General features: G+C 67.4%; 56 protein-coding genes and 2 tRNA genes (2 of these 58 cut by a window edge). 29 read left to right on the top strand and 29 right to left on the bottom strand.

The genetic code is table 11. From position 1 onward, the window contains the following. Positions 1-88, bottom strand: partial view of a TatD family hydrolase gene (locus AC3EO7_RS03035; protein ID WP_431964885.1) — the beginning only. Its footprint begins 743 nt before the window's first position; 88 of the gene's 831 nt are visible here — the first part of the coding sequence; it begins with the start codon at positions 86-88; the stop codon falls past the left edge of the window. Between the two features lie 62 nt (positions 89-150). On the opposite strand from AC3EO7_RS03035, the gene metG reads away from it, so the two are divergent. Then, a complete protein-coding gene (gene metG / locus AC3EO7_RS03040) occupies positions 151-1,749 on the top strand; it encodes a methionine--tRNA ligase (RefSeq protein ID WP_435590394.1) in 1,599 nt (532 codons plus the stop codon). A gap of 205 nt (positions 1,750-1,954) precedes the next feature. Here the strand turns inward: metG and AC3EO7_RS03045 are convergent, their stop codons facing one another. Continuing rightward, positions 1,955-2,707, bottom strand: coding sequence for an isocitrate lyase/PEP mutase family protein (locus AC3EO7_RS03045; protein ID WP_431964889.1), 753 nt, complete (start codon positions 2,705-2,707; stop codon positions 1,955-1,957). A gap of 151 nt (positions 2,708-2,858) precedes the next feature. Between AC3EO7_RS03045 and AC3EO7_RS03050 the strand changes: the two genes are divergently transcribed. Next, a complete protein-coding gene (locus AC3EO7_RS03050; protein ID WP_431964891.1) occupies positions 2,859-3,749 on the top strand; it encodes an SDR family oxidoreductase in 891 nt (296 codons plus the stop codon). Here AC3EO7_RS03050 and soxR read toward each other — a convergent pair. Continuing rightward, positions 3,718-4,203, bottom strand: a complete 486-nt coding sequence (soxR, locus tag AC3EO7_RS03055; RefSeq protein WP_431964893.1) for a redox-sensitive transcriptional activator SoxR — start codon at positions 4,201-4,203, stop codon at positions 3,718-3,720. The genes AC3EO7_RS03050 and soxR overlap by 32 nt on opposite strands. 125 nt (positions 4,204-4,328) lie before the next feature. Between soxR and arcA the strand changes: the two genes are divergently transcribed. After that, complete coding sequence (gene arcA / locus AC3EO7_RS03060) at positions 4,329-5,624, top strand: arginine deiminase (RefSeq protein WP_431964895.1); 1,296 nt, start codon at positions 4,329-4,331, stop codon at positions 5,622-5,624. Positions 5,625-5,631: 7 nt separating this feature from the next. Then, positions 5,632-5,997 (top strand): GntR family transcriptional regulator, encoded by a 366-nt coding sequence (locus AC3EO7_RS03065; RefSeq protein WP_431964897.1) that lies wholly within the window; start codon positions 5,632-5,634, stop codon positions 5,995-5,997. Between the two features lie 40 nt (positions 5,998-6,037). On the opposite strand, the gene AC3EO7_RS03070 is transcribed toward AC3EO7_RS03065, so the two are convergent. Further along, complete coding sequence (locus tag AC3EO7_RS03070) at positions 6,038-7,636, bottom strand: dolichyl-phosphate-mannose--protein mannosyltransferase (protein WP_431964899.1); 1,599 nt, start codon at positions 7,634-7,636, stop codon at positions 6,038-6,040. A 568-nt stretch (positions 7,637-8,204) separates the two neighbouring features. Between AC3EO7_RS03070 and rsmI the strand changes: the two genes are divergently transcribed. Then, complete coding sequence (gene rsmI, locus AC3EO7_RS03075; protein ID WP_431965385.1) at positions 8,205-9,035, top strand: 16S rRNA (cytidine(1402)-2'-O)-methyltransferase; 831 nt, start codon at positions 8,205-8,207, stop codon at positions 9,033-9,035. Between the two features lie 281 nt (positions 9,036-9,316). Here rsmI and AC3EO7_RS03080 read toward each other — a convergent pair whose 3' ends face one another. The 8 genes from AC3EO7_RS03080 to AC3EO7_RS03115 all read right to left on the bottom strand — a co-directional run bounded on the left by AC3EO7_RS03080 (position 9,317) and on the right by AC3EO7_RS03115 (position 18,341). Further along, positions 9,317-10,441 (bottom strand): glycosyltransferase, encoded by a 1,125-nt coding sequence (locus AC3EO7_RS03080; protein WP_435590395.1) that lies wholly within the window; start codon positions 10,439-10,441, stop codon positions 9,317-9,319. 81 nt (positions 10,442-10,522) lie between these two features. Continuing rightward, entirely contained in the window at positions 10,523-12,364 is a 1,842-nt protein-coding gene (locus tag AC3EO7_RS03085; protein ID WP_431964903.1) for a putative bifunctional diguanylate cyclase/phosphodiesterase, read from the bottom strand. Between the two features lie 43 nt (positions 12,365-12,407). Further along, positions 12,408-14,555, bottom strand: coding sequence for an Rv1355c family protein (locus tag AC3EO7_RS03090; protein WP_431964905.1), 2,148 nt, complete (start codon positions 14,553-14,555; stop codon positions 12,408-12,410). Beyond that, positions 14,552-15,322: a hypothetical protein gene (locus AC3EO7_RS03095; RefSeq protein ID WP_431964907.1), complete on the bottom strand. Its 771-nt coding sequence runs from the start codon at positions 15,320-15,322 to the stop codon at positions 14,552-14,554. The genes AC3EO7_RS03090 and AC3EO7_RS03095 overlap by 4 nt, the downstream gene beginning before the upstream one ends. A 253-nt stretch (positions 15,323-15,575) precedes the next feature. Beyond that, positions 15,576-16,010, bottom strand: a complete 435-nt coding sequence (locus AC3EO7_RS03100) for an effector binding domain-containing protein (RefSeq protein WP_435590396.1) — start codon at positions 16,008-16,010, stop codon at positions 15,576-15,578. Further along, on the bottom strand, positions 16,007-16,450 hold the full coding sequence (locus tag AC3EO7_RS03105; RefSeq protein WP_431964911.1) for a GyrI-like domain-containing protein: 444 nt from the start codon (positions 16,448-16,450) through the stop codon (positions 16,007-16,009). The genes AC3EO7_RS03100 and AC3EO7_RS03105 overlap by 4 nt, the downstream gene beginning before the upstream one ends. Positions 16,451-16,788: 338 nt before the next feature. Further along, positions 16,789-17,805 (bottom strand): GAF domain-containing protein, encoded by a 1,017-nt coding sequence (locus AC3EO7_RS03110; protein ID WP_431964913.1) that lies wholly within the window; start codon positions 17,803-17,805, stop codon positions 16,789-16,791. A 161-nt stretch (positions 17,806-17,966) separates the two neighbouring features. Next, a complete protein-coding gene (locus AC3EO7_RS03115) occupies positions 17,967-18,341 on the bottom strand; it encodes a DoxX family protein (protein WP_431964915.1) in 375 nt (124 codons plus the stop codon). Between the two features lie 173 nt (positions 18,342-18,514). Here AC3EO7_RS03115 and AC3EO7_RS03120 point away from each other — a divergent pair, with 173 nt between their 5' ends. The 5 genes from AC3EO7_RS03120 (at position 18,515) to AC3EO7_RS03140 (ending at position 21,960) form a co-directional block, all read left to right on the top strand. Continuing rightward, positions 18,515-19,516, top strand: coding sequence for a poly(ethylene terephthalate) hydrolase family protein (locus tag AC3EO7_RS03120; RefSeq protein ID WP_435590397.1), 1,002 nt, complete (start codon positions 18,515-18,517; stop codon positions 19,514-19,516). 33 nt (positions 19,517-19,549) lie between these two features. After that, on the top strand, positions 19,550-20,350 hold the full coding sequence (locus AC3EO7_RS03125; protein WP_435590398.1) for a serine hydrolase domain-containing protein: 801 nt from the start codon (positions 19,550-19,552) through the stop codon (positions 20,348-20,350). After that, positions 20,347-20,853 carry a hypothetical protein gene (locus AC3EO7_RS03130; protein WP_435590399.1) on the top strand — a complete coding sequence of 169 codons (507 nt, stop codon included), beginning with the start codon at positions 20,347-20,349 and terminating at the stop codon, positions 20,851-20,853. Before AC3EO7_RS03125 ends, AC3EO7_RS03130 begins: the two co-directional genes overlap by 4 nt. Positions 20,854-21,154: 301 nt before the next feature. Continuing rightward, positions 21,155-21,538 (top strand): RNHCP domain-containing protein, encoded by a 384-nt coding sequence (locus tag AC3EO7_RS03135; RefSeq protein ID WP_431964921.1) that lies wholly within the window; start codon positions 21,155-21,157, stop codon positions 21,536-21,538. Positions 21,539-21,549: 11 nt separating this feature from the next. Beyond that, complete coding sequence (locus AC3EO7_RS03140; protein ID WP_431964923.1) at positions 21,550-21,960, top strand: RNHCP domain-containing protein; 411 nt, start codon at positions 21,550-21,552, stop codon at positions 21,958-21,960. Positions 21,961-21,989: 29 nt separating this feature from the next. Here the strand turns inward: AC3EO7_RS03140 and AC3EO7_RS03145 are convergent, their stop codons facing one another. Continuing rightward, the gene (locus AC3EO7_RS03145) at positions 21,990-24,362 is read right to left on the bottom strand and encodes an acyltransferase family protein (RefSeq protein WP_435590400.1); all 2,373 of its coding nucleotides are present in this window, start codon (positions 24,360-24,362) and stop codon (positions 21,990-21,992) included. Between the two features lie 208 nt (positions 24,363-24,570). On the opposite strand from AC3EO7_RS03145, the gene AC3EO7_RS03150 reads away from it, so the two are divergent. Together AC3EO7_RS03150 and AC3EO7_RS03155 are read left to right on the top strand one after the other, a co-directional pair. Beyond that, a complete protein-coding gene (locus AC3EO7_RS03150; RefSeq protein WP_435590490.1) occupies positions 24,571-26,787 on the top strand; it encodes a hypothetical protein in 2,217 nt (738 codons plus the stop codon). 131 nt (positions 26,788-26,918) lie between these two features. Continuing rightward, positions 26,919-27,707, top strand: coding sequence for a hypothetical protein (locus tag AC3EO7_RS03155; RefSeq protein ID WP_435590401.1), 789 nt, complete (start codon positions 26,919-26,921; stop codon positions 27,705-27,707). 156 nt (positions 27,708-27,863) lie between these two features. Here AC3EO7_RS03155 and AC3EO7_RS03160 read toward each other — a convergent pair whose 3' ends face one another. From AC3EO7_RS03160 to AC3EO7_RS03170, 3 genes are all read right to left on the bottom strand, one after another. Continuing rightward, entirely contained in the window at positions 27,864-28,166 is a 303-nt protein-coding gene (locus AC3EO7_RS03160) for a hypothetical protein (RefSeq protein ID WP_431964929.1), read from the bottom strand. Positions 28,167-28,289: 123 nt separating this feature from the next. Continuing rightward, positions 28,290-28,739, bottom strand: coding sequence for a hypothetical protein (locus tag AC3EO7_RS03165; RefSeq protein ID WP_431964931.1), 450 nt, complete (start codon positions 28,737-28,739; stop codon positions 28,290-28,292). 100 nt (positions 28,740-28,839) lie between these two features. Then, entirely contained in the window at positions 28,840-29,289 is a 450-nt protein-coding gene (locus tag AC3EO7_RS03170) for a MarR family winged helix-turn-helix transcriptional regulator (protein ID WP_435590402.1), read from the bottom strand. A 105-nt stretch (positions 29,290-29,394) separates the two neighbouring features. Between AC3EO7_RS03170 and AC3EO7_RS03175 the strand changes: the two genes are divergently transcribed. The 5 genes from AC3EO7_RS03175 (at position 29,395) to AC3EO7_RS03195 (ending at position 32,650) form a co-directional block, all read left to right on the top strand. Next, the gene (locus AC3EO7_RS03175; RefSeq protein WP_435590403.1) at positions 29,395-30,705 is read left to right on the top strand and encodes a Dyp-type peroxidase; all 1,311 of its coding nucleotides are present in this window, start codon (positions 29,395-29,397) and stop codon (positions 30,703-30,705) included. Between the two features lie 187 nt (positions 30,706-30,892). Continuing rightward, positions 30,893-31,318 carry a hypothetical protein gene (locus AC3EO7_RS03180; protein ID WP_431964937.1) on the top strand — a complete coding sequence of 142 codons (426 nt, stop codon included), beginning with the start codon at positions 30,893-30,895 and terminating at the stop codon, positions 31,316-31,318. After that, positions 31,315-31,617: an SH3-like domain-containing protein gene (locus AC3EO7_RS03185; protein ID WP_435590404.1), complete on the top strand. Its 303-nt coding sequence runs from the start codon at positions 31,315-31,317 to the stop codon at positions 31,615-31,617. Before AC3EO7_RS03180 ends, AC3EO7_RS03185 begins: the two co-directional genes overlap by 4 nt. Further along, a complete protein-coding gene (gene scnC / locus AC3EO7_RS03190) occupies positions 31,614-32,324 on the top strand; it encodes a thiocyanate hydrolase subunit gamma (RefSeq protein ID WP_431964940.1) in 711 nt (236 codons plus the stop codon). The genes AC3EO7_RS03185 and scnC overlap by 4 nt, the downstream gene beginning before the upstream one ends. Next, complete coding sequence (locus tag AC3EO7_RS03195; protein ID WP_435590405.1) at positions 32,321-32,650, top strand: ScnB; 330 nt, start codon at positions 32,321-32,323, stop codon at positions 32,648-32,650. The genes scnC and AC3EO7_RS03195 overlap by 4 nt, the downstream gene beginning before the upstream one ends. A gap of 70 nt (positions 32,651-32,720) precedes the next feature. Here AC3EO7_RS03195 and AC3EO7_RS03200 read toward each other — a convergent pair whose 3' ends face one another. Next, on the bottom strand, positions 32,721-33,167 hold the full coding sequence (locus AC3EO7_RS03200; RefSeq protein ID WP_435590406.1) for a hypothetical protein: 447 nt from the start codon (positions 33,165-33,167) through the stop codon (positions 32,721-32,723). A gap of 416 nt (positions 33,168-33,583) precedes the next feature. Here AC3EO7_RS03200 and AC3EO7_RS03205 point away from each other — a divergent pair, with 416 nt between their 5' ends. Continuing rightward, positions 33,584-34,771 carry an MFS transporter gene (locus AC3EO7_RS03205; RefSeq protein ID WP_435590407.1) on the top strand — a complete coding sequence of 396 codons (1,188 nt, stop codon included), beginning with the start codon at positions 33,584-33,586 and terminating at the stop codon, positions 34,769-34,771. After that, positions 34,765-35,409: an HAD family hydrolase gene (locus AC3EO7_RS03210; RefSeq protein WP_435590408.1), complete on the top strand. Its 645-nt coding sequence runs from the start codon at positions 34,765-34,767 to the stop codon at positions 35,407-35,409. Before AC3EO7_RS03205 ends, AC3EO7_RS03210 begins: the two co-directional genes overlap by 7 nt. 432 nt (positions 35,410-35,841) lie before the next feature. Here AC3EO7_RS03210 and AC3EO7_RS03215 read toward each other — a convergent pair. Further along, positions 35,842-35,919 (bottom strand) — tRNA-OTHER (locus AC3EO7_RS03215). A gap of 580 nt (positions 35,920-36,499) precedes the next feature. Here AC3EO7_RS03215 and AC3EO7_RS03220 point away from each other — a divergent pair. The 4 genes from AC3EO7_RS03220 to AC3EO7_RS03235 are packed head-to-tail and all read left to right on the top strand — an operon-like array spanning position 36,500 to position 38,935. Beyond that, positions 36,500-36,826 (top strand): WXG100 family type VII secretion target, encoded by a 327-nt coding sequence (locus AC3EO7_RS03220; RefSeq protein ID WP_097245081.1) that lies wholly within the window; start codon positions 36,500-36,502, stop codon positions 36,824-36,826. A gap of 32 nt (positions 36,827-36,858) precedes the next feature. Further along, the gene (locus AC3EO7_RS03225; RefSeq protein ID WP_357400934.1) at positions 36,859-37,176 is read left to right on the top strand and encodes a WXG100 family type VII secretion target; all 318 of its coding nucleotides are present in this window, start codon (positions 36,859-36,861) and stop codon (positions 37,174-37,176) included. 6 nt (positions 37,177-37,182) lie between these two features. Continuing rightward, a complete protein-coding gene (locus tag AC3EO7_RS03230; protein WP_435590409.1) occupies positions 37,183-38,559 on the top strand; it encodes an EndoU domain-containing protein in 1,377 nt (458 codons plus the stop codon). A 16-nt stretch (positions 38,560-38,575) separates the two neighbouring features. Beyond that, complete coding sequence (locus tag AC3EO7_RS03235; protein WP_435590410.1) at positions 38,576-38,935, top strand: MafI family immunity protein; 360 nt, start codon at positions 38,576-38,578, stop codon at positions 38,933-38,935. Here AC3EO7_RS03235 and AC3EO7_RS03240 read toward each other — a convergent pair. From AC3EO7_RS03240 to AC3EO7_RS03265, 6 genes are all read right to left on the bottom strand, one after another. Further along, positions 38,859-39,488: a helix-turn-helix domain-containing protein gene (locus AC3EO7_RS03240; protein WP_435590411.1), complete on the bottom strand. Its 630-nt coding sequence runs from the start codon at positions 39,486-39,488 to the stop codon at positions 38,859-38,861. The genes AC3EO7_RS03235 and AC3EO7_RS03240 overlap by 77 nt on opposite strands. A 669-nt stretch (positions 39,489-40,157) precedes the next feature. Then, positions 40,158-41,369 (bottom strand): flotillin family protein, encoded by a 1,212-nt coding sequence (locus AC3EO7_RS03245; RefSeq protein ID WP_435590412.1) that lies wholly within the window; start codon positions 41,367-41,369, stop codon positions 40,158-40,160. A 54-nt stretch (positions 41,370-41,423) separates the two neighbouring features. After that, on the bottom strand, positions 41,424-42,992 hold the full coding sequence (locus tag AC3EO7_RS03250; RefSeq protein ID WP_431964962.1) for a hypothetical protein: 1,569 nt from the start codon (positions 42,990-42,992) through the stop codon (positions 41,424-41,426). Positions 42,993-42,997: 5 nt separating this feature from the next. Then, entirely contained in the window at positions 42,998-43,363 is a 366-nt protein-coding gene (locus AC3EO7_RS03255) for a hypothetical protein (RefSeq protein ID WP_435590413.1), read from the bottom strand. A gap of 5 nt (positions 43,364-43,368) precedes the next feature. Then, entirely contained in the window at positions 43,369-43,599 is a 231-nt protein-coding gene (locus tag AC3EO7_RS03260; RefSeq protein WP_253812577.1) for a hypothetical protein, read from the bottom strand. Next, entirely contained in the window at positions 43,596-44,054 is a 459-nt protein-coding gene (locus tag AC3EO7_RS03265) for a DNA-directed RNA polymerase subunit beta (protein ID WP_431964967.1), read from the bottom strand. Before AC3EO7_RS03265 ends, AC3EO7_RS03260 begins: the two co-directional genes overlap by 4 nt. Before the next feature lie 261 nt (positions 44,055-44,315). Here AC3EO7_RS03265 and AC3EO7_RS03270 point away from each other — a divergent pair, with 261 nt between their 5' ends. The 6 genes from AC3EO7_RS03270 (at position 44,316) to AC3EO7_RS03295 (ending at position 52,032) form a co-directional block, all read left to right on the top strand. Continuing rightward, the gene (locus AC3EO7_RS03270) at positions 44,316-45,479 is read left to right on the top strand and encodes a helix-turn-helix domain-containing protein (protein ID WP_435590414.1); all 1,164 of its coding nucleotides are present in this window, start codon (positions 44,316-44,318) and stop codon (positions 45,477-45,479) included. A 914-nt stretch (positions 45,480-46,393) separates the two neighbouring features. Beyond that, positions 46,394-46,849 (top strand): hypothetical protein, encoded by a 456-nt coding sequence (locus AC3EO7_RS03275; protein WP_431964971.1) that lies wholly within the window; start codon positions 46,394-46,396, stop codon positions 46,847-46,849. Positions 46,850-47,027: 178 nt separating this feature from the next. After that, entirely contained in the window at positions 47,028-48,434 is a 1,407-nt protein-coding gene (locus tag AC3EO7_RS03280; protein ID WP_435590415.1) for an FtsK/SpoIIIE domain-containing protein, read from the top strand. Positions 48,435-48,730: 296 nt separating this feature from the next. Beyond that, entirely contained in the window at positions 48,731-50,476 is a 1,746-nt protein-coding gene (locus AC3EO7_RS03285) for a replication initiator (protein WP_435590416.1), read from the top strand. Beyond that, positions 50,466-50,681, top strand: coding sequence for a hypothetical protein (locus AC3EO7_RS03290; RefSeq protein WP_435590417.1), 216 nt, complete (start codon positions 50,466-50,468; stop codon positions 50,679-50,681). The genes AC3EO7_RS03285 and AC3EO7_RS03290 overlap by 11 nt, the downstream gene beginning before the upstream one ends. A gap of 70 nt (positions 50,682-50,751) precedes the next feature. After that, positions 50,752-52,032, top strand: coding sequence for a tyrosine-type recombinase/integrase (locus AC3EO7_RS03295; protein ID WP_435590491.1), 1,281 nt, complete (start codon positions 50,752-50,754; stop codon positions 52,030-52,032). 77 nt (positions 52,033-52,109) lie between these two features. Here AC3EO7_RS03295 and AC3EO7_RS03300 read toward each other — a convergent pair. The 5 genes from AC3EO7_RS03300 to AC3EO7_RS03320 all read right to left on the bottom strand — a co-directional run. Next, positions 52,110-52,182, bottom strand: a tRNA-Ala gene (locus AC3EO7_RS03300). A gap of 80 nt (positions 52,183-52,262) precedes the next feature. After that, complete coding sequence (sepX, locus tag AC3EO7_RS03305; RefSeq protein ID WP_435590418.1) at positions 52,263-53,411, bottom strand: divisome protein SepX/GlpR; 1,149 nt, start codon at positions 53,409-53,411, stop codon at positions 52,263-52,265. Between the two features lie 361 nt (positions 53,412-53,772). Further along, positions 53,773-54,423: a GNAT family N-acetyltransferase gene (locus tag AC3EO7_RS03310; protein ID WP_431964979.1), complete on the bottom strand. Its 651-nt coding sequence runs from the start codon at positions 54,421-54,423 to the stop codon at positions 53,773-53,775. Between the two features lie 12 nt (positions 54,424-54,435). Then, the gene (glp, locus tag AC3EO7_RS03315; protein WP_431964981.1) at positions 54,436-55,692 is read right to left on the bottom strand and encodes a molybdotransferase-like divisome protein Glp; all 1,257 of its coding nucleotides are present in this window, start codon (positions 55,690-55,692) and stop codon (positions 54,436-54,438) included. Between the two features lie 125 nt (positions 55,693-55,817). Beyond that, positions 55,818-56,011 carry the end of a UTP--glucose-1-phosphate uridylyltransferase gene (locus tag AC3EO7_RS03320; protein WP_431964983.1) on the bottom strand. Its footprint extends 763 nt past the window's final position, so the window shows 194 of its 957 coding nt (coding positions 764-957); the start codon falls outside the window, past its right edge; the stop codon is at positions 55,818-55,820.

Genomic DNA, 56,011 nt, shown 5'->3' on the forward strand with positions numbered 1-56,011 from the left:
CGCCGCAGGCGTCCAGATGGGTGTGCGCGTCCACCAGCGGCGCAAGCGGCTCGGGCAGATCCGGCGCGGGGCGACGTCCTCCGTTCACGACTCCGCCTCGCCTGCGCTCGACCGACCCGGGCGGCCGCCGGGTCCTGCGGGGATATTCACGTGAGCGACGGAAAGCACGCGCATTACAGTAGACACACCATGAGCGCAGCTGAACGCCCCGCCTTCTACATCACAACGGCCATCGCCTACCCGAACGGTGCGCCGCACATCGGGCATGCCTACGAGTACATCTCGGCGGACGCCATCGCCCGGTTCAAGCGACTCGACGGCTACGACGTGTTCTTCATGACCGGCACCGACGAGCACGGTCAGAAGATGCAGCAGGCCGCCACCGCCGAGGGCATCCCGGTGGAAGAGCTCGCCGCGCGCAACTCCGATGTCTTCGAGCAACTCGACAAGACGCTCGACGTCTCCTACGACCGGTTCATCCGGACCACCGACGCCGACCACCAGGTGGCCAGCATCGCGATCTGGGAGCGGATGCTCGCCAACGGCGACATCTACCTGGACAACTACTCGGGCTGGTACTCGGTGCGTGACGAGGCGTTCTACACCGAGGCGGAGACCACGCTGCTCGACGACGGCAGCCGCGTCTCCACCGACACCAACACGCCGGTGGAGTGGACCGAGGAGTCCAACTTCTTCTTCCGGCTGTCGAAGTACCAGGACCGGCTGCTCGCGCTCTACGAGGAGCACCCCGAATTCATCGCGCCCGCAACGCGTCGCAACGAGATCGTCAGCTACGTGAAAGAGGGCCTGAAGGACCTGTCCATCTCGCGCACCACCTTCGACTGGGGTGTGCCGGTGCCCGAGCACCCCGACCACGTGATGTACGTCTGGGTGGACGCGCTCACCAACTACATCACCGGCGTCGGCTTCCCGGACACGGAATCGGCTGCGTTCCAGAAGTTCTGGCCCGCTGACGTGCACATCATCGGCAAGGACATCACCCGCTTCCACACGGTGTACTGGCCCGCCTTCCTGATGTCGGCAGGCGTGGAGTTGCCGAAACGCGTTTTCGTGCACGGCTTCCTGTACAACAAGGGCGAGAAGATGTCGAAGTCGGTCGGCAACGTTGTCGACCCGCTCGAGCTCGTCGACGAATACGGCGTCGACGCGGTGCGCTTCTTCCTGCTGCGCGAGATCTCCTACGGGCAGGACGGCAGCTACAGCCACGACGCCATCGTCGGCCGGATCAACAGCGACCTGGCCAACGAGTTCGGCAACCTGGTGCAGCGCAGCCTGACGATGGTGAACAAGAACTGCGACGCCGCCGTGCCGGCGCCGGGCGAGTTCACCGCGGAGGATCGCGCGCTGCTCGACCGCGCGAACGGTCTGCTGGAACGCTGCCGCGCCGAATACGACTCCCAGCAGATGCATCTCGCGCTCGAGGCGATCTGGCTGACCCTCGGCGAGACCAACAAGTACTTCTCGGCCCAGGCGCCGTGGGCGCTGCGCAAGTCGGGCACCGAGGAAGATCTCGCCCGCATGGCGACGGTGCTGTACGTGACGCTCGAGGTGGTCCGCATCGTCGCGATCCTGGTGCAGCCGGTGCTGCCAGGGTCCGCCGCCAAGATCCTCGACCTGCTCGCCCAGCAGGGCCGCACCTTCGCCGACCTCGCGACGCCGCTCACACCGGGCGTCCCGCTGCCCGCTCCGGAGCCGGTGTACCCGCGCTACTTGGAGAAGAAGGACTGACGTACCAGCGTCGGCACGGCGCTCGGTGACCGACCTGCGTCGACACGGTGCCGGCTGACCGACCTGCGCCGACACGGTGCCAGCTGACCGACCTGCGCCGACACGGTGCCAGCTGACCGACCTGCGCCGGTACGGTGCTAGCTGACGTCCCGCGTCGGCACGGTGATCCGCGAATGAATCACCGTGCCACGCATGGATTTCCGCGTCACTTCCAGCGTTCGAGCAGCCGGTTGGCCTCGGCCGCGAGCGCGAACTGGAGGTAGGGACCGAAGCTGATCCGCGCCACGCCCTGCGCGGCGAGTTCCGCGCGGTCCGACTTGTCCGGCAGACCGATCGCGTTGACCGGCAGCGGCAGTTCCGAGGTCAGCCTGCGCATGTCCGCGTCGGAATGCCGCCCGACCGGATACAGCACGTCGGCGCCCGCGGAGGCGGCCAGCGTCAGCCGGGCGATGGCCCGGTCCATGCGGTCGGCTTCGTCGCCGACCTGCCGGAGGAACAGATCGGTGCGGGCGTTGACCACGACGTGCACCCCTGCCGCGTTGGCGAACTCGCGCAGACCGTGCACGAAGTCGGCGTGCTCTTGATCGCCGCGCAGCCGCCCGCCCTCGCTGTGCACGGTGTCCTCGATGTTCAGGCCGACCGCGCCCGCGTCGAGCAGGCCCTCGATCAGCTGAGCGGGCTCGTGGCCGTATCCGGCTTCGATGTCGACGGAGATCGGCACGTCCACCGCCTCGGTGATCTGGCGGACCCGAGTCAGCAGTTCGGCGAAGGTCATGCCCTCGTTGTCGCTGCGCCCGATCGAGTCGGCGACCGGGTGACTACCCAGTGTGAGCGCCGAAAAGCCTGCGGCGACAGCTAGATTCGCCGACCATGCGTCCCACACGGTGGGCAGCACGACCGGATTGCCCGGACGGTGCAGCGCGAGCAGTTCCTTGGCCTTGCTTTCCAAAGTGGTCATACACCGATCATGGACCCCGCCCCGGCCCGCCGCAGCGTGACACACCCCATTCCAGCGGCGGCCCGGTCACGCGGCACACGGAGAATCGGCAAGCTGCCGCTGCGTCCGGCGCGGGCGCAGTACCCTGCTTGGGCCGAGTCGGGCTAGCGAGATGGGATCCGAAGTGCGAGGAGTGGGGCGAGGAAGCGTCGGCCGCAAGACGGTGCGCGGCGCGAAGGTCTTGGTGACGGGCGCGGCCAGCGGCATCGGCAAGGCGACCGCGATCGCCGCGGCGGGGCAGGGCGGCGAACTGGTGCTCACCGACATCAACACCGAGGGCTTGGCGGCGACCGTCGAGGAGATCCGCGGCACGGGCGGGACGGTGCTGGACTCGCAGGCCTTCGACATCACCGACTACGACGCCGTGGCCGCCTTCGCCGCGGACGTGCACGATCGGCACGGCCCCATGGACGTGGTCATGAACGTCGCGGGCACCTCCGCGTGGGGCACCGTGGAGAACCTCGAGCACCGGCACTGGCGGCGCATGGTCGACATCAACCTGATGGGGCCGATCCACGTCATCGAGAGCTTCGTGCCGACCATGGTGCGCGCGGGCCGCGGCGGCGCCTTGGTGAACGTGTCCTCGGCGGCGGGGCTGCTCGCGCTGCCGTGGCACGCCGCCTACAGCGCGGGCAAGTACGGCCTGCGCGGCGTCTCCGAGGTGCTGCGCTTCGACCTGGAACGCCACGGCATCTCGGTGCACCTGGTGGCGCCGGGCGCGGTGAACACCCCGCTCGTGCACAGCTTCGAGCTGGTCGGGGTGGACAAGGACGATCCCAAGGTGCGCAGGCTGACCAAGGCGTTCACCAAGCACGCGGTGCCGCCCGAGCGGGTGGCCGCCGCGATCCTGCGCGGCGTCGAACGCAACCGGTTCCTGATCTACAGCTCGTTCGACATCCGCTTCGGCTACTGGTGGGCGCGCAAATTCGCCCTCCCGTACGAGTTCGTCATCCGCCGGGCCAGCGCCCAGTTCAGCACGCTGCCGGTTTCGACGGGCAGTTGAGATGCGTGTCGAGCACCCTGGCGCCGGGACCGTCGTCGCCGAGCCGGTCGCGCTCGTTGACGAGTTTGCAGCTGCCGAGTGAGAGGCAGCCGCACCCGATACAGCCGGTGAGGTTGTCGCGCAGGCGGATCAGCTGACTGATGCGATCGTCGAGATCCTCCCGCCACGCCGTGGAGAGGGTCTCCCAGTCGCGCCGGGTCGGAGTGCGGCTCTCGGGCAGTTTGTCCAGCGCCTCCCGTATTTCGCTGAGCGGTATGCCGACCCGCTGCGAGATGCGAATGAACGCGACCCGGCGCAACGTCTCGCGGGTGTATCTGCGCTGATTCCCGGACGTGCGGCGGCTGGTGATCAGCCCCTCGCGCTCGTAGAAATGCAACGCGGAGACGGCTACTCCGCTACGCTCGGACAGCTGCCCGGGGGTCAGTTCCTTTGCTCGCCAATCGGCTGTCGACATCACACTCCTCCATTCACCTGAACAATACTTCAGGTTAGGATGTCCTGGGGACGAATTCGGACACCTCACGGCATTGGGGTGCCGATTTCCGTACCGCTGCGCCGATCGCGAACTACGGTCGGAGGATGGGAGCAGACGCTGTGCCCGTCGACCACGAAAAGGACAGGCGCGGGGGCGGGCCCGACCGCGCCGGCGAACCGCGTTACGGAGTGACTTCCGAGGTAGGAGCCCTACGTACGGTCTTGTTGCATCGGCCCGGCGCCGAACTGCGCAGGCTCACCCCGCGCAACAACGATCAATTGCTGTTCGACGGCATCCCCTGGGTGGAGCGAGCCCAGCAGGAGCACGACACCTTCGCGGACGTGTTGCTCAGCCGTGGCGTCGAGGTGCTGTTGCTCTCGGATCTGCTCGCCGAAACCATCGCGGCCAGCGGCGCGGCGCGGATCCAGGGCATCTCCGCCGCGGTCGACGCCCGCAGGCTCGGCCACGCCTTGGCCGACGAGCTGGCCGCCTATCTGCGCGGTGTGCCCGCCGCGGAACTGGCCGAGATCCTGATGGCGGGCATGACCTTCGACGAGCTGCCGTTCGGCCCCGACGCCGCTTCCCTGGTGCGGCGGATGCACCACGGCGCCGACTTCGTCATCGACCCGCTGCCCAACCTGTTGTTCACCAGGGACTCCTCGTTCTGGGTCGGCCCGCGCGTCGCGATCACCTCGCTCGCCCTGCCCGCCAGGATGCGGGAGACCTCGCTGACCGATCTCATCTACGCCTTCCACCCGCGCTTCCTCGGGGTGCGGCGGGCCTACGAATCGCACACCGCGCCGATCGAAGGCGGCGACGTGCTGCTGCTCGCGCCGGGCGTCGTCGCCGTCGGCGTCGGCGAGCGGACCTCGCCCGCCGGTGCGGAAGCATTGGCGCGCAGCCTGTTCGACGACGGTCTCGCGCACACGGTGCTGGTCCTCCCGATCGCGCAGACGCGCGCGACCATGCACCTGGACACGGTGTGCACCATGGTCGACACCGACGCCGTGGTGATGTACCCGGCGGTCCGAGACGAACTGCGCGCGTTCACGATTCACCGCGAGGACGACTACGCCGTCCGCGAGGGCGGCGGCGGGGTGACGATGCGCGGACCCGATCCGTTCCTGCCCGCCGCGGCCGAGGCGATGGGCATCGGCAAGCTCCGGGTGATCGACACCGGACTCGACGGCGTGACCGCCGAGCGCGAGCAGTGGGACGACGGCAACAACACCCTCGCCGTGGCCCCCGGCGTCGTGATCGCCTACGAACGCAACGAGATGACCAACGCGCGGCTGCTGGACGCGGGCATCGAGGTGTTGCCGATCCCCGGCTCGGAACTGGGCTCGGGACGCGGCGGCCCGCGATGCCTGTCGTGCCCGCTGGCCCGAGACGACGTGTGAGCCGCCTATGTTCACCGTCACGATCAGCCACGATTCGCCCGTCCCGCCGTACGAGCAGCTGCGGCTGGCGGTCATCGCGCAGGTGCGTTCCGGCGAGCTGACCGCGGGTACGAAGATTCCCACCGTGCGCGCCCTGGCCGCCCAGCTCGGCCTGGCGCCCAATACGGTCGCGCGCGCCTATCGCGAACTGGAGGCCGACGGCGTGCTGGAGACCAGGGGTAGGCAGGGGTCGTTCATCGCGTCCTCCGGCGACCCCACCCGCGACGCGGCCGGACGCGCCGCGACCGCGTACGTGTCGGCCATCAGGCGGCTCGGCCTGGACGACGAAACCGCCCTGCGCTACGTGAAATCCGCGCTGGAGACCCGATACTGATCGACGCCGGACGGGGTCCGCCGCGCGGGCGGGCCTCCGTCTAGCGCCAGCTCGGCAACCAGAGGTGGTCGTGCCAGTTGCCCGGCGTGATCGGCAGCGCGGTCAGGATCGGCCACAGCCAGATGAAGTTCGCGATCACCAGACCGAGATAGAGGCAGACGGCGAGCAGGCCGAGACCGTGCCGCTCGCTGGGGACGGCGGGCAGGAAGGTGCCCGACGGACTACGCGGTATCGGCACCAGGCGAGCCGGGCCCATGACGTCACCCAGCGCCAGCGCCAAGCCGATCATCAGGAACGGGGCGAGCGGCACGGCGTAGAAGTAGTACATCTGCCGGTCCAGGGTCAGGAACCAGGGCAGCAGCGCCGCGCCGTAGCCGGTGAGCACCGCGGCGTAGCGCCAGTCGCGCCGGACCACGCTGCGCCACAGCATCCAGGCGAGCGCCGGGAAGGCGACCCACCAGATCGCCGGGGTGCCGATCAGCATCACCGCCTTGACGCACTGCGCCTGCGCACAGCCGGTGACATTGGTGTCTGCGTAGTAGTACAGCATCGGCCGCAGACCCATCGGCCAGGTCCACGGCTTGGACTCCCACGGATGGTGGTTGCCCGCGGAATTGGTCAGGCCCTCGTGGAAGTGCAGCGACTCGCCGCTGTAGAACCACAGCGAGCGCAGCGCGTCGGGCAGGAACGACCACGGACCTCCCGACCCCACCTGATTGCCGACCGAGTACCGGTACACGCCGGTCTCGCTGGCGAACCAGGCCCAGTAGGTGGCCAGATACACCCCGAGCGGGATCAGCACGAGCGCGTAGAGCGCGGGGCCGGCATCGCGCAGCGCCGTGCCGAGCCAGGGCTTGCGCACCCCGTACGCGCGCCGCGCGGCGACGTCGAAGCAGACGCTCAGGATGCCGAACGCCACGATGAAATAGATGCCGGACCACTTGGTGCCGCACGCCAGCCCGAGCAGCACGCCTGCGCCGAAACGCCACCAGCGCACGCCGAGCCGCGGACCCCACGGTGTCGCACCGATACGTCCTTCGACGTCGACGCGCGCCATTCTGGCCCGCATCTCGTCGCGGTCCACCACCAGGCAGCCGAAGGCCGCTGTGACGAACAGCGCCATGAAGATGTCGAGCATGCCGATGCGGGAGGAGACGAAAAGGAGCCCGTCCGCGATCGCCAGGATGCCCGCGATCGCGCCGATCAGGGTCGACCTGGCCAGCCTGCGCGCGATCCTGACCACCAGCAGCACCAGCACGGTGCCCGCGAGCGCCGCGGTGAACCGCCAGCCCCAGCCGTTGTAGCCGAACAGGAACTCGCCGATGGCGATCATCTGCTTGCCGACCGGCGGATGCACCACCAGGCCGTAGCCGGGGTTGTCCTCCACCCCGCCGCCGGTGAGCATCTGCCAGGCCTGCGGAGCGTAGTGCTTCTCGTCGAAGACCGGCGTCCCCGCGTCGGTCGGATAGTTCAGCATGGTGAACCGAGTCACCGCCGCGAACGCGGTCAGGACAGCCGTGACCAGCCACCCCCGCAGCGTGTCGAGGGGGCCGAAATCGGGCGACGGCCGGAGCGGCGCTGGACTCGACCAGGTGGGCACTGCCCCGGGTACGGTCGCGCGGGAGGTCACCTGGGTCACGCCCCGATCGTATTAGGACCGGGGTACCCCGAAACTGATCGGTACGTACAACTCACACCCGCGCGTCGGGCTCCGGCCACGCGCAAACCGACGACGGATCACGTCCGACCGGCGTGCACCGGCGGTACCTGCGCCTCCGCCTCAGCCACGGACGGGTCAGCGACGAACTCTGCCCGGCAAGCACCCACCGGGCGAACGTCCACTTCGGCGGGTTGCCGACGAACTGCGTCCAGCAGCGCACCAGGCGTACCTTCGCCTTCGCTACCGCCGTGCGCGTGTCAGCGACGAACTCCGGCCAACTGCGCCCACTCGGTGTGCCTCCGTGCGCTCCAACCGCGCCCACCGGGCGTACCTCGGCCTCGCTCCGACGCGGGTCATCGATGAACTGTGTCCAGCTGCGCCCACTACTCGTACCGCCGCCTTCGCTTCGACCATCGCGGGTCAGCGACGAACTGGGTCCTGATGCGCCCACTAGGCTTCTGGTGTCCGGTGGTTGCCGGGTGTCGAGCGAGACGGGAGTGCGGTGGCAGACCAGTCGACAGCGGGGGACGGCGCGGCCCGGGGATCGGTGGGCGGGCGGCTGGTGCTGGCGGCGACGCCGATGGGCGATATCGGCGACGCGTCCCAGCGTCTGCGCGACGCCCTCGGGTCCGCCGACGTGGTCGCCGCCGAGGACACCCGGCGCACCCGCGCGCTGGCCAAGGCGCTGGGCGTCGAGATCACCGGCCGCGTGGTGAGCTTCTACGACCACGTCGAAACCGCCCGCGTTCCCGCGCTGCTCGGCGAGATCGAGGCAGGGCGCACGGTGCTGCTGGTCACCGACGCGGGCATGCCCTCGGTGAGCGACCCCGGCTATCGGATGGTCGCGGCCTGCGTCGAACGCGACCTGCCCGTCACCTGCCTGCCGGGTCCGTCGGCCGTCACCACCGCGCTCGCCCTGTCCGCGCTGCCCGTGGAGCGCTTCTGTTTCGACGGCTTCCCGCCGCGCAAGTCGGGCCCGCGCAAGGAATGGCTGCGCACGTTGCGCGAGGAACCGCGCGCCTGCGTCTTCTTCGAGGCGCCGCACCGGCTCGCCGAATGCCTCACCGACGCCGTCGAGGTGCTCGGACCCGACCGCCGCGCCGCCGTCTGCCGCGAACTCACCAAGACCTACGAGCAGGTCGTGCGCGGCACCCTGGCCGAACTCGCCGACTGGGCCGCCGACAGCGCCCGTGGCGAGATCACCGTCGTCCTGGAGGGCGCCCAGCCCAAGGCCACCGACCCCGCCGACCTCGTCGCCGAGGTCGAAACCCTCACCGCCCAAGGCCTGCGCCTGAAGGACGCCTGCGCCCACATCGCCACCGCCAACAACGTCTCCCGCCGCGCCCTCTACGACGCCGTCCTCGCCGCCCGCGACTAGCTCGCAGAGCCTCCGCACTCCTCGCAGCGGCTGCACCGCCTGCGAGGCGCACCCACCCTCTGCGACGGCCCCGTGGCCCGGTACACGTGGCTGACGCACAGCCTGCGTAGGGCGCCACATAGGCACGGGCTGCACGCCCTGCGAGACATACCCACCCTCTGCGAGGGCCTCTTGATGCCAGTTGCATCTGGCCTGCCACACAGCATTCGGACGTCCCGCATAGGCACCGGGCGTGTGCAGAGTGCCGAACCCGTGTGGGAGGCCCTGGTTCGGCGCGGCGGTCAGCGGGCGAGGACGGCGAGCATGCCTTCGACGGCGCGGGGCCAGGTGAATTGTTCGGCGCGGGTCCGGGCGGCGCGGCGGCGGGCGACGGCGGGAAGGGCGAGGACGTCGGTGACCGCCTCGGCGAACGCGATGGGGTGGTCGGCGGCGATGGCGCCGCAGTCGGCGGTGACGATGTCGGCCAGCGCCGAGGAGCGGCTCGCGACCACCGGCGTGCCCGCGGCCAGCGCCTCCAACGCGGCGAGGCCGAAGGTCTCGTGCGGGCCCGGCGCCAGCGAGACATCCGCGGTGGCAAGCAGTTTGGCGACCATCGCGCGGTCGGTGATGAAACCGGTGAAGTGCACCGCGGGCTGGCCGTTCGAGAGCGGCGGCAGCGCGCGGGCGCGCCGTTCCAGCGCGTCGCGGCGGGGGCCGTCGCCCGCGACGACGAGACGCGCCTCGGTCCCCGCCTTGCGCAGCTGCGCCACCGCCTCGATGCTGCGGTCGACGCGCTTCTCGACCGAGAGCCGCCCGCAGTGCACCAGCAGCGGATGCCCGGCCGCGAGATCGGCGCGCAGCCTGCGGTCGCGCCTGCGCGGGCTGAACAGGTCCAGATCCACTCCGAGCGGAACGAGCTCGACGTTCGGCGCGCCGATGCGCAGGAACTCGGCGCGCGCGAATTCCGTTGTGCAGACCACGATGTCGTATTCGGCCGCGGTGCGGCGGTTGGCGATGTCGGCGCAGCGGCGGGCCAGTCTGCCCGGCAGGACCTGACCGAGCAGCCGGTCGAGCCGTTCGTGCGAGATCATCACGCCTGCCACGTCGCGCTTGCGCGCCCAGCGGCCGAAACCGCGCAACGTCAGCCGGTCCGACACCTCGAGCACGTCGGGCCGCAGGCCGGTGAGCACGTCGGCGACCCGGCGCGGATCGGCGGCGCGGTAGCCGCCGGTCCAGGGAATGGCCAAGGCGGGCAAGGTGATCCGCAGCGCGCCACCGGGCAGCACCTCCTCGGCGCGGCGCGGTCCCGGCACGATCAGCACCACCTCGTGCCCCGCGGCCACATAGCCCGCGCCCAGATGGTGCAGTGCGGTGCGCAGCCCACCCGACCGCGGACCGTAGAAGTTCGCCAGCTGCACGATGCGCACCCGCCGATCGTCGCAGCGCAACCGGATACGGCAGGCATCGTCACGCTCGAGGAGCGGTGAACATCTAGAAAAGAGAACCCGTCAATGCTTGGCGACGCCGCGGGCGGCCCGGGGCAGGTCCAGATCCAGCGGAATCCGGCCGAGCGCCAGGTGCGACTCGACCTGGTCCGACGGCATCGGCCTCGCGATCAGAAAACCCTGTGCCCGGTAGCAACCGAGGCCGACCAGGGTCCGCGCGGCCACCGCCGTCTCAACACCCTCGCCCACCACGCCGAGTCCGAACGAACCGGCGAGGCCGATGATGGATTTCACGATGGCCAGGTCGTCGGTGCTCGCGCCGAGCCGCTGCACGAAGCCGCGGTCTATCTTCACCGCGTCGACCGGCAGCGCCTTCAGGTGCGAGAGCGAGCTGTAGCCTGTGCCGAAATCGTCGATGGCGATCTGCACGCCCATCCGCTTGAGCCCGCGCAACGTCACCTGGGTGCGCGCCAGATCCTGGACGACCACGTGTTCGGTGATCTCCAGGCAGACCGAACTGCCGTCGATGCCGAACAGCCGCAGGATGTCCTCGATGCGCTCCACGAAATCCAGGCTCACCAGCTGCACCGGCGAGACGTTGATGCGCATCACCACGTTGGCGGCCAAACCCCTGCGGCGCCATTCGGCGAACTGCGCGCAGGCCGAGCGGATGACCCACCGGCCGAGCTCGCCCGCCAGATTCGTCGCCTCGGCGACGGTGACGAACGCGCCGGGCGGCAGCAGTCCCCTGGTCGGATGCATCCAGCGCACCAGCGCCTCGAGCGCGACGATCCGTCCGGTGCGCAGATCCACCTCGGGCTGATAGTGCAACAGCAGCGAGCCGTCGGAGACCGCGCCGCGCAGGTTCAGCTCCACGTCGTCCTGTAGCTCGAACTGGGCGCGCATGGCGTCGGTGAACACCGCGACGCCGTTGCCGCCGCCCGATTTGGCGGACAGCAGCGCGTGGTCGGCGCGGCGCAGCACGTCGGCCACCGTGGTCTCGCCGGGAATGCCCACCGCCACACCGACGCTCGCGCCGCGGCTTACCGATTCGCCGCCGACGGTGACGCGGCGGCCGATGAGCTGCTGGATCCTGGTCGCCTCGAGCTCAGCGGTGACGGCGTCCATGGGCTTGGCGGGCACGATGACGAATTCGTCGCCGCCGAGGCGGGCGATCATGTCGTTGGCGTCCAGATTCTCGCGCAGCCGCGAGGAGAGCGTGCGGATGAAGTTGTCGCCCGCGGTGTGTCCGAGAAAGTCGTTGAGCGCCTTCAACCGGTCGAGGTCGAGGAAGAACGCGGCGACCGGGCCCGGGTTGCCGGGGCGTAATCGGTCCTCCATGTGCTCGAGCAACGCGCGCCGGTTCGCCAGACCCGTCAGATCGTCGTGCAGCGCGATGTAGCGCAGCCGCTCCTCGGCCACCACGCGCGCCTGCACCTGGGCGAACAACGCGGCGATCGCCTTGAGCACGTTGAGTTCCCTGGTGCTCCAATCCCGGTCGCCCTGTTTGATGAAGCCGAGCACGCCGGTGGATTCGCCGCGCGAGATGAGCGGCACGCAGGCCATCGCCACCTGCGGAATTCCGGAGGAGCGCCGAATCGTCTCCTGGTAGTCGGCGGACTTGACGTCGGGGCGCACGATGATCGGCTCGGTGGCGAACTCGAGCTCGCGGAACACCGAGTCGGCGTTCTCGAACTGCACCACCTTCAGCGGATCGGGGTCGGGAATGTCGCCGCGGTGCGGCCACTCCGCGACGAGCACGGTGGCGCGCCGTTCCCGGTCGGTATGGCGCAGGTAGCTGAAGTCGACGTCGAAATGCTCGACCAGTCTGGCCAGCACGCGTTCGCTCGCCGCCACCATGGTCGTGGCGTCGACGCCCATCAACTCGGCGGCGACTTGCGTCACCAGTGAGTCGAGCGTTCGCCGAGGCACCTTGTCTCCGATCGTGCTAGCTGCGGTCGCCCGCACCCGGCACTGGAAGCCGCCTGCTGCGGACCGTGGCTGCTGCCGCGTAGCTCAGGCGAAGCACCAATGCCATGATCTCATGTCCAGGCACTCCCAGCAGGTCCAGGAAACGGCCCTGAAGTGACGTTAGTGTATCCGCGAAATCCGGGGAAATCGCGATCAGCTCGTCGGGGTGCCGCGCGTAAAGGAACACCGGGGACACCGGTTGCACGGCCAGACCGCGTCGTCCGGCCTCCAGCCAGACCCGCTGCAAAGCCCCGCCCGCCGTGGCGTAATCGGCCAGACTCGCACCGTACGGCCCCGGTCGGCACGGCAGCGTCACCGCGACGAGGGCCGAGCTCGACAGCACCCGATCGCGGCTGTACTCGCCGAGCGCGGCGCCGCCGGACCACTCGTGCAATCTGGCCATCACATCGGCGCGTCCGCCGATCCGCAGCTTGGCCTGTTCGTCCGGCGCGAGTTCCATGCCGCGCACGTCGATGCCAGTGCGTAGATCCTCGCCGGGCCAGCGCAGTTCGCCGTACATCTCCTGATGCAGGCGCGGTGTGAGGTGGCGGATGCGATCGGATTCGCCGATCAGCACCGCCGCTTCGGACAGCTCGGGACGACTGATGATCGCGCGCACCGCGCCGCCCTCCGCCGCGGCGGCCGCAGCGAGACCGGCCAGCACGGCGTCGCCGAGCGGCGCGCCGGTGCCGAGCTTGCGATTGGTGTCGCGCGCCAGCGCCGCCGGGTAATCGCGGGCCAGCAGCGGGTCGGAGCCCGCACCGAATTCCAGCAGCGCGGTCAGCGCCGTGCTGTCGTCCTCGATCAGGTGGTGGTCGCCGAGGATGCCGTGCGCCGCGGCCGCCGCGCGGGCGTTGTGCAGTGCGGCGCCGATCGCGACCGCGCTGCCGCGATAGCCGATGTCCAGCGCCGAGGACCGGTTGCGCGCCAGATCGATGCGCATCGCGTGGTGGTCGAGCCGCAGCTGCCAGGGCTGGGTGTTGCCGCCCGACGGCGCGCGCTGCGCGCATTCGAGCACGTTCACCCGCGCAGGCCCGGACGGCTCCGCTGTCGGGTCGGGCTCCCGCTCGCAGACCACGTCCTCGGGCTCCGGCTCGGCGAGTCCGTCGAGGCCGCGTTCCAGATCGATCCTGGTGCGCCCGGAGGAGAGCTTGTAGCCGAGGCCGATGCGGCGCACCGCTGTGGCGACGATCGCCGCGCCCAGTTGCACGTCGCCTGCCAGCTGCGGCCAGGTGGTGACGGTCTCGTCGATCTCGACCAGGCTCGCGGCCATCCGCGCCGACAGTTCCCTCGGATCCAGGATCCGCATCACGTGCGGCGCCTTCTCCTTGGTGGACAACCCGCGGAGGTCGGCGGCGGTGGTCGGGCCGAGCAGGCCGTGGAAGGGCGGGCGCTCCGGTTCCAGGTCGTAGCGCTCGACGTCGAAGAGACCGCGGTCGCTGGTGTCCATCAGCAGCGGCAGCCGGTGCCTGCGCGCGCCCTGGCGGACGGCGAACTTCACGTCCAGCGAGTCGCATTCCTCGACGACGATCGACAGCCCGTACAGGAACTCGTCCACCGTGTGCTCGTCGACTCCCGCGGTGTACACCTCGACCGGCAGATACGGATCGAGCTCGGCGATCCGGCGGGCCGTCACGATCGACTTGTTCACGCCGATGTCGAAGACGTTGCCCGGCACCCGATTCAGGTTCGACAGCTCGATGTCGTCGAAGTCGGCCAGCCGCAGCAGCCCGCAGGAGCCCTCCATGGCGAGGGTGTGCGCGATGGCGTGACCGACGCTCTGCCCGACCACCCCGACGGCCAGCCCCGCGAGCCGCCGCTGTTCGGCGCGGGTCACCTTGTTGCGGTTGCGGTCGAGCCGGATCGCACGGTAGGTCCGCTCGCCGGGCAACCCGGTCAGCGTGCGCCGCCACGGGTAGTAGACCCAACGGTCTGTCTCCGGTCCGCCCAGGTCGCCGGGCGGATTGTTCAGCTTGCCGAGCTCGGCGCGCAGCACGTCGCGCAGGTCGACGATGCGGATCATCGGTGACTTTCGCAGTTGTGCGAGGACGGACGCTTCGTCCGGCACGGTCTCGTCGAGGATCAGCGGCCGATAGTCCGCACCGGGACCAGGGTCACCGTTCATGCTTGCGCCAGTCCCCCTATCCGGGCGTCGCCCGCGGTGGCCAGGCGACGCGCCCGGGTGAACCAGGCGCCGAGCGCCGCCCGTTCGAGGGCGAGCAGCGAGCCCTGCAATTTGGTGGCGCTGGTCCGGCACGCGTGGCTGTCCCACCAGAGCGGGACGGTGCGATACCGATCGTCCGGATACGGCACGGCGGGCACACCGACGGCGATCCGGCCGCCGCTGGATTCGTACAGGCGGGCGGTGTGCGCCGCGGCGGTGACGAAACCGAACCGCGCGCCGAGCAGCCAGGCCGCGTGCACCACGCAGCGGGAGAGCGCGGCGCCGAGTTGAGCGCGGTGCGCGACGCCCTCGCGAGTCACCCAGACCGCCTTGACCTCGACTATGCCCTGGTGAATCCGCTCGGCGATCATCGCGCGAAGGTCGGCCTCGCCGGGGCGTCCGGCCCATGCGCCGAGCCCGTGCACTTCGTCCTCGAGGAGATACGGACCCTGGGCGCGCAGACCGGCGACAACCTCGCCCGCTGGATCGACTGCCGCGAAGAACAGCGAGGTCGAGCGCCCGTCGGAGACTTTCTCGTATTCCAATGCAGGTTCGACTTCATAGTGCCGGTAAACCCGCAGCGCACCGCGCAGATAGCGCCGCCACAGATCCGGATGCGCGCCCGGTGGAGCCACGTGGATGACATAACCGGAATGCATGTCGCGAAACCGCAACACCTCGGCATCGCGCGCTCCGAAAGCGCCGACTGCGACTGTTTCGACAGCCATGGTGTTCCTACTCCGTTGCTACCGCGCCCGCGCGCGATCTTCGAGCCGGGGTGACAGACTCCCCCGCCGCCGAGCGCTCCGGGAGAGTTTGCCTAGGGCAGTATCCGTCATCCGGCAGGAATTGACCAGACGTCTGGTTAATATCCCGAAAACTGATCGTGGTCCCCGAAATACTCGCAGGTCAAAGGCTGCAAGGTATTCCTAAGTTAGAAGATAGAGACCAGTCGGTTCACGCGTAGTTAACCTGTAGCTATCAGACAAGGATAGAGATGAACAACTCGACCGCCTCGGGCCCGCGCCACACCTCGATCTCCTCCCGATAGGCGCGGGTGATTTCGGCGGACGCGGTCGCGTCGTCCACTTGGGCCCATACGTCCTCTACCGGATCGTGATAGTCCCCGTTCGGTTCGAAACGAGCGTAGACGCCCTTCGGTACCCGTACGAGTAAATCGCCGACCGGCACCTCGGCGGGATCCGGATACTCGAAGCAGACCATCGCGTTGTAGTTTCCGGCCGGATCCGGCACATACACGGTGTACATGGGCTGGTCCGCGGCGCCGCGATCGCGTAATCGGTCCTTCAGGAACTCGATCAGATCGCTGTTGCTGACCTTGAAACTGGGTCGCACCCGCGGCACCACCAGTCCGCCGTAGAGCGCCTCGTTGCGGACGACGATCGCATACGTCATCGGGGATCGACCGCCAGGTAGAGATCGATCTTGTACGCGTGCGGGTAACACTCGAAATCGCCGGTATAGGTCCGCTTGATCTGATTGTGTTCCTCGGCGTAAGCGATCTGCGTCCAGAGATCGGTCATCACCTGCGGAAAATTACCGACCGAAGAGAACTTCGCGTAACTGCCGCGCGGCAGACGGGCAACGAGATGGCCACGAGTCACCTCGGCGAAGGATCCGCACTGATATCCGACGATCTGGGTGTTGTACGTGCCCAGCTCCCCGGTGTAATCGGTGTAGGCGCTGGCCAGCGGCCCGCCGAGCTCCTGATGCAGCACGGCCGCCCACGCGGCCTCCAAGTCGTGGTCACGCAGTTTTCCGAGGGCACGCTTCGGGCTGCGCACCGGCAATCCGGCAACCCACGTCTCATCCCGCTCGATGATTTCAAACTGCATGGAAAGACTCTTTCGAGGTGCATCCGGGGGTCCGCCCGCATCCGGTCGGCTAGAAACGCCATGCTATCAACATGATCCGGGTGGGACCGATCACATGTCCTACCGGCGGCCCGGCCGGATGGGGCCGCTGAACTGGACAGATGTCCTGCAAGACGGGGGTTCACCGGGCGCGATACGACGACGTCATCCACCTCGACAACGCCTTGGAACACCCGCGGGCCCGCCACGACGACAACCCGGCAGCGAACCGATAGCAACGATCGAGCGACCCCGAGAGACGCGCGGCAATGCCGTGCCGCGCGCCTCGCCGACGCCCGACCGAACCGCACCCGGTTTCCCTACTCGGGCACGGGATCCGAGGCGACCGGCCGGATCAGGCAGATCAGGAATCGCGGCAGGCCGCGCGGCAGCCTTGCGGCGTACAGCTCGACAGGTTGCCAGTCCCGGCGCAACGTCAGCAGCCGCACCGCCACCCTGGTTCGCTCGCTGCGCCGCTCGGCCAGCTCGCGCAGTGCGCCGAGGTAGCCGTCCACGTCGTCGGGATGCACGAGATGGGTGGTGGCCAAGGTGAATTCGCGCCCGTCGTCCGGATCGAGGCCGCGCGAGGCCGGGTGGTGCCGCCAGGCGATGTCGCCGAGTGGCGGGGTCAGCCACTCGATGATCTGCATGGTGTCGGCGTCGATCAGCGCGGTGGTGCCGCCGAGCAGCGCGATGGCCGCGTCGTCGCGATAGGTCGCGGGCACCAGTCCGGGCGCGCGGTCGGCCGCCACTTCGAGCAACAGGCCGCGCAGCGCGCCCTCGGCGTGATAGCGCAGGAAACCGAACACCCTGGCGGTGCGATCGTCCGGGGTGCGCACCTGCATGGGCCCGCGCCAGGCGACGCCGGGCCGGGGATCCAGCGCCGCGGTCATCAGCCGATCCCGGTCCTCACATTCGATGACCCGCGACAGGAACCACGCGCCGTGCAGCAGCGGATGCCCCTCGGGCAGCACCGGCCCGCCGCCCCCGCCGTGATTGCGCAACATCCACTGGCGGCTGTCCCACACGAAGGCGTCGACCGCGGGCGGGTCGGGCGGATCGATGCGCGACGCGCCGGCCCACAGCCGCACGGCGAGCGGCACGCCGTCCGGTCCCGGCACCGGAATCGCCAGTACCCGATGCGCTTCGCCGCGCAGCAGCACCGCGCGTTCGGACCGCTGCGCACTCTCGATTGCCTGTGCGATGACCGTTCCGGCCGCCGTCGCCAGTCCCGCGGGCCGTATCGCTCGATGCAGCGAGCGCTCCCGCGCCATCCCCTCCTTCGGCACGTGCCGAATCACCTTGTCCGGCTCCGCCGTATCCACGAGAAACCACATACGTCCTCCCCCTCACGTACTTCGGTGGCGTGTACTCCTAGCTGTTTCGCTCTCACCAACGGGCCGGATCCCCACGGCCCATCGCCCGGACACCGACTCTAACTGTCACCCGCGCGACCGCAGGCATCCCGCGGCGCGCCGCGCCGAGCACGCCGCGCGGCTCAGCCCCACTCGGCGAATCGGCCGATGGCGACGAAGAGCGCGAGGAGCAGCAGCACCAGGTTGATCGGCAGGTTCTTGGTCTCGCCGCGGTGCGAGTGCACCACCATCGCACAGCCCTGGAGAACGGCGAGCCCGAGCGCGGCCAGCGGCGTCAGCACCTCGGCGATGCCGGTGGCGCGGGGCAGAATCAGGCCGGCGGCACCGAGTACCTCGACGGTCCCGATCAGGCGCACCATGCCGGGCGAAAAGTCCTTGGCCCAGCTCATATTCGGATTCGCGGTGAGCTTCTCGTACGGCTGCGCGAGCTTGGCCACTCCCGCGGCGAGATACACCACCGCCAGCAGCCCGGCGACTATCCACAGTGCGATATTCATGGCCCGTCCCTCGTTTGGAATGAAAATCCGTCACGTGGAGCCAAGTGCTTCCCAGAGCGTACTCGCCGAAGCGATTGTGTCGCGGAACACTCCTGCGCTACAGTCGCGATCTGAGACCGGCCAGTTCCACAGCTTGCTCGGTCGGTTGACTCGAGCACGCTAGGGGGACCTCGATGACGAGGACGAACGGCCCGCGCCGCGCGGCCGCCGCGCTGCTGATCGCCGCCGCGACGCTGGTGGCTTCGCAGGCCACCGGCCGGGCCGGGGACGCACCCACCGTGCAGGAGATCTACAACAAGCCGGGCCCGCATCCCGTAGCCACCGCCGTACGGACCGATCCGTGCCAGGAGTCGATCGCGGGCATGGTCGCCCACATCGCCGTGCACCTGTTCGGCAACGCCGCGGATCCCACCTGCACCCAAGCCTTTCCGTACGGATTGCAGTCGCCGATCGGCGTGAACACCTACTACCCCGCCGACATCGCCGAGCTCCCGAGCGCGCCGCTGCTGGTGTTCACACCGGGCATCAACGCCAACCCCGGCATGTACGACGCGCTCGCCAAGCGCTTCGCCGAACAGGGCTTCGTGGTGGTGATCCCGTACGACTTCTTCAACTCGCTGGCCTACGTACCCGCCCTCGGCGTCGCGGTGGCCGTGCTCGCGAACCGCGATCCGAACTCGCCGCTCTTCGGCCGGATCGATCTGGGCCGCACCGTATTCGGTGGCCACTCGGCGGGCGGCCAAGCCGCACTGCAAGCAGCCACCGTCTTCCCCGCCGCCGCGCCGTCGATCGATCCCGCGCTGCGCGTGGCCGGGGTGCTCGCCATCGAACCGGGGCCGCTCGCGCTCGGCGCGGCGATCACCGTGCCGACGCTGTTCCTCACCGGCTACAACGATTTCGTCGTTCCGGACTTCGCGTGGGTGCGCTGGTGGCAGTACGACCTGATGGCCGCGGCTCCCGCCTGGATCGCGAATGCCCGTGGCGTCACCCACTTCTCACCCGTGGACGGCATCGAGCACTACCGCTCGGCGGGCGCGGCCATCGCCTGGCTGCGGCATCTGGCACTCGGCGACGCCGAGGCGGCGAGCTGGTTCACCGGACCGAACTGGCGCCTGCCCGCCGACCAGACCTACTTCAGCGTCCACCGCAACGCCCGTGCCGACGCTCTGAACTGACACCGAACATCGCACCACAGAGGGACATTCACCATGCTCTTCCGTCGCAACGCCTTGGTGGCTGGACTCGGCGCCACCGTGCTCGTCACGGCGGCGCTGCTCTCGCCCGCCGCCACGGCCGCGCCCCAGGCGGTCTGCGCCGAGCCCACGGCGGGTCAGGCTCCGGAACGACAGGACGCCGCCGACGTCGGGATGGACCCAGCCGCGGTGGCCGACGCGGTGGAACTGGGCGCGCGGACCGGGTCATACGCGGTGCAGATCTACCGGCACGGCTGCCTGGTCGCCGACCACACTCCGACGGGCAACATCCCGATGCCGCTGGCCAGCGGCAGCAAGGGCGTCGCGTCGGTGGCCGTCGGGCGCGCCGTGACCATGGGCTACTTCGGTCTCGACGACCCGCTCGGCACGTTCTTCCCACAGGCCGACGCCGCGCACGCGGACATCACGGTGCGCCAGGTGCTCAACCAGACCACCGGCATCCACTTCAGCTGGCCCGCCGACATCGCCGGTCTGTCCACCGACTCGGTGCGGCAAACACTCGCCGCTCCGGTCGATTACGAGCCGGGCAGCACCTTCCAGTACGCCCAGAACGGTCTCGCCCTGCTGCCGAAGATCATCGAGATCACCACGGGGGCCGATTTCCAGGACTTCGTGCAGCGAGAAGTCATGGGCCCGCTCGGCATCGACCGCGACAACTGGATCTGGCTGCGCGACCGCAGCGGAAACACCGCCGTCAACGGTGGCCTCGCGATGCGGCCCGCCGACCTGGCCCGGATCGGCAGGCTGCTGCATTCCTGTGGTAGCTCAATGCCGGTGACACCTATCGCGGCGTGAACGTGCCTGTCGCCCAGCTGTATTCGCATCCGGTGTTCGTCGGCTCGCCGCGCGACACCTACGCCTTCTCCGGGGCGCTCGGCCAGTTCCTCACCGTGGTGCCGAGCCGCGACCTGGTGATCGTCCGCCTCGGCGTGCCCTCCCGGTTCGAGCCGGGCAACCCGACCGGCGTGCTCACCGGAACCAGCAACCCCGACAACAAGGAACTGTTCCGCAGGGTGAGCGCCGCGGTCGTCGATGGGCCCGACCTGGCCTACGAAGATCCCTACGCCGTCCAGGACCCGAACCAGCCGCTGGTGCGCACCCCCGAGGATCTCGGCAAACTCGTGGACCCGCTCACCGTCGCCGCCGTCCTGCTCGGCGTCGGGCCGTACGCGTCGACGGAATGCAATGTGCTGTGGTGCAACGGAAAACCGGTCCCCGAGGACGTGTTCCGGCTGATTCTCGACATCGCCGGGCAGATCTCCGGCGCGGTCGCCGCCCTCGGGAACGCGCCACGCTGAGCGCGGCGGTCCCATGTCGGCTCGCGACATCGAGGGACAGGGCCGCTCGACGATCGCCCGCGAATAATCGGTGGCCCCCGCCGCGAGCGCGGCGCTACAGTTCCCTCCGCGCCGAACCGGACTCGGCCGAACAGGTAGCCGCGAAGGAGGACGATGTATGACCCGGCTCGCGCCGAGGGCGCCTCGAGGCGTGGCTCGGAAGCCCGACCACGCCGATAAAGCCGACAGCAACTGACCTTTCGAGGCGCACTCGGCCTGCTCCCGCTGCTCTTCACACAGCCAAGGAGTAAGGAGAATCCGGGTGTCCGACCCCAACACCTCGACCCATCGCGGTCCGAGCCCCGCGCTACGGACCGGCACCTTCACCTGCGTGCGCTGCGGCCTCGTGGTGGCCACGCTCGCGCCGGACGACAGCCGACGCAACCATTGCCCGAGCTGTCTCGCGTCGCAGCACACCGTCGATCACGTCGACGGCGGCGCGTCCGACTGCCTGGGCCGGATGGCCCCGCTCTCGATCGCGGTGCAGCGCAACGGTTCCTGGGCGGTGGTACACCGCTGCACACGCTGCCAGGAGCTGTCGCTGTACCCGGTGTCCGGCGACGACAATCAGCTGATCCTGATGCGGCTGGCCGTGCGTCCGCTCGCCGAACCGCCCTTCCCGCTCGAAGTCTTCGGCGATATGTAGGCGGGTGCGAGATGCCGCGAAGAAAGTCGAAAACCACTCGCGCGCAACGCCGCAAGGACGTGCTGCACGGGCCGGGCGGCGAATCCGGCGACGTCTTCCGCTGCGTCGGCTGCCGCATGGCGGTGTCCGTCGTCGCACCGGGCACCGCGCATCGCAATCACTGCCCGCACTGCCTGTCCAGCCGCCACGTCGACGGCCGGATCCCCGGCGACCGGGCGTCGTCGTGCGGCGGGCGGATGACCGCGGTCAGCCTCACGGTGCGCGACGACGGCGAATGGCTGCTCGTGCACCAGTGCGCGGCCTGCGGCGCGTTGAAGGCGAACCGCATCGCGGGCGACGACAACGCGCTGGCCCTGATGCGCATCGCGGTGCGGCCGTTGGCCGATCCGCGATGGGGCAAGCGCGCGCTGCTGGCGCTGTGACAGCCGGGGCCGGACGGACCGGCCCCGGCTCACCACCAGCCGAGAATCGGCGCCAGCTGGCGACCCAGCTCGGGAGCCAGCGATCGCGAGTAGCTGGCGGTGAGGTGGTGCTCGTCGTGATAGACGAGGATGTTGCCCTCGATGACCGGACAGACCTCCGGCGTGCACACGGCGTCGGTCAGGTCCAGCGGGAACACATTCGGGAACGACGCGGCGGGCTCGGCGGCGGGATTCACCTCGTCGAGCGCCTCGACCCTGGGCATGCCGCAGGCCACGCCGTCGGCGTTCTGGGCCAGGCAGTCGATGGCCCGGTAGCGGATGCCGTCGCGGCGCAGCCACGGCGTGTCGCGGACGGCGAGCACGTTGAGTCCGTGTTCGGCCAGCCGGGACCAGACCTCGAGGTAATCCGTCGGGGTCTCGTCACCGGTGCGGTCGCGCGGGCGGGTCCCGGTGGTGAACACCCACTGCGGCCGGTCGACGCCGAGACGGTCGATCACCTCGGCCGACCAGTCGCGGCAGTCGGGAATCGCCTCGCCCTTGTACATCGGCTCGGCCGCCACCGTCAGCGGGCAGCCCATCTTCAGGTAGACCGTGATGCGAAAGCCGTGTTCGCGGGCGAGCACGTCCAGCGCGGGCACCCAGTGCTCGGCGTGCGAGCTGCCGACCACCGCGATGGTGTGTTCGGCGTCGGCATCGCCATAGGTGCAAGTGATCACGTCGCGGGTGTCCCAGTCCGCGATGCACTTTTCTCTCGAGGGGTAGGCGGCGTCGGCGGGCGCCTCGAAGACCGTCGGCCGCATCTTGGCCCGCGGAACCGCCGCGCCCGCCGCCAGCGCCTCGGCGCCGGGGTAGCGCACCGGATCCAGGTACGCGACCGGCTGCGGCGGCAGGATTCTGCTCACCACCTGTGCCCCGACCGCCACCGCGAGCACGGTCGCGCCGACGGCCGCGACAATCCGGCCCGCGCGGCGGCGATAGCCGGATCGGCTCGCGCCCGCGCCTGCCCGCAGCGGCTCCTCGACGAACCGGTGGGTCAGGTACGCCAGCGCGAACGAGATCGCGAGCACCGCGAGCCCGGCCTCGATGCCCGCCGTCGGGGTGCCGCGCTCGGCGAGCACGAAGATCAGGATCGGCCAGTGCCACAGGTACAGCGCGTAGGCGAGTTCGCCGAGCCGGACCATCGGCGCCGCCGCGAGCAGCCGATTGGGCAGCGGCTGTGCACCGGTCGGCAGGCCCGCGCCCGACAGGATCAGCGCCACGGCCGCGCCCACCGGAATCAAGGCCGCTGGACCGGGAAACTCGTTGGCGCCGTCGGTCAGCCAGCCGCAGCTCAGCACGACGATCGCGCCGATCACCGCGAACAGCACGCGAAACAGCCGCGGCACCATCAGTTTCGGCGCAAGCACCGCGAGCAGCGCGCCTGCCAGCAGCTCCCACCCCCGCGCCAGGCTGTCGTAGTAGTTCCAGCCCTGGTGCAGTTGCACGCCCCGCGCGGCGTACAGGAACGAGACCACCGCGAGCGCGCCGAGCACGACCGCCACGGTCGGCCGCAGCGCGGACGCGCGGCCGAACCGGCGAACTACGGCCACCAGCAACGCGATTCCGACCAGCGCGACCAGATAGAACTGCCCCTGCACCGACATCGACCACAGGTGTTGCAACGGGCTCACCGACGGGTCGGCGGCCAGGTAGTCCGACCAGGACAGCGCCAGATACCAGTTCTGGTAGTACAGCAGTGAAGCCAGCGTCTGCGCGGCCGCCTCCGTCCACTGCGTGTACGGGCGGATCAGCACCGTCGCGACCGCGACGACGGCCAGCACGAACACCAGCGCGGGCAACAGCCGCCTGCCGAGCCGTCGGGCCGTGGCGGCGAGCGCGACCGTGCCGGTCGACTCCGCGCGCCGCAACAGCGAGCCGGTGAAGAAGAAGCCCGACAGGACCAGGAACACGTCCACGCCCCCGGAAACCCGGCCGAGCCAGATATGGAACACCACGACCAGCGCGATCGCGATGCCGCGTAGCCCGTCGAGATCGTGCCGGTAGCGCTCGGGCCGTGCGCTGGACTGCGGACGGACTTCGTCCGACTGCGCCCCCTCTCCGTACCCCCGGCCCGGCTCCGGCCATACGCCCGGCTGCTGACGGACTTCGTCCACCTGCGCCCGCTCTCCGTACCTCCGGCCCGGCTCCGGCCATACGCCCGGCTGCTGACGGACTTCGTCCACCTGCGCCACCTCTGCGTACCCCCGGCCCGCCTCCGGCCATACGCCCGGCTGCTGACGGACGTTGTCCGGCTGCTCCGCTCGCGTGTACCACCGCTTCGGCTTCGCGGGGGCGGTGACCACACCGGCGCTCCGGCTTTCGGCGACGCCGGACTCTGGTGACTCCTCCTCCGGCGTCCTCATCGCACCATCGACCGACGCGGGACCCGCGCGCACCGACCCTTGGTGTCCGCGCGGTGGACAGACGGTGAACATGACATGACACCCCTCCTATCACGTGCGGAGAAGCAAAATCCAACCGGACATGACTGCCGAAGAAACGGACAAATGTCACCAATCGGTTCTTGCTTCGTTCATCCGGTGCTAATACGCTCCGCCCCTTGTGAGCACAATCGCGGCGGCCGTATCGCGCCGGGCAGGACTGAAATGGGGGGCGGTTACCTCGCTCGGAGTGATCGCCGGATATCTGGCGGTGCTGCTGGCCGATCCGCGTCACTACTACACGGACGATACCGAGGCGCAGTACGCCCCGATGTGGGTGGCGCTCGGAAACCAGTTACGAGAGGGTCGACTACCGGTCCTCATCCCGCACGAATGGATGGCGGGCAACTACACGCTGGAGGAGGCCGGGCTCTACAACCCGCCCCAGCTGCTGGTCTTCTTGATCGCGCCCTCGATGGACGACCTCGCCCTCTACGCGACCCTGGTGAAGCTCGTCTTCTCGATCATCGCCGGCCTCGGCGTGTTCCGGATCTGCCTCGCCTACGGCGCCCGCGGACCGTGGGCCGCGGTCGCGGGCGTGGCGTTCCCGCTCAGCGGCTGGTTCCTGTTCTTCGACGAGGCGAGCTGGTTCACCCCGCACGTCGCGACCGCGTGGATGGTGCACGCCTGGGCCTCCGGTGTGAACTACGTGCGCGGGCGCAGCGGCCCGATCCCGGTGTTCGTCTTCCTCTACCTCACGCTCACTGTCCAATACGCCTTCCCCGCAGTGGAATCCGCGCTGGTGATCGCCGCGGTAGCAGCGGGCGAGATCGTCTACCAGCAGCGCTGGGCCCCGGCCCTGCGGCTGACGCTCACCGCGGGCTTCGCGGCGCTGACCGCGGCGATCGCGAACCTGTCGGGAATCCTTTCCTCGCAGGTCACCTGGCGCGGCAGCGCGGAGATCCACAACGATCCCTTCCTGACCGTGCCCTGGTCGGAATCGCTCAACGCCAGCCTGCCGAGCACCACACCGGCGTTCACCGCGTGGTGGGGTCACGTGCAGCCGCTGCCGATGGTCTACATCGCGTGGTTCCTCATCCCCGCGCTCGCCTTCATCGACTGGAAGGCGGCGCGCCGCTCCGCGCGGGAGTTCAGCGGCATCGCGTTCTTCGCGACCGCCGTGCTGATGTGGACCGCGGGCCCCGGCGCGATCGGCCCGCTGCGCTGGCCCGCGCGCGTGCTGCCGATGGTGGCCATCGCGCTGCTGGTGCTGGTCTGCGTATTGCTCAGCCATTACGGCACTTTCGCGTCGTCGAAGCGGCGCGCGGTGGCCGCCGGAGTGCTGATCGGATTGCTGTTCATCCGATCGTTCTCGGCCGCACCCCAGCTGGTGCTGCGCCATCTGCTCGCGGTCGTCGTGGTGGCCGGTCTCGGCGCCGCGGTGGTGTGGCTGGCGCGCACGCGCGGCATCGTCCCGGCCTGCGCGCTGACCATCGCCGCCATGTTCCCGATCGCGTTCGCGCAGGTGGCGAGCGCGCCGATGACGCCGCTGTCCTACAACTTCCCGGAGCGGCGCTCCGAGATGCGGGCCGCCTTCCCCGATTTCGGCGGTCTCACACTGCAACTCGCCGACCGGGCGATCATCGCCCCCGAGGACCGCGACATCGCGCGGGCATACGGATCGCTGGCCATCGGCAACTACGCCAAGGCGCTCGAACTCGACTACGTGAACGCCTATACACCCATCGGCCACACCGGAATCGCCGGACTGCTCTGCATGGCCTGGGACGGCAGCACCTGCCCGGACGCGTTCCGCCGCGTCTTCGCCGACGAGCCGTCCACCGGCATACCGGTCGTCGATCTGATGAAGGTGGACCGGGTGGTGCTGCACCGCGCCCAGTACCCCGACGCGCGCGACCACCCGGCCCCGCCCGGTTGGCAGTGGGCGGATTACCGCGGGCACGAACGCTTCATCTGGGTGCTGGAACGCCAAGGCGGTCCGGCCTCGACGCGCGACGGTGCCATCGCGCACACCTCCGGCGTCACCGCCACTTCGACCGGTTCCTACGACGACATCACCACCCGCGCGAAGGTCAGCGCCGCCACCGGCGGACGCGTGGTGTTCTCGCGCCTCACCTGGCCCGGACACCGCGTCACCCTGAACGGCCACGAACTTCCCACGCTCGCCGTAGCCGGCACGTTCCTCACGGTCGACATCCCGCCCGGCACCCACAGCGCCGAACTGGTCGTCGACTGGCGTCCGCCGGGCTGGCAGATCGGGATCGGGACGACCATCGCCGGACTGGTGGGAATCGGCGTGCTCCAGTGGGCCTACCTGCGCGAGCGTCGTCGGCCGGAGGTCACACCGCCCGACGTCGAGGCGGCGCTCGCCGACGTGAAGGAGTGATCGATCGGGGCGGCCTTTCCCGCAAAACCGACCGAGCGGAACGCACAGTGTGAAATTGGTTTCATCCGACTGAGAAGCGGCTCCGAATCAGATTCGTAGGAATCTCCGCCCTTCCAGATGAGGACGAACGCATGGCCACACACAAGTCGGTAGTCCCGTTCCACTCCTTCTCGCTGCGCACGGCGACACTGGTCGTCGGCGCACTCTCCGCGGCCGTGGTCACGGCCACACCCGCGGTGGCCGAGGCGCCCCCGCCGGGTGTGTCGGCGCCCGCCGGTGCCGTCACCGACCCGCTCCCGCTCGGGGCGAACGTCTTCGGCGCGCCGATCCAGCTCCCGATCCCTCTGCCGGTCGTCCCCGCGGTCGCTCCGGCGCTCGCGGATCCGGCCGAACCCGCACCGGAGGCGGCTGCCGAAGGCGCACCCGACGCGGTCGTGCCCGCCGCCAACGTCGTGCCGACGCCGACGAACGTGCTCCGCGTCGGCAACGTCGAAGTCGGCAGGCCCGACTTCATCCCCCCCGAGATCGCCGCCATGATCAACGACGCCACGATGGGTGCGCAGAACAACCTGTCCGGCGCGATCCAAGGTTCCGGCGTCGATCGCGCGCGGTCCGACCTGATCGCGGCCGACGTCCTCGGCACCGCGGCACAGGGCGCGGTCGTCGGCGCTGTCGCCGCCGCCCCGATCGCGGCCATCGCCGCAGTGATGGGCGGAGCCGTCGGCCTCGTCGTCGCGCTCCCCTTCGCGCCCGCCGGGTTCATCTTCATGCCCATCATCGCCTCGACCCTGGCGATCAGCATGGTGACGCTCCCGTTCGCGGCCGCCGGAGCGGGCATCGGCGCGATCGTCGGCGCGGTGGAAGGCTCGATGGCTCCGCTGCCCGTTGCGCCGCCCCAGGGCGAGGTTCCCGCCTTGTAGCGTCGATTTCGTTAGCACACAACTCATTACGCACGGGGCGGGCCCGACGCACGTCGGACCCGCCCCGCGAGAACGCGTCGGCCTGGACGAGATCCGAAGCACCAGAATGCAGTCGAGAACCGCCTCCGGTCCCCGGCCGCACAGCCACGGCCCGAGTCAGGCCCGGCGATCCACCGTCGCCCACGCGGCCGCCGCGACCACGCCCGACACCACCGCCACCGACGGCCACGCGCCGATCTTCTTGGCCAGCGGGTGCGAGGCTCCCAGCGCGCCCACCGACAGCCCCGTCAACGCCGCGGCCCCACCCGTGCCGACCGCCTTGCGCCACCGAGGCAGCGCGGCCGCCGTCGCCGCCGCGAACACCACGCCGCCGAGTTCCCGCTTCTTCGTCGCCTGCGCCAGCGCGAAACCTCCGCCGAGTCCACCGGCCGCCAGCAGCGCCGTGGGAATCCGAGCCATCTCCAATTACCTCCTCGTAGTGATCACTTCCCCAAGCCATAGTGCCAACGCGCGCCGAGGAGGGTTTCCGCGCGCGACCGCGGCGGATGATCTCCGCAGGTCACAAGGGCTCGGGAGGCGGGTTCAGGCAGAGCCGGGCCGGACGATCATCAGCACGACGACCACCGTCCAGAGCAGGTTGTAGACGCCCGAGAGCATCCCGAGGGCACGCAGCCGCCCGCCGTCGTCGGGTTCGGCGAGCGCGTCGCGCTGCATGGGATGGATCTGAACCGCGAGCAACCCGCCCGCGACAGCGGTGAGCACCATGGCCAGCGTGATCCAGATTTCGCCCATCCTGCCCTGCACCGCGGCGAGCACGATGCCCGCGACCGGCACGACGATCCCGAGTGCCGCGTAGGTACCGGTGACGCGGTGCAGCACCCGCGCCACCGCGACGCTGCGTTCGGCTCGATTCCGCGTTGTCGCGCCTGCCGTGACCGGCGCGTACCGAGGGAACAGACTCGCCGCCACGGCCGAGCCGCCAACGAACACGATGGCCGCCACCACATGCACCGACAGCAGGAAATGCTTCAACGATCGACTCCTTCGTCCTTCAGTTGGACTGAAGCCTAATCGGAGAGCTTCAGGCAGACTGAAGGACGTGCGCCGAATCACCCCCGCAGAACGCGAGAAGTCATCGCGAGGAGATTCCGTTCGCGAAGGCGGCGAGGATGGCCGCGCCGATCTGGTGTCGAATCGGATCGGCTTCTGCGCCGAACAGTCGCTCGTCGACCTCGGCGAGGACCCCCTCGGCCTTGCGCAGCAGACGAGAACCCTTGGGCGTCAATTCGATCGTCGACGCGGACCCGGCCCGCGCCGTGCGGTCGCGCACCAGCCCGGCGGCGACGAGCGCCTTCACCGCGGTGTGCACGCTCTGGACGCTGATGCCCGACATACGCGCCAGATCGCTGAACGACGCACCCGGCACACCGGAGATGTGACCGAGCAGCCCGAGCCTGCCGATGGTGAGATCCAGCGGGGCGAGGGCGGCGCCGAGTTCGGTTTCCACCGTGCGCGCGAGCGTCAGCACAATGATGGAGGCGCTGATCGCGGGCGGTCCGGGCCGGGCGTTCTCGGAGGTCACGACTTCAGTCTCGCGCACAGCAACCCCGGAGCGCGGCACGGGTGGAGAACCAGCAAGCTTCAGGCATGTTGAAGGAAGGCGAGCGCGCCGCTACGCTGTCGCCTCATGAGCGAAAGTACTACAGCGAGTAGTAATTCCGAGTCACCGACCGGCCGCGTCACCCGCCGCGCCCTGTTCGGCGCGAGCCTCGCCACCGCAGGAGCGGCCACAGTCGGCGCCGTCGCGGGCCGCGCGACAGCGCCGGACCCCGCACCTCCCTCCGCAACCGAACCCTTCCACGGACCGAGGCAAGCCGGTATCGCCACTCCCGCCCAGTCGCACGCGCTGTTCCTTTCGGTCGACGTCGCGCGACCGGATCGCGCCACGCTCCGCGACCTGCTCTCCGGATGGACCGCGACGGCCGCGGCCTTGACCGCCGGCGAGCCGGTCCCGGAACGCCCCGGCACCGCACCGGGTTTCAGCGCGCACACCGATTTCGCCACCGACCTCGACCCCGCCCGCCTGACGCTCACCTTCGGGCTCGGCCCTTCGCTCTTCGACGAACGCTTCGGCCTCGCCGCCCAACGCCCTCGCCACCTCCACACACTGCCCGAATTCCCGAGCGACGCACTGAATCCCGCGTGGAGCGGCGGCGACGTGCTGGTGCAGATCTGCGCCGACGACGCCCAGATCGTCAGCCACGCCTTCCGCGCACTCCGGGCGCGCATGCCCGGCCTCGGCCGCCTGCGCTGGACCCAACACGGCTTCCTCACCCGCCCCGCCGACGGCGGAACGCCGCGAAACATGTTCGGCCACAAAGATGGAACGGCCAACCCGCGATCCGGAACGGAGACGTTCGAGCGTGCCGTGTGGATCGACTCCCCCGACGAACCCGCATGGCTGCGCGGCGGCACGTACCTGGTCTTCCGCAAGATCCGCATGAAAACGGCCGACTGGGACCAACTTCCGTTGGCCGAACAGGACGCCATCATCGGCCGCCGTCGCAGCGACGGAGCGCCCCTGCACGGAAGCCGCGAATTCGACCCCGTCGACCTCGAAGCACGCACCGCCACCGGCGAACTCGCCATCCCGGCCGCCGCGCACGTCCGCCTCGTCCACGACATCCCCATGCTCCGCCGCGGCTACAACTACGACTACGGCACCCTCGTCGCCAACGCGGGCGGCGCCACCGAGGAACCACACCCCCACGCACCCGGCACCCCGGAACACACCCACGGCGGCCACAACCAGCTCGACGCGGGCCTGCTCTTCGCGGCCTACATGAACAACCCTCCCGCGCAGTTCATCGCGGCCCAGCGCGCCCTCGCCGCGAGCGACCGCCTGAACCCGCTCATCCAGCACACCGGCAGCGCCTTCTTCGCAATCCCTCCGGGCATCCCGCACGGCGGGTCTATCGCAGACGATTTGTTGAGATGAGAGCCTCGGAGTACGGGTGAGTCGCCCCTGGTCGGAGCGCGGCAGCTTCAGCTCGGCAAATGTGACGTGTATCGTTAGCAACCTGACAACGCGATTGTGATGGGAGTCACACTCCCCAGTGCCTGCCCTCAGCCGGTGCGCGCCGCATCGCGTCGGGGGACATCGGAGCCGCAACAACGGAGCCATCATGAGTTCACCGAATCGGTTCGACCAGCTCCAACACCGGGTCGCGGACATCGCGCCGGTCTTCCGCAAGCCACTCGACTCGCCGTACGACATATCGAACGAGCTGTTCGAGGCCCTGCGCCACGTGCTGCACGACGTGGGCGGCCAACCGGACGTCCCGATCGAGTACAAGGAAAAAGTCGAAGAACCGTGGGAGATGAGCACCTACGTCACCTGCGAATGCCTCGGCTGGCGTGGAGTGTGGAACTCCGAGGAACGCAGGCGGGCCGAGAACGACCTCGGCGCGACCCTCTACTTCGGGCTGCCCTACTACGCGCGCTGGGCGACGGTCGCCGCGAAGGTCCTCATCAACAAGGGCTTGATCACCCCCGACGAACTGTCGGCCAAGTTGGACGAGGTGCGCGCCCGGCTGAAGGAGCGAGCATGACCCGCAAGTACCGCATCGGCGACCGCGTGACGATCCGCGACGCCACCTCGATGTTCCACACCCGCACCCAGAGCTACACCCGCGGCCGCACCGGCGTCGTCGTCGAATACCGGCCGGAATGGATCATCCCGGAAGACGAGGCGTGGGGGCGCGACGACGGCCGCGTCGAGCCGTTCTACGTGGTGCGGTTCCGCCAGAAAGATCTGTGGCCCAAATACACCGGCTTCGACGCCGACACCCTGGAGACGGAGGTCTCCGAGCGCTGGCTCGAGCCCGCAGAGGAGGAAGGTTCGCAGTGAGTCATACCCACGACCACGGGGCGCACGCGCCGATCCAGGCGAGCGAGGAGATCAGCGAGTTCGAGGTGCTGGAAACGGCGATTCGCGAACTCGCCATCGAGAAGGGCCTCTTCTCGCAGGAAGACCATCGGCGATTCTCCGAATGGGCCGAGGCGGTCGGACCGCACGGCGGATCGAAACTGGTCGCGAAGGCGTGGCTGGACCCGGACTTCAAGGCGCGACTGCTCGCCGACGGCACCGAGACCTGCAAAGAGATCGGCATCGACTGGCGCGACCCCACCGGTTCCGGCACGCCGAGCGACTACACCTACTTCTACGTCCTGGAGAACACCCCCGAAGTGCACAACGTCATCGTGTGCACCCTGTGCTCGTGCTACCCGCGCCCCGTGCTCGGCATGTCTCCCGACTGGTACAGAACCCCCAATTACCGTCGCCGCCTTGTCCGTTGGCCGCGCGAGGTGCTCGCCGAATTCGGCCTGCACTTCCCGCCCGAGGTCGAGGTCCGAGTCCACGACTCGAACCAGAAATCCCGCTTCATGGTCATGCCGATGCGTCCCGAGGGCACCGAGGGCTGGACCGAGGAACAGCTCGCGGCCATCGTCACCCGCGACACGATGATCGGCGTCGCGCTGCCCCAGGTCGACTGGACCGCCCAGAAACCACCGAACCACGTCGAGGACGCCATGCGAGGGGAGGCGCACCCATGACGAGCGCACCCTACGACGTCCTGCTGGACACCCTCTCCCCCGGATTCTCTCGCGAGTCCAGCCTCCCCGAACTCGACCGCAAGCCCGACCCGTGGGAGTCGAGCATGCAGGCGACCTGCGAATGCCTCTCCTGGCGTGGAGCTTTCGACAACCTCGAACGCAGGCACGCCGAAGACGCGCTCGGCGAAACGATCTACCACGATTTCCCCGTGCGCGCCCGGTCTGCCGTGATCACGGCCCACACGTTGATGGACCGCGGAGTCATCAGCCCCGAAGAACTCAGGGCCCGAATGGATGTCATCCGCGAGCGATTCCACCAGGAGTAGCGCGAGGTTTGTCCACAAGGAAACGGCTCATGCTCTCCTGAGCGTGAGCCGCCTACGGATTGCGGTAGGGCTACCAGACTTCAGCGGTGCCGGAACAGGTGACCGTTTGGGGGACGAATCCGCTGTTGACAACCGTGAAGTCGGTGCGGATCCTGCCTGCGCCCGTGTACGGACTGAAGTACAGGGTGCTGCCATTGCCGATCACGAACCCGACAGAGCCGCCTTGCGTTTCCGAACCCGAAGCGCCGGTCGACAGGTTGGTCCAGTTGAGCGTGACCTGCGTTCCGTACCCACCCCAGACGCTGCCGCCCGCGTGAATCGTGAAGTACGCACGCCCGGGCGAGTTGTACTGCCCCACAACGACCTGCCCGGAGTACGGGAAGTCGACGATGTTGGGACTGATGCCCCTGCACGTGGTGACGATCCCGTCTTCGGCGGCGGACGCCGTTCCAGCCCCCGACAACGCGGCCGCCGTCAACGCGGCAGCAGCCACCGCCACCCGCGCGAGCTTCCCCAACTTCCCAGACCTCTTTTGCGACAACATATCCCGGTCATCGGTTGATGGGACGACCGACGTTACAGACATGCGCCGCCGCGGGATTCAGGTGGAGGAGGAACTCTGGTCATCGATACCGGCTGACCTCGGCGGGTGATCTCGGCTACGACGCCGGTAAGACCTTCGGACTGCATGTTGTGGAGCGGATCACCGGAACCCTTTCCGAGTGGTAGCTCGCCGTACCCCTTGGTAGGTTTCGGCTTGTTCGCGCAGCGTGGCGCGTCACGCTCAGTCTTCGACTCGCGGAACCTTCCACCGATCCACAGTTTGTGCGCCTCTTCCCTCGTGGAAGTAGGCGGGAATCGTCATACCCACCTGCAGCCGGTTTCGCGGTCGTTCTCGACGACGAAACCGGCGGCGGCACTGATGGAGCTTTCATGACACGCACCATCGCGCCGGCTTTGGAACGTGCGCGAGATATACCCGACGCCGTAGTGCGGAGTCGTGGTTTGTTGACGGGATACTTCGCCGGACTCGGCGTTGTGATGGCCATCTGGGGAACCAGGATTCCGGCCATCCAGGAGTCCGCCGGGCTGGACACCGCGGGGCTGGCCGCGGTCCTGCTCGCCGCCGCGGTCGGCATGGTCGCCGGCCTTCAGATAGGTGGTCGGCTCGCCGAACCCGCCCGACTTTCCCAGCTGTTGACCTGCGGCGCACTAGGTCTCGCCGTAAGCCTCGCATTGCTCGGCGCCTGCCGAAATCCGATTGCGCTCGCCGCTGCGGCGCTGCTTTTCGGCGCCACGCACGGCGTGCTGGACGTCGCGGCGAACGGCGCGGCGGTTCGGTGCCAGCAGGCATACGGTCGCCCGATCATGTCGGGCCTCCATGCGGCCTACAGTCTCGGCGCGCTGGGTGGAGCAGTGCTCGCCGCTGTCACCGCACATGATTCGCACACGTACGTCTTCGGCGTCACCGCGGGGGTGGCGATCGTGGCCACGGTCGCGGTGGCACCGGCTACCCGCTGCATCGGATCGCCTGCCGCAGACCTCGATTCGGTGGAGACCGTGGCGCGGGAACGTTTGCCCGCGCTGTCCCGATCCCGGCTCTGGCTGTTGGGCTTGCTGGCCGCCGCGTGCCTGCTGGGCGAAGGCGCTGCCGCCGATTGGTCGGCAGTCCATCTCAGCGGGTTGAACGCGTCCCCCGCGATCAGTGCCGCGGCGTACGCCGGATACAGCGCGGCCATGGCAGGCGGCCGTCTCGTCGGTGATCGACTCATCGCACGCTTCGGCGCGCCGAAAGTAGTTCGGACGGGCGCGATTCTGGCCTCCATCGGACTCATCGCGGGCCTGTCGGTGACCGACGTGCCGTTCGCGTTGGCAGGCTGGGCCGCTTTCGGTCTCGGCCTGTCCGTCACGATTCCCTCCCTGTTCACCGCGGCCGGAGCAGGTGGTCCTCGCGCGGTCGCCGCCGTGGCCGTGACCGGCTACCTCGGTCTCCTCGCGGGCCCGGCGCTCATCGGCGCCCTGGCCACCGCGACCACCTTGCCCGCCGCCCTCATGCTGCCCGCCCTGCTCGCCGCAGGCGTGGCTGTCCTGTCCTCTCGAGCCCTGGAGAACCGGTGGTAACCGCACTATCTCACCAGCCCGCGGAACTCGACGCGGTCATCTTCGACTACAACGGCGTCATCGGCCTGCAGCCCACCGTTCCCATGTGGAGCAGGCTCGCCGAGCTCGCCGGATGGCACGCAGACCAGCTCGGACTCTTCCAGAACGCTTTCTGGAGCGCCCGCGAACCCTACGATTCCGGCGATTTCGACGACACGGACTTCTGGACCGCAGTGCTCGGCCATCGCCCGGACCCGGAATTCCTCACCCAGTTGCGTGCCGTCGACACCGCGATGTGGACCCAGACCGACGACCGCGTCGTCGCGCTCCTCCACCAAGCCCGGCGGGCGGATCTCCCGATGGTGTTGCTCTCCAACGCACCCCATCCGGTCGGTGACGCTCTCGACGCCTCCGAATGGCGCACCCTGATGACCGACGCCCTCTACTCGGCCCGGCTGGGCATGAACAAACCCCACCCCGACACCTACCGAAACGCACTCGCCGCGACCGGAGTTCGCGATCCCGGCCGCGTCCTGTTCCTCGACGACCGTGCCGACAACTGCCAAGCCGCCGCGAGCCTGGGCCTGCGCACTCTCCACTACACCGGCTCCCCCGGCGATATCGAAACTCACCTCCGCCTCGCCACCGTCGCCGCGTAGGTCCTCCGGGGTCGGCGCAACACCGCCGCCGACCGGTGGTGAACACGAGGCCGACCAGACGCTCGGCTGGGATATCCCAGCCGAGCGTTTGCGTGGGCGACCGTTTATGCCCTGGATGTGATGAGCCTGATGGGCGCGGCGTGTGTGCGCGGGCCACGAACGAAGTTCCGGCGCGCATCGCCGAGGACGGCGCGGATCCAAAGATCAGGGGACCGCGACGTTGAAGAGATGAGCCCACGGGCGAAGTTCCGGTGCACAATGCCGGGGACGACGGAGGTTGCGAGCCCCGGGGGCGGGAACGCGCTCCGAGGGGTGCACCTGGGAGGGGGTCCGGGGGCGAAGCCCGCCGGGTGGGGCGTGGGGGCTTCGCCCCCACAAAACACGCGGAACCAACCAAAAAGGCGAGCGCTCTCCGCGAGCACTCGCCTCTATTGGTGGAGCTAAGGGGAATCGAACCCCTGACCTTCTCGGTGCGAGAACTCATGACTACGGCTGACAACTGTTAGCTACCGACCAAACGGCGGTAGCACGCCCTACCAGGCAATTCAGCGACTTTCGACTACTTATCACGACCGAACACACATTCGAACCACGGGCACGCTAGTTGGATTTGTTGGGACTTAGTTGGATGCGTTTGCAGCTTCTCATCGGCGTGTCGAATGTGCGACACACCGCGAATGTTCAGCGTGAGCTATCGATCGGCAACAGTCCGAGTGGCAAGCCCCGAAGGGGCGCGGCAGCATTCCAAAGCTCACACGGCTCGGAACAGAACAACAATTCCGAGTTGACCGAGGCCGGTGAGTCGCCGAGCGCTGGGCCGGGTCCGCGCCCCTGGGGCCGCCCGCGCCCGGGCGCCAGCCCACAGTGGGGCCAAGGCCGAAACCCCAGGCGGACATCCGGCCCGCAGCTGAGACTCCGGTTACGTAGGTGCTTCAGAACCTTGAGAACTCAACACTTAAGAGTCGAATTACCGTAGGTCAGAACACCTTTCGCCATCCTGGAGGATCGCAAGGCGCTAGCATGATTGGTCGAGGTCAACGGCGGTCATATATTGTCCGTTGAGTCGCTATCCACCATAGGGGGTTCGTCCATGTCCACGACGGCCGGTGACGGCGGTCCAGAGCTCTGGGTAGTCCCGACCGAGGTTTCCGACGCGGGGAAGTTCGTTCAAGCAGTGTCAGAGACGTTGGTGAGCGGTTTGCATTCGGTGGATGCGGACGTGGATCGGCTATTGGAGTCATGGCAGGGCGGGCGGGCGCAGTCGTATCGCGAGGGGTGGGATGAGACTAAGCAGGGGGCACTGAAAGTGCTTGCGTCACTGGCGACGATGGCGAAAACGTTGGGTGTGACCAGCGCTGCCTATGTCGAAACTGATTCGAATAACGCGCTGCGGACCAGTTCGTTGGATCTTCCCTGATCGCCGGAACATGGTGACGCTACGCGTGATTCGTGAATTATCGAGAGGGCAAGCCGATGGACGGCTATAGGGTTAATCTTGATGAGCTGGAACAGATTACGGCCCGGATGCAGGGATTCTCGGGATTCCTTACCGAATCGTTACAGGGTCTGCAGCAGCGCATGGCCGCGCTGCATCAGACATGGTCGGGGGAAGCCGCTACCGCGCAGAGCGAAGCGTTTACCCAGTGGATGACCGCTGCCGGTAAGGTCGCTGAGGGGATTGCGGCAATGCGTGATGCCTCCGCGGATGCGCGTACAAGCTATATCGATGCGGTGGAAACGAACTTGCGGACGTTGGGGTTACGGTAAAAATTCGTGGCACCGAGCGATAAAGAAGTTGTAGTTACTCCGAAAACGTTCTACGACGCTGGCACTGATTGCATTAATGCCGCAGGCGCGTTTGATGCTTTTTTCACCCTTGCGATGGGAGGCCTGATCGAATGCGAGACGATGGGTGGCAGCTTCGCTGCGGCCAAAGATTGGTCTCGATCATACGATGACCGGGCCAGTGAATTAACCAACCTCGCTGCTGAGTTAGTTACCGCGTTGGCGAATTACAGTGACATTGTCACCAACCTGGGTTATGTTCACGCCCTGGCCGACAACAACCCAAATAACGATGACCCTCCGAAAGCGCTCCCGTTACTCAAAGGTGTCGCGAAGACTTCACCCCCTTCAGCGGGTGGTCCTGGGCAAGGATTGGTCGACAAACTTGCAATCGGGTTGATTGAACAGCTCGGGGTTTCGGTCCCAGATGGCAATACCGATCGGCTCGACCTGGCACGCAGAATATGGGAAACGATGGCCACCGACGAGGTGATCGTTACCAATATCGCCAAGCTGCAAAAGTTACCCGGCACGTTCGACGGCCAGAAGTCCGACGATATCACCGCAGTTCTGGAGGACTTGAAGCAACTCCACAACGCTGCCGTTGATTTGCAACATGCGTGCGGTGAACTCGCCAGTTCGTGCGGTGACCACCGTGCCGCATTGATAGACCTTCGGGATAGGATCACCAAGGCGCTAGAAGATGCCGCGAAGGATGCCGGCGTAACGATCGTATGTGAAGTGGGAGCCGTCGGGCTGACTTTGCTAGGCAGACCGGACGCTGCTGCAGCATTGACCGGCGACAGGGCCAAGAAGCTGGCTGAAGGTATCGGCGGGATCGTCATCGAATGGACCAATACGAAGGGTATTGCGTCGGGCGTCAAGAAGACCCGAGACCTCGGACCTGCACGTACCAATCTTCAACGTATCAAAGAGCTCAAGAGGAAGACCAGCGCAGCGAACCCGACCAACGGCCTTGGCTCCCAATGGAGTAAGGTTACGGGGCCTGTTCCGAGCAGTATCTCTATCACCGAGCTCAGGAAGATTCATATCCTCGACGGAGACGGGAGCGACGACGTTAACAGCGGAGGGCATGCGCCTGGGACAGGCATACCAGGTAAGACCGAATTCCCGGACAATAAGACTTGGACGGACGACCACATTATCAATAGCATTCAAGATGTTGCTAAGAATCCCGATCAGGTTCCTGTTCTTCAGAAGCACGGAACTTGGTTGGTCACTGGTACGCGGGATGGTGTTGTCATAGAGGTCGTCGTCGACACGTCGGGCAACATCATCACGGGCTATCCGGTCAGTGGTCCGGGCGTGTATAAGAACGACGCAAATGGCAACCCGATCAAATAGAACTTAGGTGACACTGATGGATTCTGATGATAGGCCCAGCACTCGGCGCAGAAGGCGACAGTTCACTCCGGAGCAGAAGGCTAAATTAGCCAAGCTGAACAACGATTCCCGGGAACTTCTAGAACGGTTCTCGGACCGCCTTCGGCCCGAAGCGCTAGCTCAGTACCGGACTTTCAGTGAGGTCGGCGAGTGGACGTTGTTGATCGATAACCTTTGCGCCACTCTGGTGAAAGATCAAATTTTGGTCAGCGCGGCCGAGCGTGATGCCTTAGCTGATCTCCTGCCATTGTTTGGAAACCCTAAAGAAAATTCCTCCATGTTTTATATAGAGAGTTATGAGCGGGTGCTTGCGGAGTTGAATGTGGGCCACGAATAGAGCTGGATGGCGAAAGCCGCTGATTCGAGGGTGAGCAGGTGGGCGCGACCGGGCAGGATGAGGTCATGGACGCGGACAAGGCCAAGCAACTGCACGAGACCTGGGAAGCGATGAAGCGCAAGCTCGACGAGACAATGGACACCCACGGCCAGGAGCTCACCGAGGCGCTGCACCGGCTTGACGGCGACGACAAGCTGGTCAATGACCTTCGGATGAGATGGGCCGAGTCCACGGTGCGGATGCACAGCCTCGCCGACCACGTGGTCTTCGCCGGCCTGCCCCCGCTCCATTTTGGGTCCAGCGCCTCGAATCCATGCGCGTTGAAGTCGTGAATCACTTGCCGCACATAAGCTTCCGAGACCTGCGTCAACTTCGCGATCGCCCCGACCGGTTGATGCTGGGCCGAGGCCATCACCACCACCGCCCGCCGCATCCGCACCGGCACCTTGCTACGCCGGGCGATCTGGGCCAGCTTGCGACCCTCCTCCGGAGTCACCGCTCTGCCGAACACATCCGGCTTGCGAGCCACCGGCATCACCTCCACCGGCAGCATCGCCGGTCAAGGCCTCCGGTTCAACCCGCCACCCCGGCGATTACCGCATCAACCTTCCCGGACAAGGCACTAGACGGCCTAACTGCATCCCGTTGGATAGGCGCATGGCCCTCCTCCTGGTGCTGGGCTAGGGTGCGCCGACCGAAGCGGAGCGGAGGGAGGGGCGACCCTGGGCGGCGCGTGTAGCGCGCCGCTCTTGACTCTGTAGAGAGAAATTCGGCAAGTTCTGATCTGTTGGGTTACCGGTTATCTCTTCCTTCTTTTTCCTACTGATTCCCGGGGGTTCCCAACTTCTCTCACTCGCTCCCAACAGAGCCTTCAAGCTTGCGGCACAACACATTCCGCGAATCAGACCATTGGTTGCCATGCCTGTCGCGACGCGCCGGAACGGCCCAGCCCTGGGACCCAGGGAACCAGCGAGGTGGTGGCCGAATCCGGCGCGGTTGGTCGTCGCTCAGTCGCTTGGCCTAGAGGTCAGGTGCGCCGGGGTTGCGGCCGTGTATGCGTTCGTGGCGTGCGCGTTCGCGGGCTTCGCGTTCGTTGCGCTCGCGTCGAGCGCGGTCGGCAGGTGTGATGGTTGGTGCGGTCGCGGTCGGGCATTGGTTGGGGGGCCGCTGAGGTTGAGCACGTGGGTGACTTCCGGAGTCAGCCCGAGGGCGCCAGGGCCTGCTATGCGCTTCCCTCTGGTTCCCGTCCCAGCCCTCGTTGGCGTTGGCGTTCCTGTTCGCGCTGCCGCTCCTTGGCGATGTCGTAGTGCAACCGCGCCTGACTCACCTCGTGCCCCGGCACAGGCCGTGGCGTCTCCCCCGGCTGCGGCCTCCCCAGCTCCAGGATCTGCGCCACCTCGCGCGGCAGGGGGCTACGTTCGACGCGATCGCGGACCTGCTCACGCTGACGCTCGATCTCTTCACGCCGCTGCTGAGCCTTCGCCGCATCTTGCGCAGCAGCGCCAAGCGCGTCGATATCGCGCACCATGTCCAGCCGCGGAGTCTCACGCCCCTGCTTGAGAATGGGCTCCATCGCCTCTATCTGCTTCGCGCCAAGTCCAGCCTTCTCCAGCGCCTCGCGCGCTTGGGCAGCCTCCATAGCCCGCACGGCTTCGAGCTGCTGAGTAATGCCCTCGTGCGACTTCTTCAGATCCTGCGCGGGAACGAGCTGCCCCTGCTCCCGCGCTTCGGCCAATCGCCGGTTCTGATCGGCAACGGCACGTGAGAGCCGTTCCTTGGCTGCCTGGAGCCGCGTTGCGCGCTCCCGCTCTTTCCGCTGCCGCGCCTCCTCGCTGCGCCGGGAACGGTCCCGCTGCTGTTCCTCGGTGCGAACCAGGGATACGGTGGGCGACTCACGCTGCTTGACCAGCGACACGGCGGGTGCTTGCCGCTGTCGGGCCGCGTGCTCGCGCGCCTTGTCACGGACCCCGTCCAATTCGAGCTGCTTACCAGGCTCCCTTTGCAGTCCCAAGGCCCAGATTTGGCGAGCGACCGACCGGGGGATGACTTGGTGTTCGAAACGGTTCGGGAAGTCCCGAGCCATTTCGTTTATCAACTGCTGCGCCTCTCGCGCTATAGGCTCGCCTTCGACTGTGCGTATCGTGTGGTGATCTATGATGCCGTTTTCGAGGAGTATTCGGTCATTGCGTAGTTCTTTGAGGTCGTTGGGGCCTCGCACTCCGCCTGATTTGTCTTCGACGCTTCGGATTCGCCCATCTTTTACTTGTGCTTTGTCGAAACGACGTTTCTCTTCTCGCCCTGGAACGGGTACCGAAACCTGCTTCGTGTAGCCATTTTCGCGATCGCGGAAAAATACCTCGGCGCCATTCTCGAATATTCTTCCACGGTCGTTCGGGCCGAATCCGATTCGGTCATTATCGTAGTCGTCTGGCATGAGTAACCCAGCCCCCGAACATGTGCGATCACATCAGTTACGGCAAGCCGCGGGTCAGCTGCCACGCTTCCTCGGGAGGAAACGGCATTCCTCCTGGTATTCACCCATCATGTCGACCATCACAGTGAACATGCGCCCGTCCCGTTCCAGCCGATTTTCGAACATCAAGTCGAACAATTGCCACACTGTGTGATCCGTCGACCCCTCGAAACCGTAAATAAGTGCAGGATTCACGTCGTCGTACAGAGAGCGCTCCCGGCCGACGGGGCTGTCGTACCATTCGGCTCCGGCGTACTTGGCGAAACACTCGCCGAGGAAACACGCAAACGCATCGGCCATATCCGGGTTCGCTTTCACCGCGTCCCAGTCGGGGAACAACTCCGCCACAGCATCGTCCGCCGATTGCTGCTCCGTGATGATCTGCGGCGAGTCGCTATAGCTCCACAGCTCGTCCGGGATGCTCCGAATGCCTGCGTAGGACATGAACTTTCGTGCTTGAGCTTCCCGGCGAGATGGATCGACCCATTTCGCCCACGCAGATTCTTCGATGTTCACACCGAGATCCATGCTCAGCTGCTCGTCGCCCATGCCCATGCTCTCCTTTGGTCGGTCGCCGTTCTCGGGTGGAACCCATCCGGCTTGGTCCCACTGTGTACGTCGGGGGCTTCCGGCCTCGATCCACGCTATTTGTATCTTGTCGGCGCGCACCCACACCGACAGCCACTCGGTCCCGCTGCGTTCCTCGGCGGCGGCTTCGAGGAAGGTCCGGACGTGGATGTCGAGGTTGGTGAACGGGAATCGCACCACCGGGCAGAAGCCCATCCCGGTCTCGTCGTGATGGGGGCAGTTGATCCAGGTTCCATCGAAGCTGCGTCGGAACACCTCACCGAGGAAAACCTCGAAGCGTTCGGCCACCGCACGATTCTCCGGCGCGCGTACCGCCGCGCGGTCCGGGAACTGCTCTAACGCAGCCTCTTCGGCGAGAACCAACGCCGCTGCCGAATGCATGTAGCCGGAAAGGTCGCCGGAAAAGAAGCGAAGTGTTCGGCTCAGGAAGCGATCCAACTGGTCATCGACGCTGTCCAGCCACGCCACCCAACGCGGGTCCCGCTGATCCTTGACGAACTGCTGGAAGTCCTCCTCGTCGAACTCGCCGGACACCGCGGCCATGACCACCCCTCTCCGTCCGAACATGCCAGCGCCGCAAACTCCAGGCTCCACGAAGCGCCGTACACAGGGTAGGGGCGGCAACCCTGCGACGGGGCGCAACACGAGCCGACCACCCCGGCCCTTGGCACTGTCGTAGGCGAGTTTCATGGTGTGTGGGCTTCCAGCCGGGGGAATGGTCCGTGCGGGTGTCACCAGGGCACAGGCCAGAGCGACCGCGTTTTGGATGCTGGTACTGGGGAAGTGCTCGACGCTGGGAGCGACGATGACGGTTGCGGCGTGCTGGTGTGCAGTCCACACGATCAACGTGGTCGGCATGTAGGTGTCGGCGTCGATGATCACCGTGTGCGCCAGCCGGTACCCGCGCGCGTGGCTCAGGTCGATGATCACTCGTTCGTCTCGTAACCAGGAGTCGCTGACGCTGCGGTTGAGCAGGCCGATGGCATTGATAGGCACGCGAGTCACGTCCTCGATTTCGGGGCTTCCAGCGGCCGGGCTGGCGGTGTGTGGATGGTGAGGCGCTGATAGGCGGCGCGACCGTCGTCGGTCAGCTCATAGACCGGTTCGGAGCGGCCCTCGCCTGTTGGACGGTGGACCTCGGTGCGGACGTGGCCCTTGGTGACCAGCCATTGCAGAGTCAGTGTGATCGGGCCGATGCGGGGCCCGCCCGCCAGCTCTCGAGCCGAACACGCCCGACCTGCTTGGGCCAGTGCGGTCAGTGCGGTGGCTTGGGCGCGGCTGAAGTCTTCCCGGCTCCGTTGCAGATATGTTGTTTCACTGCGCATTTCGTGTTCGTTGGATGCCTGTTGGCTGGCGCGGTTGGTCACAGGCGTTACCTCTCCAGGTACAGGCGCTCGTTCGGAAGGCGCGGGAACTCGCGCTTGTCCAGGTCAACGGTCACCGCGTCGACGTAGTGGCGGGCCTGGTGCTCCTGAACGAAGATCAACGCAGCCGTCAGGCAGGCAACGAAGTCCATCCGCTGCCCGTGCAGGAACACACTCAGGTGCACATCGGGTTCGGTGGGCGATGGCGACCCGTCCGGGGTCGGCGCGGTGGTGCTCATAGCGCGGGCTGTCGGATCGGGGCCAGGCAGGCGTGCACCGCGTACAGCACCGCACGCCCGGAGGGACGGAACACCGAATGCGCGGCGGTGATCCACACCCGATGCTCCGAACCTTGATCAGCCGGTGACGGTAGCGCGACGTGATCGCCGTTGCCCAAGACCGTGATTCGGCGAAGACGGAACAACGCTGCCTCGGCAGCGATCATCGTGGCCGGAATGTCCGAGCGCACGAGGAAAGTCCATGTGTGGGAGCGCGGATGGGTCACGATCGGCCCACCACCTTGTTTGTGACGCTCGAGGTGGACCTTGACCATCTGCCCCAACTCCGCAGGCATCGCTACCGCCCACACCATGCCCGCGGTGAAACCGATACGGCCGGTGTCCGGTTGGAGCACAGCGGGCAGATGGCACACGCTGCGGTAGTAGCCCACCCGCGAACGCGGCGTATCGGCCACCGGGGCAGGCGAGTCGGTACGCGGCGCAGTCGGCGGGGCAACCGACTCATCCCAACCCAACTCCTCGGACAAACCCATTGATGCAACCCCTCCCTGCTGGGCCAACGCGTGCTGAGTAGCACCCGCCGCCGGGGATGAAGGAGAACCCCCATCCACCCGACGGCGGGGCTGAAAAAGACGCTAGATGTGCACGTTTTGGGTTTGGAGCCGTTCGGCGTCTACAAGCGTCTACAGCGGATCAATGCCCGTTAGGCTGGTCTTGTGGACGAGAGCGGGGAATCGGACGCCATCACCGGTATCCGGCTTCGCGCTGCACGAGAGGCGGCGGGGCTCAGCCTGTCCGCACTGGCGGCGCGCACGCACTACAGCAAGGCGCTGCTCGGGTTGCTGGAGACCGGGCAGCGTCAGGTCAGGCCGGAGCACGTGACCGCCTACGCCGATGCCCTGGGTATCGGCTCGGCGCTGTTCGTTGAATCGGCTGACGGTGAGCGGGCAGCAACGGAATGGATTCAGCGGGTCGCGGCATCGGACCTGGGCGGGGACACCTTGGACCGCTTGGAGTTGGCGGTGGACGACCTAGCGGCGGGATACCCGACAACTCCGCCGGACGAACTGCTCATGCGCATCCGTCAACATCTCGGCTACGCCGGACGCCTGATGGACAGCCGGAAAACGCTGGCGCAGCACCGCCGGTTGCTGGTCTCGGTCGGCTGGCTGTCGCTATTGGCCAGCACGTGCCATATCGACCTGGGCGAAACCTCCGCCGCAGCGGCGCGGGGACACCTGGCGTGGAAGCTGGCGGACGAAGCGGGACACCGCGAGATCGCGGCATGGTGCCTGGAAACGCGGGCGTGGCAGCAATTGACCGACGGCAAGTTCGCAGCGGCGGCAGAACTGTCGCGTGCCGCGTATTCCCTTGCCCCGGCGGACAGTTCGGCATTCATCCAAGCCACCGCCCAGGAGGGTCGCGCGCTGGCACGGCTCGGGGACAGCAAGGGCACGTACGGGGCGCTGCGTCGTGTGGCCCGGCTGGTGGCCGGACTGAGCACGCCCAACCGGCCGGAGCACCATTTCCGATACGACCCAGCGAAATCGGACGCCTATGTGGCCACCACGCTGGCCTGGCTCGGTGATCCGGCAGCCGAGTCCTACGCCCGGCACGTTCTCGCTGATCTGGCAGGCGCTGAGTCGGTGCGCCCGCGCCGGATCGCTACGGCGAACCTGGACCTGGGCCTGGCTCTGGTCGCAGCCGACAAGCCGGACGAAGCGGCACATGTCGCGCTGGCAGCCGTGGAGTCCGGGCGCCTGGTGCCGTCGAACTACTGGCGCGTGTCCGAAGTGGTCTCGGAGATAGAGGGCCGAGGCGCACCGGACGCGGCCATCGTGCGCGAAGCTTTCCGCGACACCTACCCCGTGCAGCCCTAGAAGAAAGCCCTCGTTTTAGTAAATTGAGAGCTTTCCTTTCTCGCATGTCAAGCGTGAGACCCATTTTAGGCGAGCTATTGCAATCCGCTATCAAAAAATGTGTCGTAGGTCCAGCGGATATTTCGTGGTTTTTCTTGACCGTGTGGCACCTGGCGGGATGATGGAGACAGCGAGAAGTACTCGACGGGCCGGGTAGGAGAGAAAGGATGTGCGCGCCTGTGTCTGTCTCTCGGGTGTGGGTTGGTCGATGCAGCCGTATGGCGCTCCCGGCCCGCACTGGTGTAGGTGGTTCCGTATCGCTGAGTGAGTCGCGGTACGTGGTCGCGGGTAAGGCCGCAAACTCCCTGGTCAAGCGTGGCCCAGGTCTGCCGCCATGGATGGTTCCACAGCTGGTGGGTGGAACGGTCTGGCTGACCCCCACAAATTGTGTGGGTTGGGTGGCGGCACGCTGGACGTTTTCCGTGTCAAGATGGAGAAAATTGGAAGGAGATTGATTCATCGAATGATAACTACGGCTGCTAGCCGTCACTGATTCGCGGCTGTCCCCCCGCGCTAACGAGGGGACAGCCTGAACGAAACCAACTCCGATAGGCATGCGGGCTGCAACCCTGCCGTTCGGAGTCCCTCTTTCATTCGTGTGCAGAAACGAGGTCTCTGCCATGTCCAGAGTAGTCCATGCACCCAATTGGGGTGACTTCTCGGAGCGTGAAATTCACCGGGTCCCGTTGCGCGTGGCTGGTGTCGGAGTTGGCGTGGTGCGGGCGTGGCGGGGTGTGGTCGGGGGGCGTGATCCGCCTGTTCGCGCTGGTGGTGTCCGTGGGTCCGGTGCGTGGTGCCGTGCCCGAACTCCCCCGCCCTGGTGCGGGATTCATCTAACAACAACCAGATACGTCACAGATTGGATGGTGGCCGCCATGGCCGAGGACAACCTAATCGACACTCGCAAGAACCTTCGATTCGCTGTGGAGTTCGCGGACTTCTTCCGGGACGGGCTGTACCAGATGGGGCCTGTGAATCCTGATCTGGTGTACACGGGTGATCCGAACAGGCCCGGTCCGCAGAAGCGCGACGAGCTGACCGGGGCTCTGGTGTGGAAAGCCACCGTGAGCGATCCGGCCGTGCGCAAGGCGCGGCGTGCGAGCTATGAGGTTCTGCTGCTGTCGGAGACCGAACCGGTACCCACAACCGCGGAGATCGGCCCGAACCTGCGGCCGATCGAACTGGTGGGCGTCACCGTCCAACCGCGCATCGCTGGCCAGGGCGAATACAAGTACCTGGACTACACGGTGCGCGCGACGGGCTACGCGACTGCGCCGGGTGGCGGTAACCGGTCGGCGAGTGGAGCGGGCGCGGGTAAGACCCCGGCCTGATTCTGACTCGCGGTCCTGAATTCGGCGGGTCGGCTCGGACGCAACCGGGCCGACCCGCCCCCGCGCGGCCGTCATATCGGACTGTGCGGCAACAACATTCGCAACAAGATAGTTGGAGTTGATAGACGTGGTTCGTTCCGCGGAGTACGAAAAGCCACAACCCCGCCCGCCCACGATCATGGATGATCTGGGGCAAGGGCTGATGCTGCTGCTGGAAGCGATGGTGATGGGGTTGGCCCACCTGTTGTGGTGGGCGCTGCTGTTCCCGATGATCTCGCTACCGATCGCAGCCGCAGGCGTGGGGTGGTGGTTGCTGGGCTGGCCGATCGGTGCCAGCGCGGCGGCGCTGTCACTGGCTGGGTGGGGGATGTGGTGGGCGTGGTGGCCGGGCTCGTGGCGGCGCTGGGTGTGGAGGCGGATGCGCACGCGGTATCTGTCGTGGAAGCGCTATAAGCGGCGGTGGAAGACGCTGACCGCGATACACGGGCTGACCAAGATCCTCGACAACGGTGTTCAAACCCCGGTCCTGGTCAAGGTCGGTATCGGTGACACCGCTGATGAGTTGTTGGTCAAGCTGGTGGGTGGTCAGACGGTGCAGATGTGGGCCAAGCAGTCCGATGCGTTGCGCCACGCCTTCGGCGCGGTCGGGGTGCGGGTCCGTCACGCGGAATCGGGGTTCGTGCGGCTACAGGTGATCCGCACCGACCGGCTTACCGAACCGATTCCACTGCCTCGGATGGAGGCGAAAACCGTTGACCTGGAAGCACTCACCATCGGCATGACCGAACTCGGGGAACCCTGGAAGATACGGCTACTCGGTAACCAACTGCTCGTCGCGGGAAAGATGGGCTCGGGCAAGGGATCGGTGATCTGGTCGCTGATCGCGGCCCTGGGTCCCGCGATCCGGGACGGGCGGGTAGTGCTGTGGGTCATCGACCCCAAGGGGGGAATGGAGATGGGCGCAGCCCGAGAGTGGTTCGCGCGCTTCGCCTACGACAACGGCCCGCAGGCGCTCGCGCTGTTGCGTGATGCGGCGGCACTGGTGCAACAGCGGGGCCAGATCTACATGACCAAAGCCGAACGCAAGATCACACCCACCGTGGCCGAACCACTCGTTGTGGTGATCATCGATGAGGCCGCGAGCCTGACCGCCTACTACTCCGATCGCAAGATCAGAGACGAGATTCTGCGGCACATGGGTACCGTGCTCACCCAATCACGCGCGGTGGCGGTGCCGATGGTCGGCAGTCTCCAGGACCCGTCGAAGGACGTGCTCGAGCTTCGCCAGCTCTACCCGTACCGGGTGGGTTTGCGCATGAGTGAGCCGACACAGCCGAACATGCTGTTCGGACCGAGTGGGCGCGATCGGGGGGCGCTGTGCGATGAAATCCCCGAAAGCACTCCCGGTGTGGCCTACGTCGAGCACGAAACCTCGGTGGAGATCACCAGGGTTCGCGCCTACTGGGTCACCGATGAAGACATCGACTGGATCATGCGCACCTACCCGCCCTTACCGCGCCACCCTGACGGCACACCACGGCTCGACACCGACACCGACACCGACACCGACACCGACCACTCGTAGCTCCGTAACCAGGGGAAACGATCACCGCGAGGAACGCTCGATAGCCTGGTATTGCCGCACCAGGTGACCATCAACATCTCTTTGCGAGCGGCACATATGCAGCGCGGATAGCGCATTCACAGTCTTTCCGATTCAGCGCGAGTAGCGCCCGTGACCGTCGTACCGGCGGCGGCACACCACCTTCGAAACCTGCTCCGGTAGCTCGCATTTCACGTTTCACGCGGCACCGGTCCGACCGCGCTCGCTCGGCGTTGTCGGCCTGGTGCCGCGTGTGGGACTACGAGACAGGTGATCTCATGACAACCACTGTCTTCGACGACGCGCCAAAAGTGACCGATGAGGATGGTCAATCCGCCGGGCGCGGTCCGTCGTTCCTCGACATCGCGATAGCAGCGGCCGACCGGCACGGGGTATGTGTGCGGCCGATCGTGCTCGAACAAACCGGCATCGTGACCGGCCGCATGGCCTACATTCCGGTGCCCTGCGGGGCCACGCGGGAATCCCAGTGCGGCCCGTGCGCGCGTAAGGCCAAAGCACTTCGGCAAGCTCAATGCCGGGAAGGCTGGCATTTGACAAGCGAGCCGACCAAGCCGCGCCCGCGGCCCACCTTCGACCAAGAGGGCCTGATCGGTTACCGCGCCGATCTGCTCGCGCTGCTGGGCGAAGCACGCGAACAGCAGCACGCCGCCGACATCGCCGAGTTAGAGGCCGAAATCATCTGGGCGGACAACCAACTGACCGCACTCGGGATGCGGGGGACCCCGCCGGCATCGGCCGGTGAAGAATCCGCCGGCCGAGACAGCGAGGAGAGTTCGGCAACCGAGAAACGGCGTCGCTCGACACGTCGGCGGCAAGATGCGCCGGACCTGCCCCGCAATCCGGTCTCCGATCGCACCATCGGCCGAGAATTCGGCGGTCACTACTCCTCGATGTTCGTCACCCTCACCATGCCCAGCTACGGCAAGGTCCACGGCGACGGCAGCGCCCGCAACCCAGAGCGCTACGACTACCAGCGTGCGGCATGGGATGCGATCACCTGCGCCCGGTTGTTCTCCCGCTGGATCCAGAACCTACGCCGCGTGGTCGGCTGGAACGTCCAGTACTTCGCCGTGGTCGAACCCCAGAAGCGCGGCGCACCGCATATCCACATGGCGTTGCGCGGGGCGATCTCCCGCGCGGTGATCCGCCAAGTCAACGAAGCCACCTACCACCAAGTGTGGTGGCCGCAACTGGGCGAGATGCGCTATCCCGGTGCCGTCGTGCCGGTGTGGGACCCGCGCCGCGAAACCTTCATCGACCCCAACAGCAAAGCGGCACTGGTCGACTGGGACGATGCCCTAGACCGAATCGGACCCACCGACGAACCCGCGCACAAAGCGGCGTTCGGGCCGCGCATCGACATCCAAGGCATCGCCGCAGGCACCAAAGCCGCCAGCGAGGCGATCGGCTACCTGTGCAAGTACCTCACCAAGTCCGTCACCGAGGTCCTCCAGGCACGCACCGCACGCCAGCACGACCACTACGACCGATTACACGCCGCACTGTGCCGCACCCCCTGTAGTCCGCGGTGCGCCATCTGGCTGCTCTACGGCATTACCCCCAAGGGCGCCACCGCCAAGACCGTGCCAGGAGTCTGCAAGGCGCGAGCACATCGGCGGGAAACCTTAGCCCTGCCAGGTAACCGGGTGCTGACCTCTGAGCAGTGGACGGACAAGACGCTCGGGGATCACAAGGCCGACCGGATGGAGTTCGTCCGAAATCGCCTGGCCGCCGTCGGCATCGAGAAGTCCGCCACCGATCCGCGCCGCTACACCTGGGCCACCATTGCCCCCGGCGCACGCATCCCGTCGCGGGCGAAGCTGCTCATGACCGCCATAGCCGAACGCATCACCTGGCGAGCCGAATACGACCGGGCCATGCTCGCTGCCGCCGATCCACCACCACCGGACGAGGACGGGCCGACTTGTGCCACACCAATAGGACAGCAAATATCTGGCAACGATAATGCTGTTGACCGGACAGGAGCCCCCGATGTCTGCTGAGCACGAACACACCGTGCCGCTTCGCCGGTGGGCAACCACCAAAGATGCTGCCGCACACATCTGCGTGAACCCGGAAGTGCTTCGGCGCTGGAACCGCAATCGCGACAAGTACCCGTGGCTACCGAGACCCAAGCGGGTCGGGAAGGATTTCCGTTGGGATCTGAACGCGCTGGACGCGGCCCTGGAGGGTCGCGAGGAACCGTGAGCCAGCCAGCAAGGGGGCGGGCGTGAAACGAGGCAGACCCGCCCGTCCCATCGGTGTCCCTGGCGCCCCGATGCTGACCGAATTGTCTCCAGGCCGCTGGGAGGCAAGGATTTTGGTTCGCGATGCCTCCGGCAAGAGGCGAGATCTGAAACGGGTCTCGGCTATCAAGCTCGATGCACGCGGCCGAAAGATCCCCGATCGCAATGGATCACGCGCACTGGATGCGGTCATGGCTGCGGCCACGAGTATCCGTGTGGACTTGGGCGGGGAGTTGTCGGAGTCCACGAGTGTTCGGCAACTGTGGGGGCTGTATCGGGCACATCTGGTCGAACAGGGCCGCGCGGGTAACACGATGGACCGCTACGACGTGGTCGCGGAGTTGTTCAACACTGCGTTCGGTGAGCGGCGGCTTCTCGAGGTCACCACCTCAGCGGTGGAGGTGTTCCTAAAACAGGTAGGCGAAGCCAAGGGACCGTCCTCGATGCGCACTGCGCGCAACGTGCTGTCGGGGATGTTCCGTTATGCCGTGCGCAAAGATGCCCTGACCGTGAACCCGGTCCGGGAATCGCAGATGGCCAAGAACATCGAGGCCAAGGGCCGCACCGGTGGCGCCCGCGATCTCACCATCGATGAGTTGCGGTTCATCCTGACCGCTGTACGAACCTCGCAGGTGCCTTGCCCGCGCAAGCTGTCCAGGGCCGAGCGCAACCGGGGCACACCGGTCAAGGCGTACACCCCGCCAACGGTCGCCGACTACTGCGACACCGCCGACCTGGCCGACCTGGTGACCCTGCTCGCGGCGACCGGGCTGCGGCGCAGTCAGATACTCGGCCTGTTGTGGTCGGATATCGATCTCGAGGCGCGCACCCTGCGTACCACTGGCAAGGTCGTCCGCGTGAAAGGCGACGGCTTGGTCCGCCTCGAGGTGGAGGACGACCCGAAGAACCGGCGCAACACCATCGCCCTACCCGACTTCGCCGTTCAGATGTTGAAGCGGCGTCGAGCGGCACTCGCGGCCCGGAAACTGGCGTCACCTCCCGACTCGGACGCACCAACGCTCGATCTGGTGTTCCCCTCGGCGGTGTGGACGCTGCGCGATCCGCAGAACGTCGGCCACGAATGGCAGCGCGTTCGTGACGCCCTCGGTATGGCCGACGACATCACCGCGCACAGCTTCCGTCATGCGGTGGCGACGATCCTCGATGACGCCGGACTGTCGGCGCGAGTCACCGCTGATGTCCTCGGCCACGCCGACCCGGCCATGACACAACGGCACTACATGGCACGCGGGCGAACCCACCATGCCGCCGCCGAAGCACTCGAACGCGCGGTCACCGGGGCAGGGACATAGTTGGGACTTAGTTGGAAGATGCGAAAGGGCGGGTTCCCGAGTCTGACTCGAAAACCCGCCCTTACCTGCGGAAATTGTGGAGCTAAGGGGAATCGAACCCCTGACCTTCTCGATGCGAACGAGACGCGCTACCAACTGCGCTATAGCCCCGTGCGATCCCCGGGGGAACCGCGCTGTGCAACTGTAGCAGGCGATGCGGCGGGATACCGAATCGCCTGCCTGAGCTGCGGTTATTCGCCGACGGCGCGGCGCATGTCGGTGCCGGTGCGGCCGCGCAGGGCGCGGGCGGTGGCGGGATCGAAGGTTTCGAGATGTTCGAACATGGGGTCTTCGTCGTCGGCGTCCAGCAGGACGGAGCGGCGGCGCAGGGCGCGGGCGGTGTCGCGATCCATGCCGCGGCGGGCCGCGGTGTCGCCGGCGTGCCGCGGGTCGTCGTGGGCGTCCTCGTGGTCGCGGGTGAGGCGGGCGGCGCGGCGGCGGCGGATCTCCTCTTCCATCCGGACCTGCTTGCGTAGGTACGCCAGGTAGGTGCCGAGGCCGAGGACGGACGCCGCGCAGGCCCACCACACCAGCGGGCTCACGACGATCGCGAGCGCCCCGCAGAGGATGCTCGACAGCAGCAGGCCGAGCACGGCGCGCTGCCGGAAGGTGTAGCGGGCGGCGCGCGCTATCGCGTCGGCTTCCGGGTCGAAACCACCGCGGCCGCGCCGGGTGGGAACGAATTCCGGTTCGGCCGAATCGGTTTCGAAGTCGAGGTCCGGGACGCGCGCGGGTGCGGCGGAACGGGCGGGCGGAATACGTGCCGTGGTCGGTTCGTGGTGCGCCGCGGCCTCTTCATCGTCTTCGGCCACGTCGTCATCATCGGCCGCCGCGTCCGTGTCCGCAGGCGATCGGGCCGTCTCGGTGTCGTTCTCGTCCGAATCGAGATCCGAATCGGGATCCGCCGCACGGTCGGCCTCGCTCGTCACGTCGTCGTCCGGCTCGGCCGAATCCGCTTCGGCGGGTTCGTCATCGGCGGCGCCGGAGTGTTCGGCGGACGCGTCCTGCCCCGCCTCGAGCGCCGGGAAATCGTCCCGCGCGTCGGTGTCCTCGTCGACCTCGGTGACTTGCTCGTCGGCCGGTGCGCTCATCCGGTCCTCCGCATCATCGCTATAGAAACGCTTTCTCTGCACTCGGGTCGGCCGATAGTCCGGGTCGCTGTCGTGCCCGGCCGCCGGCCCCTTCTTCATGCGTCGCTTGGAGCCGCCGCGGTGCAACACGCGGGTCGCCAGTGCCGCATCGGTGGTCTGCCGGATCCTGGGGTGCCGGTCGGCCAGGATCGGGAACAGGACGAAGACCCAGAGCACGACGAGCCCGATCCACAGAATCGAGTTCGGCATCAGGTCATCACCTCCGTCCCCACCTGTTCGTCCGTTCGGCCCGCGCCTGGATGACGCACCGCGCCGTGCGTTCGCTACCGCTCCCGCTCTCGGACGCGATCCATCGTCCGGAGACGCCTCTCAGGCTCCCTGCCGGTACCGCAAGACGCGGCATCGACGTCCGTAGGTTAATTCGGCGCGCCGCGCGAATACGGCAGGCGCGCCGTGCACATCCGCCACACCTGTCACAAGCTCCCCCGTCGGTCCGCGTTTCGCGCGGGAGTTGACGTGTCACGACGGTATCGTTCCGTCCGTCTATCGATTGCAGGATTTCTTTCCGGGTATTCCGAGAAGCAAATGTCTTGCAAACGAATTGCGGCCTTCAGGGCAGGATGACCCGCCCGTCACGCACCAGCCGATCGAGCACGGTCCCGTTGATTTCCTCGACCGTGAGGCCGACGAGCAGATGGTCCCGCCACGCGCCGTCCACGTCCAGATAGCGGCGAAGCAGGCCTTCCTCTCGGAACCCGACATTGCGCAGCACGGCCTGGCTGGCCAGGTTTTCCGGGCGCACGGTCGCTTCGACGCGGTGCAGCCCGACCGGCCCGAAGCAGTGGTCGAGTCCGAGCGCGAGCGCTGCGGTGGCCACGCCTTGCCCGCTGAGATCCTTGGCCACCCAGTAGCCGATCCACGCCGAGCGCAGCGCTCCGCGCACGATGTTGCCGACGGTCAACTGGCCGCTGAAGGTGCCGTCGACCTCGATGACGAGCGGAATCATCGCGCCGCGCCGGGCCTCGGCCTTCAGGCTCGACCACAGCGAGGGCCAGTTCGACGCGTGATTGCGTGCGTCCCAGGCCCCGCGGCCGGTCGGCTCCCACGGCTCCAGGTGCTCGCGGTCGCGCAGCCGGATGCGGCTCCATGCCGCCGCGTCACGCAACCGCACCGGCCGCAGCGTGACCTGTCCCGCCGCGACGCGCACCGGACCGAGATGCGCGGGCCACCCCGGATGCTGGGTGACCCGGAAGACGTTCATCGACTCCACGCTTCAGCCGCGCTGGGAGAGAAAAGCGACCTGCACCTCGTCGCCGGTCCTGACCTCGGTGTCCTCCGGATCGATGATGATCAGGCTGTTCGCCTCGGCCATGGTGGCCAGCAGATGCGAGGAGCCCGCGCCGCCGCCGAGCGGCTGCACGAGATAGTCCCCGGTGGATTCGTCGCGCATGAGCTGCGCTCGCAAGAAGCCTTTACGGCCGATCATCGAATTGATCGGGGTGATGGTCCTGGCCCGGATGATCCGTCGCATCGGATGCCTGCGGCCGAGCGCGATCCGGATCAGCGGACGCACCATCACCTCGAACACCACCAGTGCGCCAACGGGATTGGACGGCAGCAGGAAGGTCGGCACCTCGTCGCGCCCGAGCCTGCCGAAACCCTGCACCGAGCCGGGATGCATGGCCACCCTGGCGATCTCGAGTTCGCCGAGCCCCTCCAGCGCCTCGCGCACCTGCTCGGAGGCCCAGCCGCCGACCGCGCCCGCGATCACGACGACTTCCGAACGCACCAGCTGGCCTTCGATCACGTCGCGCAGCCGCCGCGGATCGGCGCTGATGATGCCGACGCGGTTCACGTCGGCGCCCGCATCGCGCGCGGCGGCGGCCAGCGCGTAGGAGTTGACGTCGTAGACCTGGCCCGGCCCCGGCGTGCGATCGATGTCGATGAGCTCGCCGCCGACCGAGATCACCGAGAGCCGGGGACGCGGATGCACGAGGACCTTGTCCTGGCCGACCGCGGCGAGCAGGCCCACCTGCGCGGGGCCGATGATGGTGCCCGCGCGCACCGCGACATCGCCTGGCTGCACGTCGTCGCCGATGCGCCGCACGTAATCGCCCGAGCGAACCGATTCGTAGACCTTGATCCTGGCCCGGCCGCCGTCGGTGAAATCCAGCGGAAGCACGGCATCGGCGAGCGTCGGCAGCGGAGCGCCGGTGTCGACCCGCACCGTCTGGCGCGGCTGCAACCGGATCGGCTGCCGGGAACCCGCGACCACCTCGCCGACCACCGGCAGCGTCAGGTCGACGAGTTCGCCGTCCTCGTCGCGGATATCGGACCCGGCGGCGGACACGTCGACGCTGCGCACCGCGTAACCGTCGATGGCCGCCTGATCGAATCCGGGCAGCGGCCGCTCGGTGATCACGTCCTCGGCGCACAGCAGGCCCTGGGCCTCGGAGATCGCGACACGGACCGGCCGGGGCGCGACCGCCGCCGCGGTCACCTTGATCTGCTGATCCTCAACCGAGCGCATCCAGCCCTTCCTGATCTTCTCCGCACCTCGAACCGATTCCGCCGCACGCGCTTCGGACGCAACCGCGTTCGGTGAACCATCATTCGTACCCGACGGTCCACTGTCGACGAAAGCCGAACATTCGCTCAGTCGTCCGTCGTCAGCTGCGGATCCCAGTCCGGACCGAGCCGGTGCTGCAGCCACTCGCGCAGGGCGGGGCCGTATTCCTCTCGTTCCAAAGCGAAATCGACCGCAGCACGAAGATAACCGCCCGGGTTGCCCAAATCGTGGCGCGACCCACGGTGCACGACGACGTGTACGGGGTGTCCCTCCTCGATCA

Source organism: Nocardia sp. bgisy118, assembly GCF_057708605.1.

Excerpts from the sequence above, each read along its gene's own strand:
- AC3EO7_RS03045 (WP_431964889.1), bottom strand. The coding sequence starts at position 2,707 with ATGACCACTTTGGAAAGCAAGGCCAAGGAACTGCTCGCGCTGCACCGT.
- AC3EO7_RS03050 (WP_431964891.1), top strand. The coding sequence starts at position 2,859 with ATGGGATCCGAAGTGCGAGGAGTGGGGCGAGGAAGCGTCGGCCGCAAG.
- soxR (WP_431964893.1), bottom strand. The coding sequence starts at position 4,203 with ATGTCGACAGCCGATTGGCGAGCAAAGGAACTGACCCCCGGGCAGCTG.
- arcA (WP_431964895.1), top strand. The coding sequence starts at position 4,329 with ATGGGAGCAGACGCTGTGCCCGTCGACCACGAAAAGGACAGGCGCGGG.
- AC3EO7_RS03065 (WP_431964897.1), top strand. The coding sequence starts at position 5,632 with ATGTTCACCGTCACGATCAGCCACGATTCGCCCGTCCCGCCGTACGAG.
- AC3EO7_RS03090 (WP_431964905.1), bottom strand. The coding sequence starts at position 14,555 with ATGAACGGTGACCCTGGTCCCGGTGCGGACTATCGGCCGCTGATCCTC.
- AC3EO7_RS03095 (WP_431964907.1), bottom strand. The coding sequence starts at position 15,322 with ATGGCTGTCGAAACAGTCGCAGTCGGCGCTTTCGGAGCGCGCGATGCC.
- AC3EO7_RS03100 (WP_435590396.1), bottom strand. The coding sequence starts at position 16,010 with ATGACGTATGCGATCGTCGTCCGCAACGAGGCGCTCTACGGCGGACTG.
- AC3EO7_RS03105 (WP_431964911.1), bottom strand. The coding sequence starts at position 16,450 with ATGCAGTTTGAAATCATCGAGCGGGATGAGACGTGGGTTGCCGGATTG.
- AC3EO7_RS03110 (WP_431964913.1), bottom strand. The coding sequence starts at position 17,805 with ATGTGGTTTCTCGTGGATACGGCGGAGCCGGACAAGGTGATTCGGCAC.
- AC3EO7_RS03115 (WP_431964915.1), bottom strand. The coding sequence starts at position 18,341 with ATGAATATCGCACTGTGGATAGTCGCCGGGCTGCTGGCGGTGGTGTAT.
- AC3EO7_RS03120 (WP_435590397.1), top strand. The coding sequence starts at position 18,515 with ATGACGAGGACGAACGGCCCGCGCCGCGCGGCCGCCGCGCTGCTGATC.
- AC3EO7_RS03125 (WP_435590398.1), top strand. The coding sequence starts at position 19,550 with ATGCTCTTCCGTCGCAACGCCTTGGTGGCTGGACTCGGCGCCACCGTG.
- AC3EO7_RS03140 (WP_431964923.1), top strand. The coding sequence starts at position 21,550 with ATGCCGCGAAGAAAGTCGAAAACCACTCGCGCGCAACGCCGCAAGGAC.
- AC3EO7_RS03145 (WP_435590400.1), bottom strand. The coding sequence starts at position 24,362 with ATGAGGACGCCGGAGGAGGAGTCACCAGAGTCCGGCGTCGCCGAAAGC.
- AC3EO7_RS03155 (WP_435590401.1), top strand. The coding sequence starts at position 26,919 with ATGGCCACACACAAGTCGGTAGTCCCGTTCCACTCCTTCTCGCTGCGC.
- AC3EO7_RS03160 (WP_431964929.1), bottom strand. The coding sequence starts at position 28,166 with ATGGCTCGGATTCCCACGGCGCTGCTGGCGGCCGGTGGACTCGGCGGA.
- AC3EO7_RS03175 (WP_435590403.1), top strand. The coding sequence starts at position 29,395 with ATGAGCGAAAGTACTACAGCGAGTAGTAATTCCGAGTCACCGACCGGC.
- AC3EO7_RS03180 (WP_431964937.1), top strand. The coding sequence starts at position 30,893 with ATGAGTTCACCGAATCGGTTCGACCAGCTCCAACACCGGGTCGCGGAC.
- AC3EO7_RS03185 (WP_435590404.1), top strand. The coding sequence starts at position 31,315 with ATGACCCGCAAGTACCGCATCGGCGACCGCGTGACGATCCGCGACGCC.
- AC3EO7_RS03195 (WP_435590405.1), top strand. The coding sequence starts at position 32,321 with ATGACGAGCGCACCCTACGACGTCCTGCTGGACACCCTCTCCCCCGGA.
- AC3EO7_RS03205 (WP_435590407.1), top strand. The coding sequence starts at position 33,584 with ATGACACGCACCATCGCGCCGGCTTTGGAACGTGCGCGAGATATACCC.
- AC3EO7_RS03220 (WP_097245081.1), top strand. The coding sequence starts at position 36,500 with ATGTCCACGACGGCCGGTGACGGCGGTCCAGAGCTCTGGGTAGTCCCG.
- AC3EO7_RS03235 (WP_435590410.1), top strand. The coding sequence starts at position 38,576 with ATGGATTCTGATGATAGGCCCAGCACTCGGCGCAGAAGGCGACAGTTC.
- AC3EO7_RS03240 (WP_435590411.1), bottom strand. The coding sequence starts at position 39,488 with ATGCTGCCGGTGGAGGTGATGCCGGTGGCTCGCAAGCCGGATGTGTTC.
- AC3EO7_RS03245 (WP_435590412.1), bottom strand. The coding sequence starts at position 41,369 with ATGCCAGACGACTACGATAATGACCGAATCGGATTCGGCCCGAACGAC.
- AC3EO7_RS03260 (WP_253812577.1), bottom strand. The coding sequence starts at position 43,599 with ATGAGCACCACCGCGCCGACCCCGGACGGGTCGCCATCGCCCACCGAA.
- AC3EO7_RS03275 (WP_431964971.1), top strand. The coding sequence starts at position 46,394 with ATGGCCGAGGACAACCTAATCGACACTCGCAAGAACCTTCGATTCGCT.
- AC3EO7_RS03280 (WP_435590415.1), top strand. The coding sequence starts at position 47,028 with ATGGATGATCTGGGGCAAGGGCTGATGCTGCTGCTGGAAGCGATGGTG.
- AC3EO7_RS03285 (WP_435590416.1), top strand. The coding sequence starts at position 48,731 with ATGACAACCACTGTCTTCGACGACGCGCCAAAAGTGACCGATGAGGAT.
- AC3EO7_RS03290 (WP_435590417.1), top strand. The coding sequence starts at position 50,466 with ATGTCTGCTGAGCACGAACACACCGTGCCGCTTCGCCGGTGGGCAACC.
- AC3EO7_RS03295 (WP_435590491.1), top strand. The coding sequence starts at position 50,752 with ATGCTGACCGAATTGTCTCCAGGCCGCTGGGAGGCAAGGATTTTGGTT.
- sepX (WP_435590418.1), bottom strand. The coding sequence starts at position 53,411 with ATGCCGAACTCGATTCTGTGGATCGGGCTCGTCGTGCTCTGGGTCTTC.
- AC3EO7_RS03310 (WP_431964979.1), bottom strand. The coding sequence starts at position 54,423 with ATGAACGTCTTCCGGGTCACCCAGCATCCGGGGTGGCCCGCGCATCTC.
- glp (WP_431964981.1), bottom strand. The coding sequence starts at position 55,692 with ATGCGCTCGGTTGAGGATCAGCAGATCAAGGTGACCGCGGCGGCGGTC.